This window comes from Virgibacillus carmonensis (assembly GCF_057836705.1).
The window spans coordinates 173,015-228,328 of the sequence record NZ_JBYQFJ010000004.1; the positions used below are offsets into that span (position 1 = coordinate 173,015).

General features: G+C 35.9%; 55 protein-coding genes, 2 tRNA genes and 2 other annotated features (1 of these 59 running past the window's edge). Of the genes, 51 read left to right on the plus strand and 6 right to left on the minus strand.

What is annotated here, in order from left to right; translation table 11 throughout:
• The 4 genes from AC3G7N_RS04890 to uvrC form a co-directional block, all read left to right on the plus strand.
• Positions 1-81, plus strand: the 3' portion of a protein-coding gene (locus tag AC3G7N_RS04890; RefSeq protein ID WP_489421024.1) for an electron transfer flavoprotein subunit beta/FixA family protein. It extends 693 nt beyond the left edge of the window; only the last 81 of its 774 coding nucleotides appear in the window; its start codon lies beyond the left edge, outside the window; it ends in the stop codon at positions 79-81.
• Positions 82-107: 26 nt separating this feature from the next.
• A complete protein-coding gene (locus AC3G7N_RS04895; protein ID WP_489421025.1) occupies positions 108-1,079 on the plus strand; it encodes an electron transfer flavoprotein subunit alpha/FixB family protein in 972 nt (323 codons plus the stop codon).
• Positions 1,080-1,241: 162 nt separating this feature from the next.
• A complete protein-coding gene (trxA, locus tag AC3G7N_RS04900; protein ID WP_089531912.1) occupies positions 1,242-1,556 on the plus strand; it encodes a thioredoxin in 315 nt (104 codons plus the stop codon).
• Positions 1,557-1,826: 270 nt separating this feature from the next.
• On the plus strand, positions 1,827-3,602 hold the full coding sequence (uvrC, locus tag AC3G7N_RS04905; RefSeq protein WP_489421026.1) for an excinuclease ABC subunit UvrC: 1,776 nt from the start codon (positions 1,827-1,829) through the stop codon (positions 3,600-3,602).
• A 34-nt stretch (positions 3,603-3,636) separates the two neighbouring features.
• Here uvrC and AC3G7N_RS04910 read toward each other — a convergent pair whose 3' ends face one another.
• Entirely contained in the window at positions 3,637-4,074 is a 438-nt protein-coding gene (locus AC3G7N_RS04910; protein WP_489421027.1) for a YslB family protein, read from the minus strand.
• 813 nt (positions 4,075-4,887) lie between these two features.
• Between AC3G7N_RS04910 and AC3G7N_RS04915 the strand changes: the two genes are divergently transcribed.
• From AC3G7N_RS04915 to AC3G7N_RS04930, 4 genes are all read left to right on the plus strand, one after another.
• Positions 4,888-5,508: a succinate dehydrogenase cytochrome b558 subunit gene (locus AC3G7N_RS04915; RefSeq protein WP_489421028.1), complete on the plus strand. Its 621-nt coding sequence runs from the start codon at positions 4,888-4,890 to the stop codon at positions 5,506-5,508.
• A 31-nt stretch (positions 5,509-5,539) separates the two neighbouring features.
• The gene (gene sdhA, locus AC3G7N_RS04920) at positions 5,540-7,291 is read left to right on the plus strand and encodes a succinate dehydrogenase flavoprotein subunit (RefSeq protein WP_489421029.1); all 1,752 of its coding nucleotides are present in this window, start codon (positions 5,540-5,542) and stop codon (positions 7,289-7,291) included.
• 16 nt (positions 7,292-7,307) lie between these two features.
• A complete protein-coding gene (gene sdhB, locus AC3G7N_RS04925) occupies positions 7,308-8,072 on the plus strand; it encodes a succinate dehydrogenase iron-sulfur subunit (RefSeq protein WP_489421030.1) in 765 nt (254 codons plus the stop codon).
• 79 nt (positions 8,073-8,151) lie between these two features.
• Entirely contained in the window at positions 8,152-8,592 is a 441-nt protein-coding gene (locus tag AC3G7N_RS04930; RefSeq protein WP_489421031.1) for an acyl-CoA thioesterase, read from the plus strand.
• A gap of 248 nt (positions 8,593-8,840) precedes the next feature.
• On the opposite strand, the gene AC3G7N_RS04935 is transcribed toward AC3G7N_RS04930, so the two are convergent.
• On the minus strand, positions 8,841-9,065 hold the full coding sequence (locus AC3G7N_RS04935) for a helix-turn-helix domain-containing protein (protein ID WP_089531918.1): 225 nt from the start codon (positions 9,063-9,065) through the stop codon (positions 8,841-8,843).
• A gap of 212 nt (positions 9,066-9,277) precedes the next feature.
• On the opposite strand from AC3G7N_RS04935, the gene AC3G7N_RS04940 reads away from it, so the two are divergent.
• From AC3G7N_RS04940 to AC3G7N_RS05020, 17 genes are all read left to right on the plus strand, one after another.
• On the plus strand, positions 9,278-10,783 hold the full coding sequence (locus AC3G7N_RS04940) for a potassium/proton antiporter (RefSeq protein WP_489421032.1): 1,506 nt from the start codon (positions 9,278-9,280) through the stop codon (positions 10,781-10,783).
• Between the two features lie 75 nt (positions 10,784-10,858).
• Positions 10,859-11,311 (plus strand): MarR family winged helix-turn-helix transcriptional regulator, encoded by a 453-nt coding sequence (locus AC3G7N_RS04945; RefSeq protein ID WP_489421033.1) that lies wholly within the window; start codon positions 10,859-10,861, stop codon positions 11,309-11,311.
• A 23-nt stretch (positions 11,312-11,334) separates the two neighbouring features.
• The gene (gene racE, locus AC3G7N_RS04950) at positions 11,335-12,150 is read left to right on the plus strand and encodes a glutamate racemase (protein ID WP_489421034.1); all 816 of its coding nucleotides are present in this window, start codon (positions 11,335-11,337) and stop codon (positions 12,148-12,150) included.
• A 124-nt stretch (positions 12,151-12,274) separates the two neighbouring features.
• Complete coding sequence (locus tag AC3G7N_RS04955; protein WP_489421035.1) at positions 12,275-13,351, plus strand: GerMN domain-containing protein; 1,077 nt, start codon at positions 12,275-12,277, stop codon at positions 13,349-13,351.
• Positions 13,352-13,467: 116 nt separating this feature from the next.
• A complete protein-coding gene (gene rph / locus AC3G7N_RS04960) occupies positions 13,468-14,238 on the plus strand; it encodes a ribonuclease PH (protein WP_489421036.1) in 771 nt (256 codons plus the stop codon).
• Positions 14,238-14,831: an XTP/dITP diphosphatase gene (locus AC3G7N_RS04965; RefSeq protein ID WP_489421037.1), complete on the plus strand. Its 594-nt coding sequence runs from the start codon at positions 14,238-14,240 to the stop codon at positions 14,829-14,831. The genes rph and AC3G7N_RS04965 overlap by 1 nt, the downstream gene beginning before the upstream one ends.
• A gap of 25 nt (positions 14,832-14,856) precedes the next feature.
• Positions 14,857-15,369 (plus strand): YfcE family phosphodiesterase, encoded by a 513-nt coding sequence (locus AC3G7N_RS04970; RefSeq protein ID WP_489421038.1) that lies wholly within the window; start codon positions 14,857-14,859, stop codon positions 15,367-15,369.
• A gap of 132 nt (positions 15,370-15,501) precedes the next feature.
• Positions 15,502-15,575, plus strand: a tRNA-Gly gene (locus AC3G7N_RS04975).
• 17 nt (positions 15,576-15,592) lie between these two features.
• Positions 15,593-15,666: transfer RNA gene (locus AC3G7N_RS04980), tRNA-Arg, on the plus strand.
• A gap of 149 nt (positions 15,667-15,815) precedes the next feature.
• Positions 15,816-16,793, plus strand: a complete 978-nt coding sequence (locus AC3G7N_RS04985) for a tetratricopeptide repeat protein (protein ID WP_489421039.1) — start codon at positions 15,816-15,818, stop codon at positions 16,791-16,793.
• 145 nt (positions 16,794-16,938) lie between these two features.
• On the plus strand, positions 16,939-18,225 hold the full coding sequence (gene tig, locus AC3G7N_RS04990) for a trigger factor (RefSeq protein WP_489421040.1): 1,287 nt from the start codon (positions 16,939-16,941) through the stop codon (positions 18,223-18,225).
• 366 nt (positions 18,226-18,591) lie between these two features.
• On the plus strand, positions 18,592-19,869 hold the full coding sequence (clpX, locus tag AC3G7N_RS04995; protein WP_489421041.1) for an ATP-dependent protease ATP-binding subunit ClpX: 1,278 nt from the start codon (positions 18,592-18,594) through the stop codon (positions 19,867-19,869).
• Between the two features lie 344 nt (positions 19,870-20,213).
• On the plus strand, positions 20,214-22,544 hold the full coding sequence (gene lon / locus AC3G7N_RS05000) for an endopeptidase La (RefSeq protein ID WP_489421042.1): 2,331 nt from the start codon (positions 20,214-20,216) through the stop codon (positions 22,542-22,544).
• Positions 22,531-23,112, plus strand: a complete 582-nt coding sequence (gene yihA / locus AC3G7N_RS05005; RefSeq protein ID WP_489421043.1) for a ribosome biogenesis GTP-binding protein YihA/YsxC — start codon at positions 22,531-22,533, stop codon at positions 23,110-23,112. Before lon ends, yihA begins: the two co-directional genes overlap by 14 nt.
• 368 nt (positions 23,113-23,480) lie before the next feature.
• Positions 23,481-24,302 (plus strand): transporter substrate-binding domain-containing protein, encoded by an 822-nt coding sequence (locus tag AC3G7N_RS05010; RefSeq protein ID WP_489421044.1) that lies wholly within the window; start codon positions 23,481-23,483, stop codon positions 24,300-24,302.
• Between the two features lie 67 nt (positions 24,303-24,369).
• Positions 24,370-25,032 (plus strand): amino acid ABC transporter permease, encoded by a 663-nt coding sequence (locus AC3G7N_RS05015; protein WP_489421045.1) that lies wholly within the window; start codon positions 24,370-24,372, stop codon positions 25,030-25,032.
• Between the two features lie 15 nt (positions 25,033-25,047).
• Positions 25,048-25,788, plus strand: a complete 741-nt coding sequence (locus AC3G7N_RS05020; RefSeq protein WP_489421046.1) for an amino acid ABC transporter ATP-binding protein — start codon at positions 25,048-25,050, stop codon at positions 25,786-25,788.
• Positions 25,789-25,830: 42 nt separating this feature from the next.
• On the opposite strand, the gene AC3G7N_RS05025 is transcribed toward AC3G7N_RS05020, so the two are convergent.
• On the minus strand, positions 25,831-26,313 hold the full coding sequence (locus AC3G7N_RS05025) for a LiaI-LiaF-like domain-containing protein (protein ID WP_489421047.1): 483 nt from the start codon (positions 26,311-26,313) through the stop codon (positions 25,831-25,833).
• Positions 26,314-26,526: 213 nt separating this feature from the next.
• Here AC3G7N_RS05025 and hemA point away from each other — a divergent pair, with 213 nt between their 5' ends.
• The 8 genes from hemA to AC3G7N_RS05065 all read left to right on the plus strand — a co-directional run bounded on the left by hemA (position 26,527) and on the right by AC3G7N_RS05065 (position 34,734).
• Positions 26,527-27,900: a glutamyl-tRNA reductase gene (gene hemA / locus AC3G7N_RS05030; protein WP_489421048.1), complete on the plus strand. Its 1,374-nt coding sequence runs from the start codon at positions 26,527-26,529 to the stop codon at positions 27,898-27,900.
• 18 nt (positions 27,901-27,918) lie between these two features.
• Positions 27,919-28,737 carry a cytochrome c biogenesis protein CcsA gene (ccsA, locus tag AC3G7N_RS05035; protein WP_489421049.1) on the plus strand — a complete coding sequence of 273 codons (819 nt, stop codon included), beginning with the start codon at positions 27,919-27,921 and terminating at the stop codon, positions 28,735-28,737.
• Between the two features lie 15 nt (positions 28,738-28,752).
• Positions 28,753-29,682 (plus strand): hydroxymethylbilane synthase, encoded by a 930-nt coding sequence (gene hemC, locus AC3G7N_RS05040; protein WP_489421050.1) that lies wholly within the window; start codon positions 28,753-28,755, stop codon positions 29,680-29,682.
• On the plus strand, positions 29,682-30,464 hold the full coding sequence (locus tag AC3G7N_RS05045; RefSeq protein WP_489421051.1) for a uroporphyrinogen-III synthase: 783 nt from the start codon (positions 29,682-29,684) through the stop codon (positions 30,462-30,464). The genes hemC and AC3G7N_RS05045 overlap by 1 nt, the downstream gene beginning before the upstream one ends.
• 6 nt (positions 30,465-30,470) lie before the next feature.
• A complete protein-coding gene (hemB, locus tag AC3G7N_RS05050) occupies positions 30,471-31,451 on the plus strand; it encodes a porphobilinogen synthase (RefSeq protein WP_489421052.1) in 981 nt (326 codons plus the stop codon).
• A gap of 34 nt (positions 31,452-31,485) precedes the next feature.
• The gene (gene hemL / locus AC3G7N_RS05055) at positions 31,486-32,775 is read left to right on the plus strand and encodes a glutamate-1-semialdehyde 2,1-aminomutase (protein ID WP_489421053.1); all 1,290 of its coding nucleotides are present in this window, start codon (positions 31,486-31,488) and stop codon (positions 32,773-32,775) included.
• Between the two features lie 170 nt (positions 32,776-32,945).
• Positions 32,946-33,911, plus strand: a complete 966-nt coding sequence (locus tag AC3G7N_RS05060) for a LysM peptidoglycan-binding domain-containing protein (protein WP_489421054.1) — start codon at positions 32,946-32,948, stop codon at positions 33,909-33,911.
• 85 nt (positions 33,912-33,996) lie between these two features.
• Positions 33,997-34,734, plus strand: a complete 738-nt coding sequence (locus tag AC3G7N_RS05065) for a hypothetical protein (protein ID WP_489421055.1) — start codon at positions 33,997-33,999, stop codon at positions 34,732-34,734.
• Here AC3G7N_RS05065 and AC3G7N_RS05070 read toward each other — a convergent pair.
• A complete protein-coding gene (locus AC3G7N_RS05070; protein WP_489421056.1) occupies positions 34,731-34,919 on the minus strand; it encodes a YszA family small membrane protein in 189 nt (62 codons plus the stop codon). The genes AC3G7N_RS05065 and AC3G7N_RS05070 overlap by 4 nt on opposite strands.
• Before the next feature lie 204 nt (positions 34,920-35,123).
• Positions 35,124-35,345: a binding site (T-box leader), on the plus strand.
• A gap of 53 nt (positions 35,346-35,398) precedes the next feature.
• Between AC3G7N_RS05070 and AC3G7N_RS05075 the strand changes: the two genes are divergently transcribed.
• Entirely contained in the window at positions 35,399-38,044 is a 2,646-nt protein-coding gene (locus AC3G7N_RS05075) for a valine--tRNA ligase (RefSeq protein WP_489421057.1), read from the plus strand.
• 367 nt (positions 38,045-38,411) lie between these two features.
• Here AC3G7N_RS05075 and AC3G7N_RS05080 read toward each other — a convergent pair whose 3' ends face one another.
• Positions 38,412-39,269, minus strand: a complete 858-nt coding sequence (locus tag AC3G7N_RS05080) for an ATP-grasp domain-containing protein (RefSeq protein WP_489421058.1) — start codon at positions 39,267-39,269, stop codon at positions 38,412-38,414.
• 5 nt (positions 39,270-39,274) lie between these two features.
• Positions 39,275-40,204: an ATP-grasp domain-containing protein gene (locus tag AC3G7N_RS05085; RefSeq protein ID WP_489421059.1), complete on the minus strand. Its 930-nt coding sequence runs from the start codon at positions 40,202-40,204 to the stop codon at positions 39,275-39,277.
• Positions 40,205-40,251: 47 nt separating this feature from the next.
• Here AC3G7N_RS05085 and AC3G7N_RS05090 point away from each other — a divergent pair, with 47 nt between their 5' ends.
• From AC3G7N_RS05090 to AC3G7N_RS05170, 17 genes are all read left to right on the plus strand, one after another.
• Complete coding sequence (locus tag AC3G7N_RS05090; protein WP_489421060.1) at positions 40,252-41,523, plus strand: bifunctional folylpolyglutamate synthase/dihydrofolate synthase; 1,272 nt, start codon at positions 40,252-40,254, stop codon at positions 41,521-41,523.
• Positions 41,524-41,618: 95 nt separating this feature from the next.
• A complete protein-coding gene (locus AC3G7N_RS05095; protein WP_489421061.1) occupies positions 41,619-43,337 on the plus strand; it encodes a sensor domain-containing diguanylate cyclase in 1,719 nt (572 codons plus the stop codon).
• Positions 43,338-43,482: 145 nt separating this feature from the next.
• Complete coding sequence (locus AC3G7N_RS05100; protein ID WP_489421062.1) at positions 43,483-44,418, plus strand: hypothetical protein; 936 nt, start codon at positions 43,483-43,485, stop codon at positions 44,416-44,418.
• Positions 44,419-44,615: 197 nt separating this feature from the next.
• Complete coding sequence (gene radC, locus AC3G7N_RS05105; protein ID WP_489421063.1) at positions 44,616-45,305, plus strand: RadC family protein; 690 nt, start codon at positions 44,616-44,618, stop codon at positions 45,303-45,305.
• 288 nt (positions 45,306-45,593) lie between these two features.
• A complete protein-coding gene (locus AC3G7N_RS05110) occupies positions 45,594-46,634 on the plus strand; it encodes a rod shape-determining protein (protein ID WP_489421064.1) in 1,041 nt (346 codons plus the stop codon).
• A 16-nt stretch (positions 46,635-46,650) separates the two neighbouring features.
• A complete protein-coding gene (gene mreC / locus AC3G7N_RS05115; protein ID WP_489421065.1) occupies positions 46,651-47,532 on the plus strand; it encodes a rod shape-determining protein MreC in 882 nt (293 codons plus the stop codon).
• A complete protein-coding gene (mreD, locus tag AC3G7N_RS05120) occupies positions 47,529-48,062 on the plus strand; it encodes a rod shape-determining protein MreD (protein WP_489421066.1) in 534 nt (177 codons plus the stop codon). Before mreC ends, mreD begins: the two co-directional genes overlap by 4 nt.
• Positions 48,063-48,115: 53 nt before the next feature.
• Entirely contained in the window at positions 48,116-48,802 is a 687-nt protein-coding gene (minC, locus tag AC3G7N_RS05125; protein ID WP_489421067.1) for a septum site-determining protein MinC, read from the plus strand.
• The gene (gene minD, locus AC3G7N_RS05130; protein WP_489421068.1) at positions 48,795-49,592 is read left to right on the plus strand and encodes a septum site-determining protein MinD; all 798 of its coding nucleotides are present in this window, start codon (positions 48,795-48,797) and stop codon (positions 49,590-49,592) included. The genes minC and minD overlap by 8 nt, the downstream gene beginning before the upstream one ends.
• A 195-nt stretch (positions 49,593-49,787) precedes the next feature.
• A complete protein-coding gene (locus AC3G7N_RS05135) occupies positions 49,788-50,567 on the plus strand; it encodes a peptidoglycan DD-metalloendopeptidase family protein (RefSeq protein WP_489421069.1) in 780 nt (259 codons plus the stop codon).
• The gene (locus AC3G7N_RS05140) at positions 50,554-51,414 is read left to right on the plus strand and encodes a M50 family metallopeptidase (protein WP_489421070.1); all 861 of its coding nucleotides are present in this window, start codon (positions 50,554-50,556) and stop codon (positions 51,412-51,414) included. The genes AC3G7N_RS05135 and AC3G7N_RS05140 overlap by 14 nt, the downstream gene beginning before the upstream one ends.
• A 68-nt stretch (positions 51,415-51,482) precedes the next feature.
• Positions 51,483-51,557 (plus strand) — a sequence feature (ribosomal protein L21 leader region).
• A gap of 14 nt (positions 51,558-51,571) precedes the next feature.
• Positions 51,572-51,880, plus strand: a complete 309-nt coding sequence (gene rplU / locus AC3G7N_RS05145; RefSeq protein ID WP_489421071.1) for a 50S ribosomal protein L21 — start codon at positions 51,572-51,574, stop codon at positions 51,878-51,880.
• 12 nt (positions 51,881-51,892) lie between these two features.
• The gene (locus tag AC3G7N_RS05150; protein ID WP_489421072.1) at positions 51,893-52,222 is read left to right on the plus strand and encodes a ribosomal-processing cysteine protease Prp; all 330 of its coding nucleotides are present in this window, start codon (positions 51,893-51,895) and stop codon (positions 52,220-52,222) included.
• Between the two features lie 14 nt (positions 52,223-52,236).
• Positions 52,237-52,527, plus strand: coding sequence for a 50S ribosomal protein L27 (rpmA, locus tag AC3G7N_RS05155; protein ID WP_489421073.1), 291 nt, complete (start codon positions 52,237-52,239; stop codon positions 52,525-52,527).
• Positions 52,528-52,694: 167 nt separating this feature from the next.
• Positions 52,695-53,234, plus strand: coding sequence for a Spo0B domain-containing protein (locus AC3G7N_RS05160; protein ID WP_489421074.1), 540 nt, complete (start codon positions 52,695-52,697; stop codon positions 53,232-53,234).
• On the plus strand, positions 53,234-54,514 hold the full coding sequence (obgE, locus tag AC3G7N_RS05165) for a GTPase ObgE (protein ID WP_489421075.1): 1,281 nt from the start codon (positions 53,234-53,236) through the stop codon (positions 54,512-54,514). Before AC3G7N_RS05160 ends, obgE begins: the two co-directional genes overlap by 1 nt.
• Before the next feature lie 249 nt (positions 54,515-54,763).
• The coding region (locus tag AC3G7N_RS05170; protein ID WP_489421076.1) for a LysM peptidoglycan-binding domain-containing protein at positions 54,764-55,314 on the plus strand (551 nt) is incomplete at its 3' end.

Consider the following 55,314-nt stretch of genomic DNA (forward strand, 5'->3'; position numbering starts at 1 on the left):
GGTAGAGTTCTTGAGGGTGAAATAGAAGATCAAGTAAACGAATTAGTGTCACTATTAAAAACAGAATCAAAAGTATTATAAACTCACGAACTGGAAGGAGAAACGACATGAGCGAAAAACTACTAGTTATAGGTGAATCAAGAGATGGTTCGTTACGTAATGTTACATTTGAAGCTATTGCAACAGCTAAAAAAATAAATGCTGATGGGGAAATCATCGGTTTAATTTGTGGTAATGAAGATCTAAAAAAGCAAGCACAGGAAATGGTTTATTATGGAGCAGATCGTGTAATTACTGTTAAACATGATAATTTGAAAACGTATACATCTGACGGTTACGGTCAAGCGGTTATGGCGGTTATTTTAGAGGAGTCTCCAGCAGTTGTTGTTATGGGACATACAGCCGTTGGTAAAGATTTAACTCCAAAGATTGCAAGTAAATTGGAAACAGGCTTAATCTCTGATGCTACTGATATTGAAGTGAAAGATGGAAAAGCACTATTTACTAGACCGATATATTCTGGTAAAGCATTCGAGAAAAAAATGGTTACGAGTGGTATTACATTTGCTACTATTCGTCCGAATAATATTGCGCCGCTAGATCGTGATGAGTCACGTACTGGTGATATCACATCTAAAGACATGGATATTTCGGATATACGAACCGTTATTAAAGAAGTTATCCGTAAAGCATCTGAAGGTGTTGATTTATCAGAAGCAAAAATAATCGTTGCTGGTGGACGTGGTGTTAAAAGTGAAGATGGCTTTAAACCATTACAAGAGCTTGCAGACGTACTGGGTGGGGCAGTAGGTGCATCACGTGGTGCGTGTGACGCAGAGTACTGTGACTACTCTCTACAAATCGGTCAAACAGGTAAAGTTGTTACCCCTGATCTATATATTGCAGTTGGTATTTCAGGGGCAATTCAACATTTAGCTGGTATGTCTAACTCTAAAGTAATTGTTGCAATCAACAAGGACGCAGAAGCTAACATTTTTAATGTAGCAGACTATGGTATTGTAGGAGATCTATTTGAAGTAGTTCCATTGTTAATTGAAGAAGTTAAAAAGATAAAATAAGTTAATTGAAGCGCTTGGTCAGAAATATTTCTGATCAAGCGCTTTGGTGGTTGAATAGTAACCCAAACGAGTAATAGTTTAGTATAAGCAAGATATTAGCGTGGTAATACTAACGATGATATACTCATTTTAGATTTGATGTTTCATTGAGGAGGAATATTAATGGCAATTGTAAATGTATCAGATCAGAACTTTGCAAAAGAAACAGGAGAAGGTCTAGTATTAGCAGACTTCTGGGCACCTTGGTGTGGACCTTGTAAAATGATTGCACCAGTGTTAGAGGAAATAGATGGTGAAATGGAAGAACAGGTTCAAATCGTAAAATTGGATGTTGACGAAAATCAAGAAACTGCTGGTAAATACGGAGTTATGAGTATTCCAACATTGTTACTTTTTAAAGATGGCGAAGTGGTTGACCAAGTAATTGGTTTTCAACCGAAAGAAGCTCTAGTTGAATTAATTAATAAACATGCATAAATAATTTTTTAACTATCATACGCATTGCTATAATGTAGAATTTTAATCCCTTGTTGCGTTTTGTAACAGGGGATTACTTGTAATAAGATGTTGCGTGGGCACAGGTCATATAGTGGCTTGCAGGAACCAGGTTAGGCCGACGTTTGGACAGGCCAAGGAAAGTTCCAGAAATGCATTGCACGAAAAAAAGCGAGTTTCTTTTTCGAGGGCATGCCGGTCTTAGTTGGGTCTTCCTTTAAATTACGCTTTTCTAAAAGGGATGAAGGTATAATGAATCAAACAATAAAAGAAAAACTAACTGTTCTTCCCGTACAACCTGGATGTTATTTAATGAAAGATAAGCACAACACGATTATATATGTTGGCAAATCAAAAGCACTAAAAAACAGAGTGAAATCTTACTTTGCTGGTGCAAATGATAAAAAAACGCAGCGTTTAGTATCAGAAATTCAAGATTTTGAGTACATCGTAACTACTTCAGAAATCGAAGCGCTCATATTAGAAATGAATTTAATAAAAAAGTATGATCCAAAATATAATGTCCTACTAAAAGATGATAAGTCATATCCATATTTGAAAATAACTTCTGAACGATATCCAAGATTATTGGTTGTACGTAAAGTGAAAAAAGATAAGGGGAAGTATTTTGGGCCTTATCCGAACGTTATTGCTGCTCGGGAAACAAAAAAATTATTAGATCGATTATACCCATTACGTAAATGCAATAAAATGCCTGATAGAGTATGTTTGTACTACCACATGAAACAATGTCTAGCTCCGTGTGTCTATCCGGTCTCAGAAGAAACAAATCGCTCTATCGTACAAAGCATAGCGTCATTTTTAAATGGGGGACATAAAGAAATTAAAAAAGATATTAAAGATAAAATGTATCAAGCAAGTGAAGATCTAGACTTTGAACGTGCGAAAGAGATGAGGGACCAAATTCAGCATATAGAAGCGGTTATGGAACAACAGAAGATGACGTTAAAAGATCAGATCAATCGGGACATCTTTGGATATAGCTATGATAAAGGATGGATGTGTATCCAAGTATTTTTCGTTAGACAGGGAAAATTAATTGAGCGTGACGTAGCCATTTTCCCATTTTTTGATGATCCTGAAGAAACATTTATCAGTTATATAGGTCGCTTTTATCTCCATCAACATCACCCTAAGCCAAAGCAAATATTGTTACCACTAGGAGCTGATGCAGAACTTTTATCAGAATTGCTTGAAATTGATATCAACATCCCTTATAGAGGCCGCAAAAAAGACCTGGTTAAGCTTGCAATGAAAAATGCAAAGATTGCTCTGGAAGAGAAATTTTCTATTATTGAAATAGATGAGGAACGAACCATTAAAGCAGTAGAAAACATAGGTGAAAAACTAAATATTGAAACCCCCCATCGTATTGAGGCTTTTGATAATTCGAACATTCAAGGAACAAATCCAGTATCAGCAATGGTCGTTTTTATAGATGGTAGACCAAATAAGAAGGAATACCGTAAATATAAAGTACGAGATGTTACTGGTCCAGATGATTATGAAACAATGCGAGAGGTAATCAGGCGCAGATATTCACGCGTATTAAAGGAAAAATTGCCGCTTCCGGACCTCATTATGGTTGATGGTGCAAAGGGGCAAATGAGTGCAGCGTTAGATGTTCTAGAGAACGAATTGGGGTTGGATATACCTTTATGTGGTTTGGCTAAGGATGATAAGCATAAAACAAGTGAATTACTATACGGGAACCCACCAGCAATCATTGATTTATCAAGGAAATCACAGGAGTTCTATTTGGTTCAACGAATACAGGATGAAGTCCACCGCTTTGCCATAACATTTCATCGACAATTACGTGGGAAAGACTTATTCCAATCAGAACTAGATAAAATTCCTGGAGTAGGAGAAAAAAGACGTCGATTGCTTTTAACATACTTTAAGTCAATCGATGAGATTAAAAATAAATCAATCGCGGATATAACGAAGCTTGGTATTCCAAAAAATACTGCTGAATTAATTCTAGATCACTTAACAAAAGATTAAAAAAGCTCACATTTAATATGTGAGCTTACCTATGTTAAGAGGTGACAAGAACGGAAAAATTAACTTGCATTATTTTTTTATTTATTTCCTCTGTGCATTCCGCCTCTGTTTCCTTAAGTTGTTGAATTGCTTCTGCTAAAAATCCAGCTTCCAAACGAAACTCTGCTTCAAATGAAGCTTTAAGTCGATTAACCACCGAATCAGACATTAGGCTGAAAGTTATTTCTTTTCGTTTACTTTTAGTAAGCTCCAAGTTCCCCCAACCCAGTTTTTCAAATATATAATAAATGTCTTCAATTGTATCAAATGTTATTTTTCTCGCTAGATTTCTTCCCATGAAATATAATAGTGTATCAGATTCTCTTCCTAATAGCTCCGGTAAGCTTATATATCGTAATACATCATACCCTGCACCTGATGTATGTAGTTCCTCAAGTAGCGATGCCGAATATACCTGTTTATCTTTTGACATGGATGTCATCCTTTCTGTGTGCTGTCAAATCAAAATAGCCAAATCAATAAAATGAGTATTATAGATTGCTAGTATTATTATCTATATAATTCGTCAGATGTGCAAGTATGCATCTGACTTTTTTTCTGGAATTAAAGGCTGTTTTCTAAAAGATTGTTGTTTTTGCCACAAAATCAATAAACTACGATAGTGCGGCAACGCTTCAGCTCCCTCTTAGGCGAAATACGTCCTGTAACCGGCGTTGGTCACAGGACGTGACCGTTTTAGCCGGTGACCCGCAGGAGTCGACTGCCCGAAGCGAAAGTCAAACGTCATGCTAGCGAAGGAAATATAAGAAGACTCAAGATGGAAAAGCGAAGACGATGAGGCGAGCGTCCTTTGCTTATGTCTAACTGCGGCTCCTAGCGCCCAGTAAATAGATAGTCAGGATGAACGTAGGGGAAAGCACCCTACTGTTCACCTGCCTATCTATTTGTACGCCGCTGAGCAGCCTCCGCTTTCGGAAGAGCGAGGAGGCTCAGCGCAAGCCTTAAGGTGCGCGTCGTGTATTTCCGAAGCGGTATGTTATGACACAATTTTTTCGCAAGGATTAAATAGCAACAAAACTTATGAAAAGAGCCAAATTAAAGAAAATCATATTAAAATTAAATAGTTCCTTTTCTTGACGCTTTTCAGAGTTAGAAGTACAATAAATATGTCACAAATTGTACATTATCGGGCAATATTAGGGAATAATACATGCTGAAAAAACGAATTAATGTTAAAGGGTTTGTGCTCAGAATAGCATATTTATATTACTAAGGGGGGTAACACATGGCAGGACGTAGCGAGTTCAATTATCGCAGATTACACTCATTACTTGGGGTAATTCCCATTGGGATCTTTTTGATTCAACATTTAATTGTGAATCATTTTGCTGCATATGGTGAGGAAAGCTTTAATAAAGCAGCACATGTATTAGAGAGTTTACCATTTAAATTGGTATTGGAAACGTTTATTATATACCTACCAATTTTATTTCACGCAATTTTAGGAGTGTATATTGTATTTGTTGCGAAAAACAACATAAAACGATACGGATTTTTTCGTAACTGGATGTTTTACGTTCAACGTATAACTGGAATTATTACACTAGTTTTTCTTGCTTGGCATATTTGGGAAACGCGTATACAGATTGGAATGGGAAATGCTGAAGCGAATTATACTTTAATGGAAGGCATTTTAACTAACTCTTTCATGTTTTGGTTCTACATCATTGGAGTCATTTCAACTACATTCCATTTTGCTAATGGTTTATGGAGTTTCTTGGTATCATGGGGTATTACTCAGTCACCTAGATCTCAAAAAATTGCTACATATGCAACACTAATCGTGTTTTTAGCTTTAAGCTATTTAGGTGTAAGATCCTTAATTGCATTTGCTTATGGCGTTTAAGTTTTAACAAAAGAGGGAGTGAGTATATATAATGAGTAATAAAAAAGTTGTTGTTGTGGGCGGTGGACTTGCCGGTCTTATGGCAACGATTAAAGCAGCTGAAGCAGGTGTGAATGTAGACCTGTTTTCTATCGTACCTGTAAAACGTTCTCACTCTGTATGTGCCCAGGGCGGTATAAACGGTGCTGTAAATACAAAAGGTGAAGGGGATTCTACTGACATTCACTTTGACGATACACTTTATGGTGGAGACTTTTTGGCAAATCAACCACCTGTAAAAGCAATGTGTGACGCCGCACCAAGTATCATACATATGTTGGATCGTATGGGAGTTATGTTTAACCGTACACCTGAAGGGTTACTTGATTTCCGTCGCTTTGGCGGTACGCAGCACCATCGTACAGCATATGCCGGGGCAACCACGGGACAACAATTATTATATGCTTTAGACGAACAGGTTCGCCGTTATGAAGTAGAAGGATTAGTAACGAAATATGAAAGCTGGGAATTCCTTGGAGCAATTCTTGATGATGAAGGCGTTGGAAAAGGAATTGTAGGACAAGACATTAAAACACATGAAATAAAATCTTTCCCATCAGATGCAACAATAATGGCTACTGGTGGACCGGGAATTATTTTCGGTAAATCAACAAACTCAATGATCAATACTGGTTCAGCAGCAAGTATTCTGTATCAGCAAGGTGCAAAATATGCCAACGGAGAATTTATTCAAATTCATCCAACAGCAATTCCTGGTGATGATAAATTGCGATTAATGAGTGAATCAGCACGTGGTGAAGGTGGACGTGTGTGGACATATAAGGATGGGGAGCCTTGGTACTTCTTGGAGGAGAAATATCCTGCTTATGGAAACCTAGTTACCCGTGATATTGCTACCCGTGAAATATTTGACGTTTGCGTTAATCAAAAATTAGGTATCAATGGTGAGAACATGGTATACCTTGATTTATCACATAAGGATCCGAAAGAATTAGATGTTAAACTTGGTGGTATCATTGAAATCTATGAAAAATTTGTTGGAGAAGACCCTCGTAAAGTTCCAATGAAAATATTCCCAGCAGTTCATTATTCAATGGGTGGACTTTGGGTTGATTTTGACCAGATGACTAGTATTCCTGGGATCTTTGCGGCAGGGGAATGTGATTATTCACAGCATGGTGGAAACCGTTTAGGCGCTAACTCATTATTATCAGCCATATATGGTGGTTCTGTTGCTGGACCAAATGCGATAAATTACATTGATGGACTTGAAACACATGTTGAAGATATGTCACCTGAACTGTTTGACAATAGACAAAAAGACGAACAGGATAAATTCGAAGCCCTTATGAAGATGGATGGCGAGGAAAACGCTTATCAGATTCATAAAGAGCTTGGAGAATGGATGACAGATAATGTTACTGTAGTTCGACACAATGAAAAGCTACTGAAGACAGATGAAAAACTTAAAGAACTGTTGGAGCGATGGGAAAATATTAATATTAATGATACCTCTCGCTGGAGTAACCAGGGTGTTATGTTCACCCGTCAATTGAAGAATATGCTTCAATTAGCACGTGTTATTACAATTGGAGCTTATAATCGTAATGAAAGCCGTGGTGCTCATTATAAACCGGAATTCCCTGAACGAAATGATGAGGAATTCTTAAAGACTACAATTGCACGATTTGATAAAGAGAAAAACACTCCAGTATTGACATATGAGGAAGTAGACACTTCTTTAATTGAACCTAGATTACGTGATTATAGTAAAAAACATTGAGGGGAGAAAGATAAAAATGGCTGAAGGAAAAACAGTTACATTTATTATAACTCGGCAAGACAGCCCAGATTCTGCTCCTTATAAGGAAACGTTTAATCTTCCTTATAAACAAAATATGAATGTTATTACTGGGTTAATGGAAATAAGACAAAATCCAATTAATGCGGATGGGGAAAAAACAACTCCCGTTTATTGGGATATGAACTGTTTGGAAGAAGTTTGTGGTGCCTGTTCAATGGTTATTAACGGGACAGCACGTCAATCATGTACGGCACTGGTTGATCAATTGGAGCAACCAATTCATCTTGAGCCTATGTCCACTTTTCCGATTGTACGCGATTTGATTGTTGATCGTGAACAAATGTTTGACGCGTTAAAACAAATTAAAGGGTGGGTACCAATTGATGGTACACATGATTTAGGCCCTGGACCTCGTATGCCAGAAAAGAAACGTCAATGGGCATATGAACTATCGAAATGTATGACTTGTGGGGTTTGTTTAGAAGCATGCCCAAATGTGAATGATAAGTCAGACTTCATCGGACCAGCTGCACTATCTCAAGCTCGATTGTTTAATGCACATCCAACAGGAGATATGAATGCAAGCGATCGATTGGAAGGCCTTATGCAAGATGGAGGAATCTCTGGATGTGGTAATGCACAAAACTGTGTGGAAGTATGTCCTAAAGGAATTCCATTAACAACATCAATTGCTGCAATGAATAGAGCAACAAATGTTCAAGCATTTAAAAATTTCTTTGGCAGTGACAATGCATATTAATTACTCCAAATAATTTAAGGTGGCCCTACCCAATTGTTGTGGTAGGGTCATTTTTTTATCCCCAAAGGAGGTATAACGGATGAAATCCATAGCCTATATTGAAGATATAAAGTCCTGGAAGGAAACATTTTATTTCTCTGTACCAATTAGGATCCGCTTTTCCGAAACAGATATGTTCGGTCATGTAAATAATGTTTCGCCATTTATATATTTTGAGGAAGCACGAATTGAATTTTTAAAATCCAAAGCTTTATTCCGTAATCCTGAGGAGGATTGCATCCCGGTAGCTGGTGATTTACAATGTGATTTTCTTCATCAACTTTTTTTTGATGATAAGTTAGAGGTCTATGTTAAAGTAAATCTTATTGGACAAACTTCTATCGATGTTCATTACATGGGAATTAATCAGGATGATAAGCTTTGTTTAACCGGTAGAGGAAGATTAGTCTACGTTAATCCAAAAACTGGTAGACCTGTCCCGCTGAGTGAGCAGATGAAAGATAACTTAATACATAGGTAGTAAGAAAAGCGTAAGTGCCCGTTTAGCAATATTGGACTGCGCAAACGCAACGTGGATAGTTCGATGGAGCCACGTAAAGTGGCGATTTTAATCGAACATTTATTGCCCAGAAGAATAGATGAACTTGAGTTTTCGCACGGGGATGAAGGAAGTCCACTACAACTTTAGCGCTGGAGCTAGACAATAATTTTATATTTTCTTATGTAATAACAAAAAACCGACTACCATATATAGATAGTCGGTTTTTTTTAGAGCTTTAATTCACCCATACGAATAAGCTCAAGTACAGCCTGCGATCGCCCTTTGACTCCTAGTTTTTGCATTGCATTTGATATGTGGTTTCGGACAGTTTTTTCAGAAATAAACAATTCCTGGGCAATTTCCTTAGTCGTTTTATCTTGTACGAGTAGTTCAAAGACTTCTTTTTCCCTTTTTGTTAGTAATTGCTTTGGTTTGTAGTCGTTGTCCTTCAAATGTTAACCCCTCCTTGCTGACATAAAGCTGTATAGCGAAGGGAAATTATTTAGTCAATATAGCTTATGAATCCCTTTATAATCAGTGCACACAATTTATAATTAAAAAATTTTTTCATTTAGCAACAGGCTAATCAGTATAATATGACCCTGCGTTTTGCTATAATTATGTAAAGGTATAGTATAGTAAATCTCTTATTTGGAGGATCCGCATGATTCATGAAATATTGGAATCAAATCAATTTATTTTTTTAGTAGCGTTATTGTTAATAGTTAGTGTTCTCGTAACCAAATTTTCTACCCGACTTGGTGTCCCTTCTCTTGTCTTATTTATAGGGGTAGGTATGTTGGTTGGGAGTGATGGGTTAAATTTTATATACTTTGACAATGCGAAAATCGCGCAATTGATTGGTGTTTTTGCACTGATAATTATCCTCTTTGAAGGTGGTTTGCAAACGAAATGGTTAACCATCAAACCAGTATTACCTTCAGCCACAATTCTCGCAACTGTAGGTGTATTGGTAACCTCTCTTGTAGTTGGAGTTGCTGCCAAGTATATCCTCGACTTATCCTGGTTAGAAGGTATTTTAGTTGGATCTATAGTTGGTTCAACAGATGCTGCAGCGGTCTTCTCCGTATTGAAAGGAAAAAACATCAAAGGGAATGTTAAGGCTACGCTCGAAGCAGAATCAGGATCAAATGACCCGATGGCAATGTTTTTAACCCTATCCTTCATACAGCTTATTACACAGGAACAATCTGGTATATGGATGCTTATAGGGACGTTTTTCTGGCAAATGGGTCTTGGACTCGTTTTAGGTTTAATAATTGGTAAGCTAGGTAGTATATCGATTAACCGAATTAACTTAGACTCAAGCGGACTATATCCTTTATTTGGGATCGCATTTGCATTCTTAACATACAGTATTACATCATTAGTTGATGCCAGCGGTTTGCTTGCAGTATATATAGCTGCGTTAGTTATTGGTAATTCAGATTTAACTTATCGACACTCCATTCTCCGTTTTAATGAAGGGTTTGCATGGATGGCACAAATTTTAATGTTTGTGATTCTAGGCTTATTTGTATTTCCCACAGAATTATTTACATTTACTAATATTGTTAATGGTCTATTAATTTCTGTTATCTTAATTTTTGCTGCAAGGCCTATTGCGGTCTTCTTAAATTTAATTAAATCACCATATCATTTTAACGAAAAGTTATTTTTGTCTTGGGCTGGTTTACGTGGAGCGGTACCAATTGTTTTAGCTATTTTCCCTATGTTAGCAGGAATAGAAAATAGTCAAATCATGTTTAATGCTGTATTTTTCGTTGTTTTAACCTCGACGCTTGTGCAAGGATCAACAATAACGTATATGACAAAAAAGTTGGGCTTAGAAGGTGAGGTCAAAACGGAGCCAATTCACTCCTTAGAACTCATCTCAATAGGTAAATCAAACGTAGAAATGGTTGAATATTACGTTACAAAGAAAAATATAATTATTGGTCAAACTTTGGAAGAGTTAGTACTACCAGACAATTCACTAATAAATGCTATAATAAGAGATGGTAACATTATTACACCAAATGGGCAGACAACAATAAAAGAAAAAGACACTTTATATATATTAGCTTCGCGCAAAAGTAAATCAAAACTAAAAGCCTTATTAGAAAAAAATATACATGAGGTATCGACTGCTAATGGAGTCAGCGATTGATATATTTTAGAGATACTAGTTACATGTATGTTAAAGTATAGTTAGATTGACGAATTATCATGGGAGGTAACCCACTTGGAGAATAGTGTAACAACTGCAGCAATTGCTGATGCTGAAAAAAGACTTCGGTATATAGCTGGAGCTATTAAACAAAATGGACGAAAAATATTAAATAATTATCCAATTACTTCACCCCAGTTTATCGCTTTACAATGGCTGTTAGAAGAAGGTGATTTGACGATTGGTGAGTTATCCAATAAGAATGGGCTAGCTTTTAGCACCACAACAGATTTAGTAGATCGCATGGAGAAAAATGAATTAGTTGAACGTATCCGTGATCTAAACGACCGACGAGTGGTACGTATTCATGTATTAGAAAAAGGAAATACAATTATTCATGAAGTTATTGAGAAACGTCAGGAATACTTAGGTGAAGTGTTAACAAACTTTTCGATCGAAGAAACAGAAACTTTAAATAGATTATTAACTTTTTTGCATGAACAAATGAAATGTGTAAATGAAAAATAACAACTTAGAAGAGGCGATTATAGTTGAATCAAGCTATCGGAGTCATTGATTCAGGTGTTGGAGGTTTAACCGTTGCACATGAATTAATGCGACAATTACCTAAAGAAAAACTACTGTATGTTGGTGATACATTACGATGTCCCTATGGACCAAGATCAGAACAGGAAGTTAAAAAGTTCACATGGGAAATGGTGAACTTTTTACTAGAAAAGAAAATTAAAATGTTAGTTGTTGCATGTAATACAGCTACTGCATTCACGTTAACTGAATTACAAGATCATTTAGATATTCCTGTAATAGGCGTCATTAATCCGGGTGCGCGTGCAGCAATCAATGCAACTAAAAACATGCACATTGGTGTCATTGGAACTGACGGAACAATTAGCAGTAAGGCTTATCCAAAGGCTTTATTAAGTATACATTCTGAGATTCATATAAACGCATTGGCTTGTCCGTTATTCGTACCGCTGGTGGAAAAAGGAATTTTACAGGGCGAAACCACTTTACAAATTGTTTCGGAAACATTAGAACCAATGAAAAATAATAACCATATCGATACATTAATTCTTGGATGTACACATTATCCACTAATAAAAGATACCATCCAACAGGTTATCGGCGAACATGTATCTATTATATCATCAAGTGAAGAAACTGCCCGTGAATCAAGTGCAATTTTAGAATATCATGAAATATTGTATAAAGGTGATCATATTCCTTATCACCAATTCTATACTACTGGGGAACTTGACACATTTAAAAAAATTACACAACGCATATTTCAGAGTTCAGTAAATAAAACTCAAACAGTTGTTATCGAACACGCCACCATTATTTAATAGATTCTGTTATACAGGATCTATTTTTTTATTTAACAATTTTTTAAAAAGTTGTATTGGTTTGGTCTAATTTTGCGATGGGCTCGTATATATAGTAGTACAAACCATCGTAGGAGGGAATAACATGCGGATGCGCGGTATTTTTATAATGACAGGTATAGTGAGTTTTTCCGTGATATTAACTGGGTGTTTTCAAGGAGAACAGTCTTTAGAGGAAATTGATCCACCCCAGGATGCAACAGAAGTAAATAGTTCAGAAAATGCAAACTCCGAAGCAACAAAAGAGGGCGCTAAAGAAGAGGGTCAAGAAGGAGCGGTTTCAACGGAAACAGTAGAAACACAGTTATTTCTACTTGATTCAAATGGAATGGTAGTACCTCAAACACTAGAATTACCAGCAACAAAAGAAGTCGCTACACAGGCATTAGAATATTTAGTGGAAGATGGTCCTGTTACACAGCTTTTACCAAATGGCTTCCAGGGAGTTTTACCAGCAGGTACGGAAATCCTAGGGTTAGATTTACAGGAAGATGGAACAATGATAGTAGATGTTTCCAATAACTTTAAAAATTATAATGGTGAAAAGGAACTGGAAATTTTACAAGCTATGACGTATACCTTAACTCAATTTGAGAGTGTGGAAAAGGTTAAGCTCTGGATAAACGGTTACCCTGTAAATGAAATGCCGGTAAACGGGACACCAGTGTCTGATGGTTATACGAGAGCAAATGGTATAAACATGATTCAAACGGATACAACAGATTACTTAGATAGTGAAGCAGTTACACTTTATTATCCAACAGCACACAACGATATAAACTATTTCGTTCCAGTTACTCAGTACATTAAGATGGATGAATCTAATGATTATGAGTCAGTTGTAAGTGCGTTAATAGAAGGACCGCAGTACAATACAAATGTTACACAAGTGTTTAATTCATCGGTATCATTGATGGAAGAACCACAGTTAAATGACGGGGTGCTTAAGTTAGTATTTAGTAATGAGATACTACTTGAAGAAGGACCGGCAACAATTTCGGATAACGTTGTAGAAACGTTAGTTAGAACGTTAACAGAGAATGAAGAGGTAAAAGCAGTTGATATTAATGTCAACCAGGTAGATCAGATATTTAATGAAAATGGTAAGGCATATACCGAGCCAGTTACAAAGAAAATGATTATGCCTGCTGAAAAATTATAGGTAAAAAGGCTGTTTTGGCAGCCTTTTTTTGCTTTAACCGGACATTTATGCTTTTGAATATGTTCATGGTAAAATATATGTTACGATTAATTTTGGAATTAAGGAGGCGTTTAAGATTGAGAAATGACAATAGAGAATTAGATAGTTTGCGGGATATAAATATGACAGTGGATTTCATTAAACATCCTGAAGGATCAGTTTTAATTCATGTTGGGGATACAAAAGTGATTTGTAATGCAAGTATAGAGGATAAGGTACCACCATTTATGCGAGGACAAGGAAAAGGGTGGATCACTGCAGAATATGCTATGCTTCCAAGAGCAACAGATAAGCGAAATATTCGAGAATCGTCAAAAGGTAAAGTAAGTGGACGTACAATGGAAATTCAGCGATTAATTGGACGAGCATTGCGGTCTGTAGTTGATCTAGATAAAATAGGTGAACGGACAGTTTGGGTTGATTGTGATGTTATTCAAGCTGATGGTGGGACTCGTACGGCATCCATTACAGGGGCTTTTGTTGCAGTGGTACTTGCTTTTGGTAAAATGATAGAAGCAAAAACAATGAATAAAATGCCTGTTACAGATTTTCTCGCAGCTACCTCAGTGGGGGTTCTGGAAAATGGCGATGAAATTTTAGATTTAAATTATCAAGAGGATTCACAAGCACAAGTAGACATGAACATTGTAATGACAGGTTCAATGGAGTTTGTTGAGATTCAAGGAACTGGTGAAGAAGCTACTTTTTCGTATGATCAGTTACAAAATATGTTAAAGCTCGCGACAAAAGGACTACAAGAAATTATAGAGAAACAGAAACATGTACTAGGTGAATTCGCAAACAGAGTTGGGGAGACGAAAAAAGAACAATCTTCAGGTGGAAAGTAATGAAAAAAGTAATTATAGCCACTAAAAACAAAGGTAAAGCAAAGGAATTTACCGAATTCTTTTCCATGTATGGAATTCAAGCGTTATCTTTGTTAGATCTCTCTAAAGACATACCTGATATTGAGGAGACCGGAACGACCTTTGAAGAAAATGCTGCATTGAAAGCGGAACAAATTTCAGCGTTGTTTGGTATGCCAGTGCTTGCAGATGATTCTGGTCTAGTAGTTGATGCATTACATGGTGATCCCGGGGTCTATTCTGCGAGATACGCAGATATGGAAAAAAATGATAAAGCAAACATGGACAAAGTGCTGACAAAAATGATTGATATTCCAGCAGAAAAACGTACAGCACGGTTTGTTTGTGTTTTAGCAGTTGCAGCTCCGAATGTAAAAACAAGTTTATATAAAGGTACTTGTGAAGGGATAATTGCAACAGAGCCAAAAGGTGAAAATGGATTTGGATATGATCCTGTTTTTATTCCTCATAACTATTTAAAAACAATGGCAGAACTGACACCTGCCGAAAAAAGTAAAATAAGTCATCGGAAAAATGCAATGGTCCAAATGGATGTTTGGATTCGAAAATTATAAACGCTGAATCAGGAGGTTGATAATCGTGACAAGCGTATTATTTGTAAGTGATAGTCACGGTTTAACAAGCGAACTTACACATATTAAAGATCAAGTAAACGTTGACTTGATGATACATTGTGGAGACTCTGAATTGGAACTTGATGCTCAACAATTAGATGGGTTTGTGAAAGTAAGTGGAAATTGTGATTATGACAGTCGTTTTCCAAATGAACAAACAATTGAGATAGGGGATCTTAATTTTTATGTGACACATGGGCATTTACATCAAGTGAAAGCAGGATTGAAGACCTTATCTTATCGCGCAGAGGAACTAAAGGCCAGTGTAATTGGATTTGGTCATACGCATGTTGCTGGTGCTGAAAAAGTTGGGAATCAGCTTTTTATTAACCCTGGTAGTATTCGATTGCCAAGAAAAGTAAATGTAAAAACATATGCCATTATGGAATGGGAAGAGATTGAAGAAATATGTATTTCATTTTACACGTTAGAGGGTAATATTGTCGAAGAATTAACGTATCATACCTCGTTGTCATGATTTGAGTAAGCTTGTTAATTAAGAACTGGATTAACAAGCTTACCCTATGACATTTTAAGAGTAAAGTATTGACAAAAATAATACTAGTGCCTATAATAATTCTTGTCCGCTAAAATTAACGACATGATTAATGCGGGTGTAGTTTAGTGGTAAAACCTCAGCCTTCCAAGCTGATGATGAGGGTTCGATTCCCTTCACCCGCTCCATACATACTAATAATCTTGTCCCAGTAGCTCAGTTGGATAGAGCAATAGCCTTCTAAGCTATGGGTCGCAGGTTCGAATCCTGCCTGGGACATCATCTTAGAAAGGGGAACCTATGCAACATAAAATAGGTTCCCCTTTCTTTACATACTCAGGGGGAGGGCGTTTACTTTCTGGGTATTCGGGAATGTATAATTAATATCTGTTTTGTAATAGAATAAGCGCAAGGGAGGTGAATCGTAAGTGGGAAATGAAAATGTCATTCTGTTTCCAAAATGGAAAGAGGCATTGGAAGAAGATAGTTTACTTGCTTTGAAAGAAAAAAGGTATGAAGAAGCTTTACATAAATTAGATCAGTTACTTGATTATCAAGTAAACAATCATGAAATCGTGATAGGTAAACTTATCTGCCTGATGGAGTTAGATAGGTATGAGGACGCGCAAGTATTAAGTGAAGAATTATTAAAGCGTGGCAATGAAAATTATTACCATTACGTACATATTTATTTAACGATTTTATTTCAAACGAATCAGTATAAAAAGTTAATGGAGCAAGTTGAATATGAATTGGACAAAGTTTCCGTTCCCCAACAAATGAAAGAACAATTTCAACAATTATATGATATGAGTGAAAAAATGAATGTTGAGATTAAAGATGAAAAGCACTCTGAATACATAAGCGAATTGTTGGAAGCTGTTAAAGAAATGAATCATGTGAAACAATGGAGGTCAGTTGAGAGTCTTCGAAAAATAAATGCTATACCGTCCATAAAAACAACAGAAACACTTTTAACAGAAAGCTTGGTGCATCCGGTAATTAAAACTGCCATTTTTAAATGGCTTCAGGATAGCGAGTATAATGAGAACATTCGTATACATAAGTTAGATATGCAAGTTGAGGTGAAACCCAATCAAGTTTCCGATATCCATTCACATGCGACATTTAAACAAATTTTGTTATTAATTAATAAAATTGAATTAAAAAATCCAACTTTGTATCGATTAATGGAAACACTTTTATATCGCTTTATATATGTAAGATATCCAATAATGCCTTCAAGCGAGCATATTCAACAAATAGCAACCGCGCTTACAAACATTGGAGAATCATACTTAAGCATGGATCATTTATCTAATGAGGAACCTGATCCGGATGTTTTACGATACCAAGAGGAAATTAAATTGTGTGAAACCCTATATCTCAGCATCATAGAAGAGTAATAGGCAGTAGCTGCAAATGCTTGAAAGACATAGTAATTATGTTATAATGATATGGTTGTAAATTTGGTATTCTATTTTAGAAATCAAATACTAGAGACCTGTGAATAATTAATGGAAATCAATAGATTTTTTTGGAGGGAATTATATGACAGCAAAATGGGAAAAACAAGAAGGTAATGAAGGAGTTCTTACAATCGAAGTTAGCCCTGATGAGTTTGACAAAGCATTGGATCAGGCATTCAAAAAAGTAGTGAAAGGGGTACAAATCCCTGGATTTCGTAAAGGAAAAGTACCACGCAAAATTTTTGAAAACCGTTTTGGTATAGAATCACTTTACCAAGATGCAGTTGACATCGTATTACCAACAGCATATACAAATGCTGTCGAGGAAACAGGAATTGAACCAGTCGAACAACCAGAAGTAGATATTGAAGAAATTGAACAAGGAAAAGAACTTATTTTCACTGCAAAAGTAACGGTTAAACCTGAAGTGAAACTAGGAGAATACAAAGGTCTAGAGGTTGAAGAGCAAACTGTTGAAGTAACTGACGAAGATGTTCAAGAAGCAATCGAAAGCCAACGTGAACAACATGCAGAATTGGTTGTTAAAGAAGAAGGTACTATTGAACAAGGCGATACAGTTGTAATCGATTTTGAAGGATTTTTAGATGGTGAAGCTTTCGACGGCGGAAAAGGTGAAAACCATTCATTAGAAATCGGATCTGGACAATTCATTCCTGGTTTTGAAGAAAAATTAGTCGGAAAAGAAGCGGGAGAAGAGTCGGAAATTGACATAACCTTCCCTGAAGAGTATCACGCTGAAGACTTGGCTGGTAAGGAAGCTGTATTCAAAGTAAAGATTCATGAAATCAAAACGAAAGAATTACCTGAGCTTGATGATGAATTCGCAAAAGATTTAGATCAAGAAGTTGAAACGCTTGATGAGTTGAAAACAAAGAAAAAAGCCGAATTAGAAGAACAAAAGAAACAAGATGCAGAAAATCAAAAGCGTGAAACATTAATAGAAAAAGCTTCAGACAATGCTGAAGTTGATGTACCAGAAGCAATGGTAACTACTGAGCTTGACCGCATGATAAAAGAATTTGAACAACGCTTACAGACTCAAGGCATGACAATGGAAATGTATTTCCAATTCTCAGGTCAAGATGAAAATGCATTAAAAGAACAAATGAAAGATGATGCAGAAAAGCGTGTCAAAACGAATTTAACATTAGAAGCAATCTACACTGAAGAAAACTTAGAAGTAACTGATGAAACTGTCGACAAAGAGTTAGAAAACATGGCATCTATGTATCAAACTGATGTTGATCAGTTAAAGCAAATGCTTGGTGGCAATACGGATGCAATTAAAGAAGACTTGAAATTTAAACGCGCGATGGATTTCTTAGTAGAGGAAAGTAAAACTGTTTAATTTAACTTTTTTATGTTTATTTAAAACAGAATGAGGCAAATACTAACAAGGCACGATAATCTCGTGTCTTGTTTTAAACTTTAATACTGAAGTATTATTTTTGTAAGAAAGGTAATCTTTCTAGTCATGACATACATATGATAAGCAGTACTAACTTTTATTTGGACATAGAAAAATGAACAAAACAAATAAAAATCATAACAGTTATGATTTGACTTTTTTATTTATTTCTCCATAATTAAAAAATAAATATAGTAAAGTATATTGTTTTGTATTCTAATTTTGTTCTGATATGATGGGCTATGAAAGTTGGATCCTATATAAGAATAATTAGGGGTAGATTTAAACTTTTAGGGGTGAAATGGAATGTTTAAATTTAATGAAGAAAAAGGTCAATTGAAATGTTCTTTTTGTGGAAAGAGTCAAGATCAGGTTCGTAAACTTGTTGCCGGACCAGGCGTTTATATATGTGATGAATGTATTGATCTTTGTACAGAAATCGTAGAAGAAGAGCTTGGTACAGAAGAAGAAACTGAATTTAAAGAAGTACCGAAACCTAAAGAGATCTGCGAAATATTGGGTGACTATGTTATTGGTCAGGATAAAGCAAAGAAAAACTTATCGGTTGCCGTATATAACCATTATAAACGAATCAATTCTCCAAAAAGCAACGATGATGTTGAGCTTTCTAAGAGTAATATTGCAATGCTTGGACCAACAGGAAGTGGTAAAACATTACTTGCCCAAACATTAGCAAGAATTTTGAATGTGCCATTTGCGATTGCAGATGCTACTTCATTAACAGAAGCAGGATATGTTGGTGAGGATGTAGAAAACATTCTTTTAAAGCTAATCCAATCAGCAGATTATGATGTGGAAAAAGCTGAAAAAGGAATCATTTACATTGATGAAATTGATAAAGTTGCAAGGAAATCAGAGAATCCATCTATTACAAGAGATGTATCTGGTGAGGGTGTACAACAAGCATTATTAAAAATCCTTGAAGGTACAGTAGCAAGTGTACCACCTCAAGGAGGACGTAAGCACCCACATCAAGAGTTCATTCAAATCGATACGACCAATATCTTATTCATTTGTGGTGGGGCCTTTGATGGTATCGACCAAATCATAAAACGTCGTCTTGGTAAAAAGGTTATTGGATTTGGAGCTGATGAGCAGCAACAAGATCTTGAGGTAGGACAATTGCTTGCAAAAGTACTGCCAGAAGACTTATTGCGATACGGTTTAATTCCAGAGTTTATTGGAAGATTACCTGTAATCGGAGCATTGGAACCTTTAGACGAAGATGCACTAGTTGAGATTTTAACAAAACCAAAAAATGCATTAGTAAAGCAATATGAAAAGTTATTCCTAATGGATGATGTGGAGTTAGAATTTGAAGAAGAGGCATTGATAGAAATTTCTAAAAATGCAATTGAGAGAAAGACTGGAGCTCGAGGTTTACGCTCAATAATAGAAGGCTTAATGCTTGAGGTAATGTTTGAGCTTCCTTCCCGAGATGATATTGAGAAATGTATTATCACAAAAGAAACAGTCATATTAGAGGATGGTAGTCCTAAACTGATTTTTAAAGATGGTACGGTGAAAGATGATAACAAACCATTACCTAAAGAAAGTGCATGATAATAGGTAAATAATACATGTTTAAAGACTGACTAGAGAGAATGATTAGCTCTTCCTATTGCTTTCGTAATGATGATTGGAAGTTCTAACTTACTCTTTGGGTCAGTCTTTTTCTCTTTCGGTCATACATAGACATTAATGGGTAACACTAAGAAATGCATTTATGTTGCCACTACCTTTAAAAGGCCTTATATATTTACAAATGGAAAACATTTCTTTACACTTTATATTTAAGGAAAGTAAAAACTTCGCCATTCACTTAGTAAGGAAAGGGTGGTTAGCGGGGTTTTCAAATAATGAACGATACTAAAAAACTGAATTTTATCTTTACGGAGGTACATAAAATGACAAATAAGACTATTCAGCTTTCCCTCCTCCCATTACGCGGCTTGCTTGTTTTTCCATCTATGGTCATTCATTTAGATGTTGGTCGGGAAAAATCGATACAAGCGTTAGAAAAAGCAATGATGGAAGACCAAACTATATTTTTAGCTGCGCAAAAAAAAGTAAGTGTGGATGACCCTGATCCTGAAAATATATATGGAATTGGAACTGTTGCAAAAGTAAAACAAATGCTCAAATTACCAAATGGAACAATTCGTGTGTTGGTTGAGGGATTATACCGTGGCGAAATTGTCCAATTTATTGAAGAAGAAGAACAATTTATCGTTGAAATTGATGAGATGATTGAGGAACGCGGAGATAAAAATGAAGAAGAAGCATTGATGCGATCATTATTAAATCAATTCGAACAATACGTTAAGGTATCTAAAAAAATTAACCATGAAACATTAGCTACTGTTTCTGATATTGAAGAAGCTAGTCAACTCGCTGACATTGTAATATCACATTTGTCTCTTAAATTAAAAGATAAACAGGAACTTTTGGAAACAGCTAATGTTAAAAAACGTATTCAACGATTAATTAAGTTAATTTCAAATGAGAAGAAAGTTCTCGATTTGGAAACGAAAATTGGACAACGTGTTAAAAATTCAATGGAAAAAACACAAAAAGAATATTATCTTCGGGAACAATTAAAAGCAATTCAAAAAGAACTTGGTGAAAAAGACGGAAAAACTGGTGAAGTTGATCAGATTAGAGAGAAAATCGAACAATCGAAAATGCCAAACCGTATTCTGGAAGTTGCACTAAAAGAATTAGATCGGTATGAGAAAATACCACAAAGTTCGGCAGAGAGTTCTGTTATTAGAAACTATTTAGATTGGCTTGTTGCTATACCGTGGACTGAAGAAACACAAGATACGATTAATATAGATCATGCCCATAAGATTTTAGATGAAGATCATTATGGTCTTGATAAAGTAAAGGAACGCGTACTTGAATATTTAGCAGTACAAAAGTTAACAAATGCAATAAAAGGCCCTATTTTATGTATCGTAGGACCACCTGGGGTTGGTAAAACATCGTTAGCGAAGTCAATTGCCAGAGCGATTAACCGTAACTTTGTTCGAGCATCATTAGGTGGTATTCGCGATGAAGCAGAAATTAGAGGGCATCGGCGGACATATATCGGCGCAATGCCTGGCAGAATCATTCAGGGTATGAAGAAAGCAAAAACAACTAACCCGGTATTTCTCCTAGATGAAATTGATAAAATGTCCAATGATTTCCGAGGTGACCCATCGTCAGCAATGTTAGAGGTGCTGGACCCTGAACAGAATAGTAATTTCAGTGATCACTATATAGAAGAAACATATGATTTATCAAATGTCCTATTTGTTGCAACTGCAAACTATGTGAATAATATTCCGGGTCCGTTACTTGACAGGATGGAGCTTATTTCAATTGCTGGGTATACAGAAATAGAAAAACTCCATATAGCTAAAGAGCATCTTGTGGGAAAACAATTGAAAGAAAATGGATTGAAAAAAGGTAATTTACAATTGCGTGACGATGCATTATTAAAGCTGATCCGCACATATACCAGAGAGGCTGGGGTACGTGGTTTAGAGCGTCAGATAGCAAGGTTATGTAGGAAAGCAGCAAAAATAATTGTTTCAGAGGACAAGAAAAAAGTCATTGTTACAACAAAAAATATGGAGGAGTTATTAGGGAAGCCAGTTTTCCGTTATGGTCAAGTGGAAAAAGAAGACCAAATAGGTACGGCAACCGGATTAGCATATACGGCAGCCGGTGGTGATATACTTTCCATTGAGGTTTCCCATTACCCTGGTAAAGGGAAATTGACCCTTACAGGGAAACTTGGTGACGTGATGAAAGAATCTGCACAAGCTGCTTTTAGTTATATCAGGTCAAGAGCAAAGGAATTAAATATTGATCCAAATTTCCATGAAACCTATGATATTCATATACATGTGCCTGAAGGAGCTACTCCAAAAGATGGTCCGTCTGCGGGTATTACGATGGCGACGGCCTTAGTTTCTGCACTTTCTGGGCGAGCTGTTAAGAAGGAAGTCGGAATGACAGGGGAAATTACGTTGCGAGGGCGTGTCTTGCCAATTGGTGGTTTGAAGGAAAAATCATTAAGTGCTCATCGTGCTGGGATTACAACAATTATTATTCCTGAGGAAAATGCAAAAGATATTGACGATATTCCCATTAGTGTTCGAGAAGATTTAACATTTATTAAAGTTAACCACCTAGATCAGGTATTGGAACATGCGTTGGTGAGGAATTCTTATGAAAGTAAATAATGCTGAAATCGTAATTAGTGCAGTAAGCCAAAAGCAATATCCAAATGATCGCTTGCCAGAGATTGCTTTGGCTGGTAGGTCTAATGTTGGTAAGTCGTCCTTTATAAATCGATTAATTCACCGTAAAAATTTAGCCCGTACATCATCCAAACCTGGAAAAACACAAACGCTAAATTTTTATAAAATTAATCAATCCTTTTATTTTGTTGATGTTCCAGGGTATGGTTATGCAAAAGTGTCCAAAAAAGAACGCGAAAAATGGGGCGTTATGATGGAAGAGTATTTCGAAACAAGAGATACTTTAAAAGCAATTATGCTTATAACAGATATAAGACATGAACCATCAGCCGACGATGTTAATATGTACCAATTTTTAAAACATTTTGATCTACGTGTGATTGTCATCGCAACCAAACTAGACAAAATTGCTAAAGGTAAAATTGCTAAACATGTGAAACGGACTAGAGATACACTCCAAATGGAGACAGAGGATATAGTAATTCCGTTTTCTGCTGAATCTGGTGAAGGCAAAGATGAAGCTTGGGGTGTAATTAGGCAATATCTATAGAAATACTTATAAGTGAATCGTTAAGCGTTTGGGAATTTTTAAGCATGGGTTTTACTCGTCTCAAACCCGGATATCAACGTGCTTCAAAGAGGTTGTTTAAGAACTCTTCGAAGCATTTTTATTTAGAACTATTCAGAATTTATATTCGATTAATAAAGCAAATTGGTGGATTTTTGGGCATTTGTAAGGAATGGATAGGTATATGCATGAGAATATTAAATTTGTACAAATAGTCAGAAATATGGTATTGTAAGCAATTCGTATATTGTCTGTTAACTTGCTATAATAAAGTTTATTAGTTCTTAAAGAGAGAAAAGTACATACACAGAAGCATTTGGACTAATAAACAGAGAAAGGGTGGTTGGGTTATGAAAAAACTGAATATTTTGTTTATTATTGCACTGTTGGCTTTTGTACTAGCTGCATGTGGATCAGATGAAGATGCTGACTCGGGTGGAGATAGTGATGGAAATGCATCAGGAGATAGCCAAGAGTTTGACTTGGTAGAGGATGGAAAACTAACTTTTGCAGCGTCTGGTGAATTCAAACCGTTTAGCTTTATGGAAGATGGAAAGATGGTCGGTTATGACATTGCAGTTGCAGAAGCGATTGCAGATAAGCTAGGACTTGAGGCTGTGCAGCAAAAGGCTAAGTTTGCAGCTATCGTAACTGGGGTAAAACAAGGTCGGTATGATATAGCTGTAGCGAGTCACACAATCACTGAAGATCGGTTAAAGGAAGTTGATTTCTCTGAGCCATATTATTATTCTGGTCCTGTAATTTACACAAGACCTGATAGTGATATTGAATCAGCTGAAGATCTAAATGGTAAAGAGATTTCTGTATCAAGGGGATCTACTTATGTAGCACTTGCACAGGAATATACAGAAAATATTCCACAAGTAGACAGTGATGTTGTAGCACTTCAATCACTTTCAAAAGGTCATCATGATGCGGTGATCACAGATAAAATTACTGGTCAAACTGCAATTGATAACGGCTTAGAAATTGAAAGTCGTGGACAATTAGGTGTCAGTGAGCAGGCTGTGGCGGTTCCAAAAGATAAAGATAAATTACAAGAAGCAATTAATCAAGCATTAAAGGAATTAAAAGAAAGTGGTAAGTTAAAGGAATTAGCAATGGAATGGGTTGGTGTAGATATCACCGTGAAGCCTGAAGAAGCTAAGTAATTAAATAGAAATGATGCAAATGTGCGCAGAGATTGCGCACATTTGTCTTTAAAAGGAGTTGAATCGTATGGAAGCTATTACGCATTTTTTCGAGGTGTTTATAGGTAGTTTTGATCTGTTTGTTGAGGGTCTTAAGCTAACCTTTTTATTATCAGCAGCTTCGTTAGTGATTGCCTTTATCATTGGGTTAATTTTTGCTATCTTTAAAATTTCTAATATAAAAATCTTGGAATGGATTGCTGACGCGTACATTTGGATTGTGCGAGGTACACCACTGATTGTTCAAATATTCGTCCTCTATTATGGTTTGGCGGAAATCATACTTCTTTCTCCATTTTGGGCTGGAACAGCAGGGCTTGCCTTTCATAGCGGGGCTTATATAGCCGAAATAATACGTGGTTCAATCCAGTCAATAGATAAGGGACAAAGAGAAGCTGGGCGTACGCTTGGGATGACTCAAGGACTGACTATGCGAAGAATTATTTTACCTCAGGCATTTCGTCGTGCAGTCCCATCTCTTGGTAACCAGTTCATTATTGGAATCAAGGACTCCTCACTCGTATCATTTATAGGTATGCAGGAATTGTTTGGTGTCGCCAGTACGCAAGGATCCAACAATTTTGATTATCTACCATACTATATAACCGTAGCAGTTTATTACTTATTTATCGTACTAATACTTACTTTAATTGTTAATAAACTTGAGAAAAAATTGGCTAAAAGTGATTAACGGAGGGGGTTTAGCATGAGCGAGAAACAGGAAATGATAAAAGTTGAGAAGTTAAACAAATCATTTGGAGATTTACACGTATTAAAAGATATTGACATGACAGTGAAAGAAAGCGATGTTGTAGTGCTGATTGGAGCAAGTGGATCAGGGAAGAGTACTTTATTGCGTTGCTTAAATTTCCTTGAGATGAAAAATAGCGGAAAAGTTATCATTGAGGGCGAACAAATTGAAAAAGAAACACATGATCTAAATAAAATTCGTGAACGTGTAGGAATGGTATTTCAACATTTCAACCTTTTCCCACATAAAACGGTATTAGGAAACGTGATCGAAGCACCAACACAAGTGAAAGGCATAAAAAAGGAACAAGCAATAAAAGATGGTAAGGAACTATTGGACAAGGTAGGACTAGGTGACAAATACGATGTGTATCCATCAACATTGTCAGGCGGACAAAAACAACGCGTTGCTATTGCACGTGCTTTGGCTATGAAACCGGAAGTGATGCTTTTTGATGAACCAACATCAGCACTTGATCCTGAATTAGTCGGTGAGGTACTATCAACCATGAAAGAGCTTGCTGAAGAAGGAATGACGATGGTAGTTGTAACACACGAAATGGGATTTGCACGTGAAGTTGGCGATCGGGTTGTTTATATGCATGATGGTAAAATCGTGGAACGTGGAGTTCCGAACGAATTATTTGATAATCCAAAAGAAGAACGCACACAAGCATTTTTAAGTTCCATTTTATAAAGCAAAGAACGCTGCTACATTTTTATGAAGCAGCGTTCTTTTTTATTTTTTACGTTTTAGAAAAAATATTCCTATACCAATTAAAGCTACTGGCCAAAATTGCTCGATTAGTTCTAAAAATTGATAAACCCAGTTTAGATATGGTGGTAAATTTACGGAAAAGATTACAATTAGTGATAAACTAATAAGAAGAAGTCCAGGGAATAATCTTTCTTTTGTTTTAAGAAATCGCACGATAAAGGCAATGCCTACAATAAGCAAATAAACTCCCCAGTGGTCGATCCAAAAAGAATAGTGATTCACACCGTGATAGTGGACTCCGAGTCCCAAAATTATAGTGCCACTAAATAAATTTTGATAGTCTTTTGTTTTGTAGCTATGTATAAGGAAAGCAAGTCCGATAATAATAAAAAGAGTAGGCCAGGAATAAAAGTCTGTGAATATTGGAAGCCTAAGTTTACTAAGGAGAAAGTATAATCCAAATCCAATCAACAAATATCCTGCGAAAGCGTGTTGTTTTTTCATAAGTATTCCTTTCTGTATATGTTACAAGTTGATTTCTTGCTTATAGCATACTGTTATGATAAAGTACTTACGAGTTCATTATCAACTATTTTATAGTAATAATTTTATCATAACGGATTCGAAATCTGTTCACATTTCATCAAAAATACTACTTATTTTTTATGTTATAATAAAAGAAGAATTTTGTTTAAGATTTGTTGGGGGTAGATCGTGTTGCACATACTAAAAGTAGGATTTAACTATAAATCAGCCCCAGTAGAAATCAGAGAAAAACTAACATTTTCTGAGCAAGACATTGATAATGCGATGTTGCTTTTGAAAACACAAAAGAGCATTTTAGAGAATGTAATTGTTTCTACATGTAACCGCACTGAAATATATGCGGTGGTTGATCAAATTCATACTGGACGCTATTATATAAAACAATTTTTGGCAGAATGGTTTCAGCTTGATAAAGAGGAGTTTTCTTCTTATTTGCGAATTGCAGAAAGCGATGGTGCAGTAGAACATTTGTTTAGAGTGTCCGCTGGCCTTGATTCTATGGTATTAGGTGAAACGCAAATACTTGGACAGGTAAAACAAGCATTTTTAACTGCTCAAAAAATGAAAACGACAGGAACCATTTTTAATGAGCTATTTAAGCAAGCAATAACATTTGCTAAGAAAGCACACAAAGATACAGCTATAAGTGAACATGCTGTGTCTATTAGTTATGCAGCAGTAGAGTTAGCAAAAAAAATATTTGGTGATTTACAAAATAAACACATTGTCATTTTTGGTGCTGGGAAAATGGGCGAATTAGCAGTTAAGAACCTTCATGGGTCTGGTGCAACGAAAATAACGATGATTAATCGTACATTTGAAAAGGCGGTTGAACTAGCAGAAAAGTTTGATGCTAATGCGGAACATTCAGAAAACCTTGTTGAAGTAATGCAAGATGCGGATATTTTAATTAGCTCAACTGGTTCAGATTCTGTTGTGATTACGAAAGAAATGCTTGAACCGCTACAGAAAAAACGTAAAGGCAGTCCGCTTTTCTTAGTTGACATAGCAGTACCGAGAGACATTGATCCTGCAATCAGCAAGTTAGATAGTATTTTTCTATACGACATCGATGATTTACAACATATAGTAGATCAAAATCTCCATTCGAGAAAACAAGCTGCTGAAAAAATCGAAATCATGCTAGAAGCTGAAATTGTTACATTTAAAGCTTGGTTACAGACCCTTGGTGTGGTACCAGTTATTTCTGCCCTAAGGCAAAAAGCAATGTCCATTCAAGCGGAAACGATGGAAAGCATCGAGCGAAAAATGCCTGAGTTAACTGTTAGAGAAAAGAAAGTTTTAAGTAAACACACAAAAAGCATTATTAATCAATTGTTAAAAGAACCAGTTACACAAGCTAAAGAGCTTGCGGCTGGAAAAGACTCTGATGAAAAACTAGCATTGTTCATGGATATATTTGGCATTAAAGAAGAAGTACAAGAAGAAATGGACAAGCAATCTAAAAAAAACAGTGTAAGCATCGATGCAAAATCAGATCAGAAAGTATCCTTTCCTTTAGTAGAAAAATTATCAACTAATTAAGATGAAAGGATAATAAATATGTTTGAATCAAGATGGCTCTATGAAATTATTCTAATCATTTATGGCTTAAGTTTGATCGGATACTTCATTGATTTTATTCAAAGTAACCAGAAGGCTAATCGGATTGCCTTCTGGTTACTTAGTATGGTTTGGATTATTCAAAGCTTTTTTTTATTTAAACAAGCATTCTTAGAGAACAGTTTTCCAGTTTTATCTTTATATGATGGTCTCTTTTTTTATTCCTGGGTACTGGTCACATTTTCATTACTGATTAATCGGATATTTTCTATACACTTTATCGTCTTTTTTACAAATTTATTCGGTTTCTTTATTTTACTAATGTATATATTAACAGAAGCTCAGCAGGAAGGATTAGAACACGGCGTGCAACTTGTGAATGAAATACTCATTACGCATATTACACTGTCCATTGTTTCCTATGGCTTTTTCACACTCTCCTTCTTGCTTTCGATTATGTACTTGGTTCAATATCGATTATTAAAAAATAAACAGGGCATGAAATGGATGTGGAGGTTAGGTGATTTAAAACAGCTTGATCGTTATTCATTTATTGCTATAACGCTTGGTGTACCATTATTATTACTAGGTATTATCCTTGGAGTTGTCTGGGCATATGTTGCTAATGCCGAGTTTTATTGGTTCGATTTAAAGACATTCGGTTCTATATTTGTACTGGGAGTATATGCCCTTTATTTACTGCTACGAATGGTAAAAGGGTATCAAGGGAAATCAATTGCGATTTATAACACTGCAGCTTTTTTAATCTTACTTATTAACTTTTTGCTATTTAGTTTATTATCTAATTTTCACTTTTAAGGAGGAGACAAGACCATGCGTAAAATCATTGTTGGAACTAGGAAAAGTAATCTTGCTTTAACACAAACCAATTGGGTTATTAACGAATTGAAAAAAGCTGGTGTTCCGTATGAATTTGAAACAAAGAAGATTGTGACAAAAGGTGATAAAATCCTTGATGTAACGTTATCAAAGGTTGGGGGTAAAGGGCTGTTTGTAAAAGAGATTGAACAAGCCATGTATGATAAAGAGATTGATTTTGCCGTGCATAGTATGAAAGACATGCCTTCTGACATGCCTGAAGGACTATCCATTGCGTGTATTCCAGAACGAGCTGATCACCGTGATGCCTATATTGCAAAAGGCCACGTAAGATTAACTGATTTACCTAAAGGTGCTATAGTTGGAACCAGTAGTTTAAGACGTGCTGCTCAAGTGTTAGCACAGCGTCCGGATGTAACTATCAAATCAGTACGGGGAAACATAGAAACGCGTTTACGCAAACTTCAGGAGGAAGCTTACGATGCTATTATTTTAGCAGTTGCTGGAATGCAACGTGTCGGTTGGAATGAAGATATCATTACTGACTTCTTGGATCCGGAGGTATGTTTACCTGCTGTCGGGCAAGGTGCACTTGCTATAGAATGCCGTACGGATGACGATGAAGTAAAAGAAATGCTCGCAAAAATAAATAATGAGTATACGACTAGAACAGTTACTGCAGAACGCACGTTTCTTAAACTTCTAGAGGGTAGCTGTCAAGTACCAATTGCCGGATATGCGTATTTAGAAAAAGATGAGGTTGTTTTAACCGCACTCGTTTCAAGTGCAGATGGAACAATTATATTAAAAGACACAATTAGAGGGAACGACCCTGTTGCAGTTGGAAAAGAAGCTGCTGCAAACTTAATTGCTCGTGGTGCAAAAGATATAGTGGATGAAGTAAAAGAAGAGCTTAATGAATAATGTTAAAGCCACTACAAGGAAAAGAGATTTTGATTACGAGGGAAAAAAGTCAATCACAATCTTTTGCTGATTTAGTTGAAGAATTAGGTGGTGTTCCTATCGAAATACCACTTATAAAAGTTACATGTAAGAATTACATTGGGGAAACCTATTTACTTGATCGTTTAGCAAGTTATCAATGGATTTTGTTCACCAGTGCAAATGGTGTTCACTGTTTTTTTAAATGGATAAAAGAGTACCAAATTCCTTTAAATAAACTTAATTCTGCTCAATTTGCAGTAGTTGGTCATAAGACAGAGAAGGTTTTACTTGAATATGGGATGACCGTAACTTTTCTTCCATCCGTATACAATGCAGAAGTAATGGCAACTGAATTCTTACAACAGGCTACAATTAATGGTCCCTTGTTAATAGTTAAAGGAAATAAATCCCGTGCGGTACTGCAAGAAGCCTTTACGAGAAGTGACGTTGCCTTTGATGAAATTGTAACCTATGAAACAAGCACTAATAGTGGTAACAAATCTGTATTAAAGAAGTATTTAAATAAAAAATATCCAGATTTTATTACGTTTACAAGCCCGTCATCTGTGGAAGCGTTTATCGAGGTGGTTGACAAAGATAAACACTTACCACGTATACAAAAAACACCTTGTGTGTGCATCGGATCAACAACTGAAAGATGCGCCAGTAAATTTAAGTTTGCTCAAACATTGACACCCGAACAGTTTACAACCCGAGGAATGGTAGACAGAATTGTCCGTTACATAAAAGAGAGAGGATAGATAGCAATGACTCGTAATTTAGACTTTAAACGTCATCGTCGACTGCGGACTTCATCCACTATGCGGTCAATCGTTCGAGAGAATCATCTACGAAAAGAGGATTTAATATACCCTTTCTTTGTCATTGAGGGGGAAGGTGTTCGTAACGAAGTATCTTCTATGCCCGGTGTTTTTCAACTTTCACTGGACAACATTGTTGACGAAATGAAGGAAGTCTATAACTTAGGAATCCCTTCTGTTATAGTATTTGGTGTACCAAACGATAAAGATGAGGTGGGTACTGGGGCATATGTTAATGATGGCATTGTGCAACAGGCGATCCGTCTTATTAAGAAAGAAGTACCGGGATTACTCGTTATAGCTGATACATGCCTATGTGAATTTACATCACATGGTCACTGTGGTGTCATTCATGATGGTGATGTTGACAATGATGAATCACTTGAATTATTGGCTAAAACAGCTGTATCACAAGTGGAAGCAGGTGCTGACATTATTGCACCATCTAATATGATGGATGGTTTTGTCATCGCAATTCGAACTGCTTTAGATGAAGCTGGCTTTACGTCGATACCTATTATGTCGTATGCAGTTAAGTATTCTTCAGCATTTTATGGTCCATTTCGAGAAGCAGCTGACAGTACACCACAATTCGGTGATCGGAAATCCTATCAAATGGATCCTGCAAATCGTCTGGAAGCAATCCGTGAGGCAGAATCAGATATAGAAGAGGGTGCAGACTTTCTTATTGTAAAACCAGCATTGTCTTACCTGGACATCGTTCGAGATATCAAGGATAGCTTTAATGCTCCAGTCGTTGCTTACAATGTAAGTGGTGAGTATGCGATGGTAAAAGCAGCGGCAATGAATGGATGGATTGATGAAAAATTGTTAGTTATGGAAAAGCTTACATCAATGAAACGTGCAGGAGCAGATTTAATCATAACGTATTTTGCAAAAGATGTTGCTAGATGGTTAAGTGAATAATTAGTTTCAAATTATATTAACGAGGTGAATACGCATGAAACAATTTGACAAATCAAGTGATGCCTATAAAGAGGCAGTAGATTTAATGCCAGGTGGTGTTAATTCACCAGTTCGTGCTTTCAAGTCTGTTGGAATGTCACCTATTTTTATGGAATCAGGTAAAGGTTCCAAAATTAATGATATAGATGGTAATGAATATATTGACTACGTATTGAGCTGGGGACCTTTAATTCACGGTCATGCAGATGATCGTGTTATTGAAAAACTTAAGGAAACAGCAGAAAAAGGTACGAGCTTTGGTGCACCAACATTAATTGAGAATAAACTAGCCCAGCTTGTCATTGATCGTGTGCCATCGATCGAAATGGTACGTATGGTTAACTCCGGTACGGAAGCAACCATGAGTGCGTTGCGTGTTGCTAGAGGATATACAGGTCGTGACAAAATTTTAAAATTTGAAGGAAACTATCATGGACACGGAGATTCATTGTTAATCAAGGCAGGCTCAGGGGTGGCAACGTTAGGTTTACCGGATAGTCCAGGAGTACCTGCATCGATTGCTGAAAATACCATTACAGTCCCATACAATGACATAGAAAGTCTGCGTCTTGCATTTGCTAACTTTGGTAGTGAAATTGCAGCTGTTATTGTTGAACCTGTGTCTGGGAATATGGGAGTTGTTCCTCCGAAAAATGACTTTTTACAAGAACTGCGTACGATCACAAATGATCATGGAACCGTCCTTATTTTTGATGAAGTAATGACAGGCTTTCGTGTTGATTATGACTGTGCACAAGGCTTTTTTGGTGTTACGCCTGATTTAACATGTTTAGGTAAGGTAATAGGTGGTGGACTTCCTGTAGGTGCTTATGGTGGAAAACGTGAAATCATGGAGAAAGTGGCTCCTGCTGGCCCGATCTATCAAGCTGGAACATTGTCTGGTAACCCACTTGCGATGGTCGCTGGGTATGAAACATTGAAAGCATTAACAAGAGAATCCTATACAGAATTGAATGAAAAAGTTGATGCGTTAGTAGAAGGATTCAAACAAGCTGCTATTGATTATGATATTCCGTTGTATATAAACCGTGCTGGTTCAATGGTGGGTGTATTTTTCACCAATGAACCTGTAGATAATTTCGAATGTGCAAAACAATCAAATCTGGATTATTTCGCACAGTATTACCGGGCCATGATTGAGGAGGGTGTCTTTCTTCCACCATCCCAATTTGAAGGACTATTCCTTTCAACAGCCCATACAGATGAAGATATAGAAAATACAATTAAGGCAATAAGAAATGCGTTTTCTGCGATAAATAAATAGAAATACCAAACATGCTATCGATACAATCGGTAGCATGTTTTTCTTATACCGACGTTTCCTTAAAACTTTTATACTTTCCTTACGTGTAAAAAATCATATAATCTCTATTTGTTTCATATAGTGATATAAAACATATGATTATTTTTAAGTGTTAGGAAGGAGGAAGTAATTTGTCACAAGAAAATGCGGTGTTTAGTTTTGAGTTGAATGAATCCTTATATTTTGAACGAGGACAGGGGGTTGCAGAAATTCTTGGTATATCCCTTGAACCCGAAATATCCATTCAACCATTTAATGATTATATTTCCATTAGGGGTGTTATTGAATTAAATGGGGAATATCAGAGAGTAGGTGAAGGTGAAGCAAGAGAAGACAATTTCTATGACTTGGATGATTATTCTACTCGACGTTATGTAGAACAGGTAGTTGAAGCTGAGCGCGGAGAAGCATCTTTTTCTCATCGTTTTCCTGTAGAGATTTCAGTTCCTACTTACCGTGTAAATGATATGAATGATGTTACAGTATCTATTGATTTCTTTGATTATGAAATACCTGATCAAAATCAGCTTAGATTGACATCGATAATTGCTATAAATGGTATAAATGATATAGTCGAATCAACGGAGGAAGTGCAAGTTGAAGATAGGGTGGAGGAGGAAGTTCTTCCTTCAGAAGAGATTGTCTCTCCAGAGGAAGTTATTTCTTCAGAAAAAGAAGATACGTTTCGTTTTGATATAAAGCAGCAGGTTGAAGAAGGTAACGAAGAAAAAGTGGAACCGCAGCCGCAGCAAACATACACTCGTGAACCGTATTTGGCAGCAGATGATTTTGATGATGAAGAATTGGTCGAGGATGAGTCGGATCGATCCCCTACTCCATCTGTTAAATCATCCGAAGATACTGAAGAAGAACAAACTAGTGGGGAGAAGATAGACTATCTATCAAATATGTTTAGACAAGACGAGGAAAATTACTCGAAAATGAAATTATGTATTGTTCAGGATAATGATACGATTGACACAATTGCACAAAGGTATAAAATCAATCCACTTAACATTTACAAACAAAATAATTTAGAAGATGAAACCATAAGTGAAGGACAGTTACTCTATATTCCCATAAATCAAAGCAAGTAAGTAAAGCAAGTTAGTCAAACAATAATCACCTATCCCCTTGTTTTTGTGGCAAGGGGACTGAGTGGTTTCGAATGTGGGGAGTTCTATGGATAATGATAAGCATATAAATACATATGGAGAACAGTTGACATTACCTGATATATTTCAAAAAGTCGGGTATGTTCATAACAGTACATTACAAACTATTTCAATTGATAAAGAAAAAGTACAAAAAGACTTTAAGCAATATCATGAAAAATGTATCCAATTACGTGAGCGTTTTGATCAATACATCGATGAATTTGAACAAAAAAGGTATATGTCACCTGTTGAACTATTGGTGTGTACCCAATATCGTAATATTGATTATCTATATAATGAGCTGGTAAACCGTATTGAACAATTTAATGATGAACTTTCACAAATTAACGAGTGGAAGTACTCTCGGTGTTATGGATATAAAAATATGAAACATTTGTTAGTGAAAAGACATTTATATCAAAACAGTCATGAACAATTTTTTCATGGTAATGCTGTAATGGATGTGATGTCAATGATTAAATGCCAAGCAACTTATTTTGAATGGGAGGATACAAGACTAACAGAGTATTTCTCTCTCTATTTGAAAGCGAATCAGTTAGAGCAAATTGAAATGTATTTGCTTGGATTATATTTGTTAGACCCTACCGACTATTTTCAAGCGGTAGAGGATTATGCAACTAAAACTACTAAAAAATCTATGATAGAACACGTGATCTTAATTAAGCAAACGCACCGCTTTCTACTTCAAATGTTGAGTTGGTCCAGAAAAAATCTAATTATAGAAAAAGATGATACGGATTAAATCCATTCTAGGTAAAAAGCAATAAAAATACCGATTATTATACCTAACAGGAACACATCAAATGTCGTTGGAAAAAACAATGTCCGCATGAGTTGAAAGATGAGAATTGGCAACGTGACTTTTTCCATAACAAAAATACAGTGTCTTGCCCAAGGTGGAATCTTGTACCGATAATATCGTGCCATATTTATCACGCCCTTCATATATAGAGGATGTTCAAGAAGTCACCAAATGATAAACGGTGAACTAATACGGCGACTTTTTGAACACGCACATATATAATTATTTTTATTATAATATGTTTAAGGATAGTGTTTTTGTGCAAGATATGTTAATAATACTTGATTTTATAGGAATAAATAGGTAATATAGATAAACAAACATTATATAAAAATGCTATGAATGGGAAGAGTACAGGATAATACCTTAAGAGAGGGAAACAGAAGCTGAGAATTTCCTAGGTCTATTAACTTGGAATGTCGCCCATGATGCTACTTCTTTGAAAACAGTAGAAGAAGTCGGATGAAATTCGTTAAAAGTGATGAGTGTGCAGGCTTTTTTATGCTTGCAAACAAAGGTGGTACCACGGAAGCAATCTTTTCGTCCTTTATAGGATGAGGGGATTTTTTTATTGCAAAAAATCAGTTCAAGGGAGGAACTAAGCATGTCAGAAAAACCAAAAAGTACGCTGCCTTCTAAATATGATCCGCAGTCCGTTGAGAAGAACCGTTATCAATTTTGGCTTGATGGGAAATATTTTGAAGCGACTGGTGATACAAAAAAGGAGCCTTTTACAATTGTAATACCTCCTCCAAATGTAACAGGAAAGTTACACTTGGGTCATGCATGGGATACCGCCATGCAAGATACCATATCCAGAATGAAACGCATGCAAGGATACGATGTGCTATGGTTACCAGGAATGGACCATGCAGGAATTGCAACCCAAGCTAAAGTGGAGGCAAAACTGAAAGAACAAGGCCAATCTCGTTATGATTTAGGGAGAGAAAAATTTCTTGATAAGGTATGGGAATGGAAAGAAGAGTATGCAAGCCATATTCGGAAACAATGGGAAAAATTGGGGCTAGGACTTGATTATTCCCGTGAGCGTTTTACCATGGATGATGGATTATCAGAAGCTGTACGTGAAGTTTTTGTTACACTATATAACAAAGGTTTAATTTATCGTGGAGAATATATTATTAATTGGGATCCAAAGACTAAAACGGCACTTTCAGATATAGAAGTTATTCACAAGGAAATTCAAGGTCACTTTTATCACCTGAGATATCCAATTAAAGATAGTGATGAGTCTATTGAAATAGCTACAACGCGTCCTGAAACAATGCTTGGTGACACTGCGGTAGCAGTACACCCAAAAGATGATCGTTACAAACATTTAATAGGTAAAAAAGTTATCTTACCTATCGTTGGGAGAGAATTAGAAATTATTTCCGATGATTATGTTGACATGGAATTTGGTTCAGGGGCAGTTAAAATCACACCTGCACATGATCCAAACGATTTTGAAATTGGAAATCGCCACAAGCTCGAACGCGTTCTAGTTATGAATGAAGACGGTACGATGAACGAGACTGCAGGTAAATACAAAGGACTGGATCGTTTTGAATGCCGCAAACAAATCGTTAATGATTTAAAAGAACTTGGTGTGCTTTTCAAGATAGAAGATCATACCCATACAGTTGGTCATTCTGAACGTAGTAACGCTGTTGTTGAACCATATTTATCTACACAATGGTTTGTTAACATGCAACCACTCGCAGACGCGTCTGTAGAAATGCAAAAAAAAGATGAAAAAGTTAATTTCGTGCCTGATCGATTTGAAAATACCTATCTACATTGGATGGATAATATTCGAGATTGGTGTATTTCAAGGCAGCTCTGGTGGGGACATCGAATCCCTGCATGGTACCATAAAGATACAAATGAAGTTTACGTTGGAAAAGAAGCACCAGCTGATATAGAAAACTGGGAACAGGATAATGATGTATTAGATACATGGTTTTCATCCGCATTATGGCCTTTTTCTACAATGGGATGGCCTGATGAAGATGCTGAGGATTTTAAACGTCATTTTCCTAACGATGTGCTTGTTACAGGATATGACATTATCTTCTTCTGGGTAGCTCGAATGATCTTTCAATCACTTGAATTTACTGAAGAACGTCCATTTAAGGATGTGGTGATGCATGGGTTAATTCGCGATGCGGAAGGTAGGAAAATGAGTAAGTCACTTGGTAATGGTGTTGATCCAATGGACGTAATCGACAAATATGGAGCAGATTCACTGCGCTACTTTTTATTGACAGGTTCATCACCTGGACAGGACCTCCGCTTTTATTGGGAAAAGGTTGAGTCTACCTGGAACTTCGCCAACAAAATATGGAATGCATCTCGTTTTTGTTTGATGAACATGGAGAATTTTTCTTATGAAGACATTGATTTATCAGGTGAAAAATCTATTGCAGACAAGTGGATTTTGACGCGATTAAATGAAACCATTGAACAGGTTTCAAAAAACACAGCAAAATATGAGTTTGGTGAAGCAGGTCGTCATTTATATAATTTCATTTGGGATGACTTTTGTGATTGGTATATCGAAATGGCTAAACTTCCATTGTACAGTGAGGACGCGCTCAGGAAAAAAACAACGCAATCTGTACTCGCTTATGTATTAGATAATACAATGCGTATGTTACACCCATTCATGCCATTTATTACAGAAGAAATTTGGCAAGAGTTACCACACTATGGTGAATCCATTACTGTTGCTAAGTGGCCTGAAGTTCGGAAGGATTTGCATGATGAACAAGCGATGAAAGAAATGGAACGACTTGTTTCTATCATAAAATCAGTACGCAACATACGTGCTGAAGTAAATACACCAATGTCTAAACAAGTAAAGCTCCTTGTTCAGGCTGAAGATGCAACAACAGTTACGGAATTAGAATTCAATCGAACCTATATTGAACGCTTTTGTAATACGAGTGATTTAGAAATTGCATCGGTTGTTGATGTTCCAGAAAAAGTCATGTCAGCAGTTGTAACTGGCATAGAATTATTTTTGCCACTTGAAGGTCTGATTGATATCGAAAAAGAACGTACGAGATTAGAAAGTGAATTAGAAAAATGGAATAAGGAAGTCGAAAGGGTACAGAAGAAGTTAGCAAATGAGGGGTTTGTTAAGAAAGCTCCAGAGGCAGTTGTAGCAGAAGAGAAGAAAAAAGAACAGGACTATCTAGAAAAACATGCCAAAGTAAAAGCTCGCTTAATGGAGTTAAATAATTAATAAAAACGGAATTTCATTTTAATGATGAAATTCCGTTTTTTTCTTAGGCTCTTTACGTAAGTTTTGTTCCTATTTAATCCTTGCGAAAAATTGTTTCATAACATACCGCTTCAGAAATATACGATGCTTTCCGTGGGCTGCTGAGCCTCCTCGCTCATCCGAAAAGCGGAGGCGCCGCAGCTAGACATAGCTGAAGATCCCGCAGGACAAGGAAAGTGTCCTTGAAGAGGAATCACACGCAGAAAAAGTGTTTTTCTTTTTCAATGAAGCGGTTTTTGTTTCCGAGGAAGTTGAAGCGTTGCCGCACTATCGTAGTTTATTGATTTTGTCGCAAAACAACAATCTTTTAGAAAACAGCCTTATTTTCTTACGATAACTGTGATCTAATGTAAGCACTATATTTTTGCAAAAGGTTAATATCACTTACGGCGCTAAGCGTCCTTGAGCCAACTACATCTTCTATTTCGTTAAATAGTAACTTTTGGTCCTTACCAAATAAAAAGTCGATACCAACCATATCAAATTGGAAGTGTTGAACGATAGTTTGTACTAATCTAATTTCCTCATTATCTAAAGGATATGCAGTAGCTGAACCACCAAGTTTGAAATTTGCTCGAAAATCCTTTGAGTTTTCGCGTAAAACAGCCCCTACAATTTCATTTCCTACCACAAAAACGCGTAGATCTTTTCCATACTTAACGTTACAGGTTTGCATGATGCTAGTCCGAGAAGATAGGATTGACATGGAATCTTGCCAATCCTTCTCATTTTCTATAAGAAAAACTTGTTTTCCACCCCGACCGCTGGAATCTTTTACAACAAAAGGATATTCTAGTGTTTGTGAGTTAGGTAATTGGTATGGGTTGATGAAAATAGTATCTACCATTGGTATACCTAGGTCATGTATATAATGATGAGTCAACTCTTTGTTATTACAGATTTGAGAGATAGATGATGAATTAAACACACGAATTCCCATACCCTCGAGATGTAAACTTAGGAAAGTATCAACCGTTCTTATTACAGCAAAATCTGGTGGAGTAATTGGCTTGTTATTGGATAAGATAATGCGCTGATCATTGATAATACCGATTGTAAGGTTTTCCCTAATAGCTAGCGTGAGATCTAGACCTTGTAATTTAGCTTCTTCTAAAAACCAGATTATATAAGAGGAATTGTCCTCGGCATCCAGTTGGTTATAGATTAACCAGCCTTGATTCTTCATTGGAGTCATCCTTTTTGCATACCAATTATATAGTCAATGATATAATCAGCAACATTTATATTTGTACAATCGTACATATTTCGTATATGTGCATTGGAATTTATCTCACATATAATTGGATTGCCATCTGTTCCAAATAGCAAATCTATTCCAGCAAAGTCAGCACCAATTGCTTTCGTCGCTGCAACAGCAATAGAGATTTCCTTGTCTGCAGGCTCGTAGGCCTTCATAGTTCCACCAGCTGTCACATTTGCCCGAAAGTCATCTGAAGACGTCCGTACCATGGCAGCAACTACCTTATCTCCCACAACATGTAAGCGCATATCTCTACCATAGCTTGAAACAATAAATTCCTGGAAAATAAAAGATTTCCCTTGTAGTGATTTTGCTTTCTCTTTCAGTTCCATTTCCGTACGGACTAAATATACTTGTTCACCAAATGAACCAAATGCTTCCTTCAGTATCATAGGTAAGCCCAAGGTGTGAATGGCATGTTGGCAAACAGCATCATCTCCATCAATATCATTTGTAAAAACCTTTGGAGCAATTATCGTTTTTGGTATTGGCAGATTCTGTGCTGATAAAGCTTGATACGTTAATATTTTATCATCGCTAATGCGGATAGCATCGGCACTATTATAAACTCGAATACCCATCTGTTCTAATTGGTTTGCTAAGTAAATATCTTTGTCGGTGAAAATAACAAAGTCTGGTAATTGGTGACTTTTTTCATAAAGTAGTGTTGGCTTTTGATTAGCTAAATAAGCTAAAAGTTCGTTGTTTTTCCATATTGTGGTAATAATTTCTTTTCGTTTTGCTGCTCCTTGCAACCACTCGGCAAAATCGAGGAATTTGCTACCACGTAAGTAACCATTATAGATAATCCAACCATTCATTTTCAAAATACTAATCCCCTTCAATATCAATTGATTCAATGCTATACTAATTTAATGAAAATAATTCGAAAGTCAGTGGTGAAGATATGTTTAACAATTTTTTGGAGGTTGAAACGTACTTTAATAATCGAAAATCATTTGGTATTAAACCTGGGTTAGATCGAATTAATACCCTGCTCCAATTGCTTGATCATCCCGAGAAAAAAACCCAGAGCATTCATGTTGCCGGTACAAATGGAAAGGGTTCCACTATACACTACATAAAAAATGCTCTTATTCAAAATAATTATAAGGTAGGTGTATTTGTTTCTCCGAGTTCAAACGGCTTAACGAATCATATGTTTATCGATGACAACCCAATTGATGAACAAACGTTTATAGAACTGCTCAATGTTATGTATCCAGTAATAGCCATATTAGATGAGAAGAATAATCATCCTACAGAATTTGAAATAATAACTGTGCTGGCATTTCTATACTTTGCAAAGTCTGTTGATCTTGCATTAATTGAAACTGGTATGGGCGGTAGAGAAGACACAACAAATTGTTTTCTACCATTGCTATCTATTATAACAAATGTTAGCCGTGATCATATGGTGTTTTTAGGAGATACCGTTCGGAAAATTGCTTTTCACAAGGCGGGTATAATAAAGTACAAGACACCTGCTATTATTGGACCAATGCCAAATGAAGCCATGGATGTGATTGAACGTGAGGCGCGTGCTGTCTACGCAAATTTATCACGATATGGACAAGAATTTCAAATTTCCGAGGCCTATTATACACATTTCAGCTGGAAAAACCGACTATATAATAAGCTGAATGTCAGTCTTCAAATGGCAGGAAGACATCAACAAATTAATGCAGCACTTGCTATTATGTCCATTGTTAAATTAATAGAAATGGGACATTTTATTGATCTTGATCTAGCTATAAGCGGTATTGAGAAAACACAAGTTCCTGGACGTTTTGAACTAATTCATCAGACACCTCAAATTATTGTTGACGGTGCCCATAATGAGGCTGGTATCGAAGCGTTTATTGATACTGTAAAAACAGTAAATCATGCCCATATCAAACATGTTATTTTTGCTGCATTTAAAGATAAGGATATACCTGAAATGGTAAAACTGCTTCAAGCACAATTTGAAACCATCACGTTAACAACCTTCGACCATCCAAGAGCAGCACCTATCTCAGAACTCTCTAGATACGTAAATAATAGAAATATTGTTGTAGTAGAAAGTTGGCAAGAGATTATTAAAACAACACTAAATTCTTCAAAGTCAGCTACAGGCTACTATGTTACGGGATCGTTAGACTTTATAGCGAAAGTTAGAAGTTTTATGGTGGAATAATAAAAATTATGGTAAGATTACATTATCAGAAAGTTTTTACAAAATAGGCAAAAAGTTGTAGTTGGTTGTTTTTAGGTAGGGGGGACTTACGACACATGGTATCAGAGAAAAGAATAAATAGTTTGTTGATAATTTGGGCAATCTTTTGGCCTCTTAGTTTGTTTGCTACTTTTAATTATAACTATCTAAATATTCAAGGTAATTTAATTGATATTGTATTATTTGGTATTTTCATGTGTGTAGTCGCCTCTCTTCCACTAATAATAAATAATGCGCCTATTTTCTTTGTCAACGGTATAAGTATAGCGGTATTCTTATCCTTTGGTCTCTTTGCTGAAATGATCTTAACGCAATTAGCAATATTTATAGTTTTAATTAGAGTTGGTGTTGGAAAAAAAGAATATTACCGATATCCTTTGAATCTGCTTATGTTTACGGTTGTTTCATTAGTCGGGGCACTTGTTTATTATATGCTAGGTGGAAATCATGAATCGATTGATTTCACTAATTTTCAAGACATTTTTGCGATTTTTGGATATGCCATTACTGTTTTTCTAGTGAATCAAATAACAATTTATATTAATCATCGAGTGTTTTATCAAAAAAAAATAAATTTTTTTAGTAAAAGTTTTTTTTGGGAGTTACAATCCACCTTAATTGTGCTGCCGGTTGGCTTTGTATTATTTGTTTTATACTATGAAATTGGAAGAATTGCTATATTTTATATGGGGATTCCTTTTGTAATGATATCGGTCATTCTAAGACTTTTATATTCCTATCAGGAGATCAACCGCTACTTGGAGGAAGCTGGTGAGATTGGTCACCAATTAACGAAACGAATGGAAGTAAAACAGGTTTATGACGTTTTCATAAATAAACTAGGGCACTTCATTCCAATGGATTGTGCATATATTTATATGGTTGTGGAGGACCACCTTGAACTAGTGAGATTTTATGACGGGAATAACAAAGTATTAGCAATGCATGAACAATTAACTAAAGATGAGGGATTTAGTGGCAAAGTATGGGCAAATAAAAAACCTATTATCTATAATAAGTCAAAGGAATGGATAAAGATTAAGGATACAAAGCTTCCCGCTAATACGGAAAGTGTTATTTCACTTCCGATAGAATATAACAGCGGAATTATTGGTGTCGTAACTATAATTACGAAAGAAAAGAAGGCATATGGAAAAGTTCATCAACGAATTCTAACTATTTTGACGAACTATTTTGGTGTTGCAATTGAAAATGCCGAAAATTATGAGATTACAAAAGCAAATAGTGAGAAAGATGGACTTACAAAGTTATATAATTATCGGTATTTCAACAATGCTGTAGAAGAGCACGGATCTACTATTATCGATAATAGTGTGTACTCATTAATTTTGTTAGATTTAGATCACTTTAAACTAGTAAATGATACGTATGGACATGAAGCAGGTAATGAAATCTTATGTCTGTTTGCGGATCGTTTGAAGGCATTTATTGGTGATAAAGGTTTGGTCGCAAGATATGGTGGGGAAGAATTTGTGGTTTCACTTCCGCATATTGGTTTAAAACATGCACGTCAAATGGCAGAGTCTATTCGAGTTATGATAGCAGACACCCCATTCCCTGTAGAGAAGCACATTTTATCCCATAAGAATATAGAGGATGTTTCTATCACCGCAAGTATTGGTGTTGCGGCATACCCTGAACATTGTGAATCACCAATTGAGCTAGTTCGACATGCTGACAGGGCAATGTATCTCGGTGCAAAGCAACGTGGAAGAAATAAAGTAGCGATTTATCAAGAATTACAATCAATCTAATTATTCTTACACAAGAGCGACCCATCTTGTGTATTTTTTACGCGCTTTTTGTTGAATAGTTTTTAATAGTTACTGACAAAACTCGTCTTACTTTTCAAGTCTCTTATGATAGAGTATAGAAAACTTGGGAAAGTGAGGGGAAAAAATGGATAAACGAAAAACTATTATTGTATGGATGGACGGTAAAAAAACAAAGGTCTCACAAAACAAAAATATTAACCAAAACTCTCAGCATGCGTATACAACAAATAAAGAACATGCAGCTTCCAATGAAGATAATAAAGAACTTGATCCAATCCCCACTTATATTAGACAAAATACGTTTGAAGAAGAAGTACCATTTGCAAAAGGAAAAAGTCCAAAAAACAAAACATATAAACACATATTTATTGCAGCCATCTCAGCTATTTTACTAGGTGTAGGATTAGGGGTTTTTATGTTAAATATGTTCACGAATATAGATACAAATACAGTAGGTGGAGAAGTAATTCCTCAAGCTGAAACATCAAATGATGGTACAAGTAATTCAAGTAATGGGGCTATTGCTTCTGATTTGTCAACATACACATTAAAAGGCATCCAAGCATTTGTACTTCAAGCCGGTTTATTTAACGATAAGTCAAATGTAACAGTAGTTCAGGAAAAGTTTAACAATGCTGGATTTCCGACAATGATCTGGAAAAGAGACAATAATTATTATCTTTTTGCTAATATAGCGGAAACAAAAGATCAAGCAGATAGCAAGAAAACGAAATATAAGGATTTAAATTTAGAAACGTACGCTAAAAAATGGACGACTAGTGAGGTAGAGATAGAGCTAACTGAAACTGAATATAAATGGCTTCAGGATTTTCACAACTTGTGGAATAATGCATTAAAAAGTGTTTCAAAGAATCAGTCAATCTCTTCTGCTGATTGGAAAGAATGGGTAGAATCCTATCCTGAAAACGTGAAAAATACTGATAAATTCTTTGAAGAAGTAAAAAGCCTTCAAACCAATATTGACGAAGCCAGTGAAGTTTCGTCACCAATATTATTATTAAAGCTATGGAATCACTATGAAAATCTTGTATTGAAATAAAGATAATAGATTTCATTTTCACCGTCAATCATGCACTTTTTTATTTTCGCTTCTAAACTACCATGTAAATTTTCTTTTTTGCCAGGGTGAAAAGTGGATTATTGTGTTCAACTAGAACCAGAAAATAAAAATTTATCTATTTGTTGAAACATACTTTCCTCGTTATGATATTTTCAACCATCAAAGGAGGAAGAACGATGACAATTCCATCTGTAATGATTAAAGATGTACCAAAAGAGGATCGACCAAGGGAACGATTGTTAAAGCTTGGTTCCGGATACTTATCTAACCAAGAGCTGTTAGCTATTCTATTAGGAACCGGAACAAAAGAAGAATCTGTTATGACACTGTCCCAAAGAATTCTAATGCATTTCGAAGGGTTGAAACTGTTAAAGGATGCAACAATTGAAGAACTTATGGCAATAAAAGGAATTGGTGAAGCAAAAGGGGTATTAATACTTTCAGCAATCGAAATAGGGAAAAGGATGAATCAATATAAGCCTAATGAAAGGTACGTTATTCGATCTCCAGAAGATGGGGCTGATTATGTCATGGAGGAAATGCGGAATTTAAATCAGGAACATTTTGTCGTATTATTCCTAAATACCAAGAATCAAATTATTCATAATCAAACTATTTTTATTGGAAGCTTAAATGCATCCATTGTGCACCCGAGAGAAGTTTATCGAGAAGCGGTTAAACGATCAGCTGCTTCTATTATTTGCGCACATAACCATCCATCTGGAGACCCTACTCCCTCCCAAGAAGATATCCATGTAACTAGACGGCTAGTTGAATCAGGAAAAATGATAGGGATTGAACTTCTTGATCATTTAATTATTGGTGATAGGAAATTTGTGTCCCTTAAAGAAAAAGGGTACTTATAAAACACTATCTATTTTTATGTTTTTTTCGTATAATTATAGTAAGAAATAAAACAGCGCCATTTTTCAATTGCTATTGAAAGTGGCGCTTATTATGATTATGAATCAACATGTGTAAATTTACTTTTATCACAGTTTGACGGGAAGTAAAACCTCACACTGAATGAAGTTTTACTTTATGGAAAGAGATACATAGTTTTATATGGGTTTCACGTTGCATAAACTACTTTAAATCGATATAGTAAACCTACATATGACAAACGATAAGTGAGTTGGAAAGGAAGATCTTTTTTGGGATTATTTAATTTTTCACAAGACTTAGGAATAGATTTAGGAACTGCTAATAGTCTTGTTTTTGTAAAAGGTAAAGGTGTCGTAGTACGTGAACCATCGGTAGTTTCTAAGGATATTGAAACAGGTCAGATAGAAGCTGTTGGGAGTTCTGCCCGAAATATGATTGGGAGGACACCTGGTAATATATCCGTTATTCGTCCAATGAAAGACGGCGTAATTGCAGATTATGAGACAACGGCTATAATGATGAAATACTATATTAAGAAAGCTATGAGAAATCGATCTTTCTTTGCTAGAAAACCTAATGTTATGATATGTGTGCCATCTGGTATAACAATGGTAGAAGAGCGAGCAGTAATTGATGCAACTAAACAGGCGGGAGCGAAGGACGCCTTTCCGATTGCAGAACCGTTCGCAGCAGCAATTGGCGCAGGCCTTCCAGTGTGGGAACCAACAGGTAGTATGATTGTTGACATTGGTGGCGGAACAACCGAGGTTGCAGTTATATCACTTGGTGGGATTGTTACTAGCCAATCCATTCGTATAGCAGGTGACAAGATGGACGAAGCAATTATATCATTTGTAAAAAAGAATTATAATTTAATGATTGGTGAAAGGTCTGCTGAGTCTATAAAAATGGATCTGGGTACTGCTGGTGAAGTTGTCGAAAATGTGGAAATGGATATCCGTGGTCGTGATTTATTAACAGGATTACCAAAAACAATTACAATTACAACTAAGGAAATTGCCAGTTCCTTAAAAGATATAGTGGATGCTATCGTTGAGTCTGTAAAGGTTACGCTAGAAAAAACACCACCGGAGCTAGCTGCTGACATTATGGATCGTGGTATTGTACTGTCTGGTGGTGGTTCTCTCTTGAAAAATTTAGATAAAGTTATAAGTGATGAGACAAAAATGCCTGTTTTTGTAACAGATGATCCATTAGATAGCGTTGCAATTGGTACAGGTAAATCTTTAGAATACATTCAACACTTTCGTTCCCATCCGAATGTATCTTCTCGTCCAACTGTTAATTAAAAAGTAGGTGTAATAAATGCCGTTTTTCCGTAAAAAACGTTTGTTTATAATTTTAATTGGAATCATAATTTTGGTAGTTTTGATTGGATTCTCTTTAAAAGGTAGAGATCAATTATCCACTCCCGAACAGTTTATCAAAGACACAGTTGGATGGGCACAAAGTGTTGTACACACACCAGTTAAATTTATAGCAAATATAATTACTAATATAGATGATTTAAAGGATACTTATAAGGAAAATCAAATACTTAAAGAAAAACTTTCACAATATAAAAGTTTGATTTATGAGGTACAGGAAATAAAAAAAGCGAATGAAGAATTAAGAAAGACCCTTGATAAAACAGAGTCCATTCGTGATTTTAATCCGATACAAGCCACAGTTATGTCACGAACACCTGAACGTTGGGTAGAACAGGTGACAATTAATCAAGGAGAACAAGATGGTGTACGCCCCAATATGGCTGTAATTACAGCTGACGGTATGGTTGGTAAAATACAATCAGTTTCACAATTTTCTTCAACTGTTCAATTATTAACTGGATTTGATCAATTTAATCGAATTTCAGCTACTATTACCCGTGAAGAAGGGAACGATATATTCGGCTTAATTGAAGAGTATGATGAAGAAACTGATTCCTTACATTTCAAAATTATAGAGGAGTCAGAGACGGATTTGGAAAAAGGTGAAAAAGTTTTCTCTTCTGGAATGGGAGGAGTATTCCCTGCAGGTTTGTTTATTGGAACTGTTAAAGAGGTAGTGCCGGACCAGTATGGACTTACGCGAACTGCTTTAGTGAAGCCGGCAGCAGATATGTTTGAAATAAATAATGTGATAGTAGTTGATCGGACACTAAAAGAAAATGATAAGGCAGAATCAGTTCAGGAGGATAAGGAATGAAACGTTTATACCTCCCACTCATTCTTTTTTTCTTTGTTATACTAGAGGGTGTCGCAATTGAATTGTTACCACCAAACTTTGTTATGAATGACTTATTAATCATTCCACATTGGGTATTTATTTTTCTATTATATATTGCAATATTCTATGATAATGATCGAACATACTTTTCCGTGCTATATGGTGCCATATTTGGTATGTTAATTGATATTGTGTATACGGGCGTTTTAGGTGTTTATATGTTTGCTTATGCATTTACTATTTATGTTATGCATGGTATCAGGAAACTATTACATGGAAATATATATGTGACAGTTATACTTGGAATCATTGGGATTCTGTTTGCTGATTTTACAATTTATCTTGTCTATTCAGTAGTGGGGCTTACGGATATGATACTTTCAGACTATCTGCTTTTTCGGCTTTTACCAACTATTATAGCCAATTTATTATTTTTGTTAGTCTTATATCCTGTTACTAAAAACCGTTTGTCGAAATGGAAAGATAACCAAATTTCCAAAAACAGTTAACTATATCAAGCTTTATCAAAAATGGAAAGAGAATAGATTGAGGTGAACTTACCATGCTCGAAAAGAAACAGTTAATTACAATAAAGGGTACTAGAGATGGGCTCACTCTGTTTATAGATGACTCTTGCTCATATGATGAAGCATACAAAGACTTGAGTGAAAAGTTATCGAATAATAGACCTAAAAAGGATGAACCTGTAGTTTCCGTTAGTGTTAAACTAGGGAATCGCTACTTAAATCAAACTCAAAAAGAAGAACTTAAGGCATTAATTGGCCTTGGAAACCATTTCACAGTTGTATCCATTCACTCTGAAGTTGTTGCGCGTCATGATGCACTTCAGTGGATGGAAGAAAGTGAAGTGAAAACGATAAATCGAATTGTAAGGTCTGGACAAGTCATCGAGGTGAAAGGTGATTTGTTGTTAATAGGTGATGTAAATCCTGGGGGCACAGTTGAATCAACCGGAAATATTTATGTCATGGGTAGCTTACATGGAATTGCTCATGCAGGAATAAATGGTAATCGTGATGCAATAATTGTAGCTTCCTTTATGAAACCTAATCAGCTTCGAATTGCAGATTATATTAGTCGTGCACCAGATTATGAATCTGACGGTGTATATATGGAGTGCGGACGAGTCGATGAAAAGCAAGATAAAATTGTTATTGACAGACTACAAGTTCTTTCACATAAACAGATTGATTTGAGCGGGTTCGAGAGGAGAATGAATAATGGGTGAAGCAATCGTAATCACATCTGGTAAGGGTGGAGTTGGTAAGACAACTACAACTGCGAATGTAGGTACTGCGTTAGCATTAATGGGGAAGAAGGTTTGTTTAATTGATACTGACATAGGTTTAAGAAACCTTGATGTGATAATGGGCTTAGAAAATCGAATAATCTATGATATTGTTGATGTCATAGAAGAAAGGTGTAAATTAAAGCAGGCCCTAATCAAGGATAAACGATTTGATGATTTAGCGTTATTACCAGCAGCGCAAACTAGTGATAAATCCGCTGTAACAACTGATGGCATGAAAAAGATTGTTGCTGAGCTTAAACAAGACTATGATTATATCATTATAGATTGCCCAGCTGGAATAGAGCAAGGTTTTCAAAATGCGGTAGCTGGTGCTGACAGAGCGATTGTTGTGACTACTCCAGAGAAAGCTAGTGTACGGGATGCTGATCGAATTATTGGTTTACTAGAAAAAGAGGAAATGGAGCCACCTAGTCTTGTGATTAATCGTATTCGCAGTCATATGATGAAAAATGGAGATATGCTTGACGTCGATGATGTTATTCAAATCCTTTCTGTTGACCTGATTGGTATTGTCATTGATGATGATGAGGTTATTAAAGCTTCAAATCTAGGAGAGCCAATAGCACTTCATCCAAACACTAGTGCTTCCATTTCATATCGTAATATAGCTAGAAGAATTCTTGGTGAAACAATACCATTACAATCACTTGAAGAAGATAAAGGTATGCTTAAAAAAATCAAACATTTTTTTGGAATGAATTCCTAAATACTAAAAGGTGCAAGAAACAATTTGTTTCTTGCACCTTTTTAATTTCTGATGTAAAGGTTTCTGAAAAACAAGGAGTTCTCCATAATACGTGTCATTTTCAGTTTTTCTGTTGTTTGCTAGGATTAACATATCTTGTCCATTTGTTTCATACAAATTAAAAGAAGTATGACATGACAAAGGACGGTGAATAAAATGAATCCAAGAGTAAATAAAATTCGTAAGTCAATATCCGATCGCAAAAAGTCTCGTGGTGTAGCAGGAACTGATTCTAGTAACGACGCGAGTAAAAATCAATTTTCCCATCTTCAAGTACAGGACGAAGAAAAGCATGGTTATCTTCCAATTTTTTCGGACACGGCATTATCAAAGAAGAGGAAGAGTAAAATGGTCTCTGGCTTTATTTTGAAAGGTATATTATCAAGCATCTTATTTCTTGGAACTGCACTATTATTACAAACGAATAATGATATGTTAGACGATCCTAAAGTAGTGGCAAGTAGTCTATTAACAAATGAGTTTCCATTCGCAAAGGTAAATCAGTGGTACCAGCAAACGTTTGGTACACCTTTAGCGTTGACACCTGAGGAGAATGTTGAGACACCGGGTAATTCCACATTAGCTCTTCCTGTTTCAGGAAATATTTCTGAGTCATTTCAAGCAAATGGGGAGGGAGTAATGATTTCACCTGACGAAGCATCAACCGTTTCTGTTTTACAGGACGGAGTAATAATTTTTGCTGGAAATGATCCAGAAACAAATAAAACAGTTGTTGTGCAGCACGCAGATGGTAGTAAATCCACGTATGGTTTCCTAAGCTCAACGAATGTTCATTTGTATCAATTTGTTGATAATAACCAAGTAATCGGTAAGTTTGTGCCTTCAGAGAATAGTAAAAACGTTTACTTCTCTATAGAAAAAAACGAAGCATTCATGGATCCTGTACAAGTGATTGAAGTCGATGACCGTTCTTAAACTATTACCAACAATTCACATTCATCCTATATTAATTATCTTTTTATTTATTGGAGTCATTACAGGTACATTCATGGAAATTGTTATTCTGCTGGCTATTGTTTTGTTTCATGAAATGGGACACTATATAATGGCAATTTCTTTCAAATGGAGAATAAAGAGTATCACCTTATGGGTCTTTGGTGGCGTGATGGACACTGATGAACATGGTAATAGACCTACATATGAGGAAGCATTAGTAAGTATTGCTGGTCCATTTCAACATGTTTTTATTTATCTATTTATTATGATACTTGCTCCAATGGATGTGATTCCGATTTCAATTATGGAACTTATTGTGTATTACAATAATGTTATCTTGTTGTTTAACTTGTTACCGGTATGGCCGTTAGATGGCGGGAAATGTTTATTCACTTTATTATCGACATGTGTTCCATATAAAAAAGCTCACACAATCATGATTTTAACATCAGTTTTGGTCAGTGTTTGTATTTTGTTTGCACAATTGTTCATTTTACCATTTACATTAAGCTCTGTCTTTATTCTTTTATTTATACTTTTAGAAAATAGAACGGAATGGAAACAACGATATTATGTTTTTCTTCGATTTTTATCCAAGCGTTTTTATGGTGCGAATCATGCAAAAAAGACTTCTTTAATAAAAGTATCTAATAGCAATACTTTATTTGATGTGTTTTCGTTGTTCATTCGTGAAAGAAAACATATCATTTATATTTCCTATAAAGATGGTCGAGAAACAAGCATTGATGAACAGGATTGCCTCAGAAGTTACTTCCAAGATAAACACTATAATATAACGATTGATGAGGTAAAACGAATGGGATAAATTGTAGACGTGTACTTGACATAATCTACGAAAACATGATAATATCAATACGTTATTCAATGTAGCACCAAATGCTACAACCGCACAGAACAGGTTTTAAACTTTTTTTAAAAAGTACCTGTATGGCGAGTCTGAGTCAGTTAGGGAGGTGCAGTATATGTACGCAATTATCGAAACAGGTGGTAAACAAATCAAAGTAACAGAAGGCGAAGAAATTTATGTGGAAAAAGTTGTTGGAGAAACAAAGGATTCTATAACTTTCGAAAAAGTCCTTTTTGTTAGTGGAGATGAAGTTAAAGTTGGCGCTCCATATGTAAGTGGCGCAACTGTAACTGCTAAAGTTGAAAAGCATGGTCGTCAAAAGAAGATTACTGTTTTCAAATTTAAAGCAAAGAAAAATTATCATCGCACGCAAGGTCATCGTCAACCATATACAAAATTAGTTATTGATAAAATTAATTTATAAAGGTAAGTGTATATGATCCAAGTCACTGTTTATCGTAAGGCAAATCAAATTGATGCATTTAAAATTTCAGGGCATGCTGATAGCGGGCCATACGGCTACGATTTGGTATGTGCTGGTGTATCTGCTGTATCATTTGGGGCAATAAATGGCGTGATGAAGCTATGTGATACAGACTTGGAAATTGAACAAGCAGGTGAAGGTGGGTATCTTCATGTATCTCTCCCAAGTCATTTACATAAAAATGAAATGGAAAAGATGCAACTCTTGTTCGAAAGTATGATTATTTCATTAGAAACAATTCAGCTTGAATATAGTAAATTTATTAAGATACAAAGTAAATGAGGAGGTGCAGCAATATGTTACGTCTAGATTTACAATTTTTCTCACAGAAAAAAGGTGCAGGTAGCACAAAAAACGGTCGTGATTCCCAGTCTAAGCGTTTAGGTTCTAAACGTGCAGACGGCCAGTTTGTAACTGGAGGATGTATTTTATATCGCCAACGCGGAACTAAAATTTACCCTGGTGAAAACGTAGGTCGTGGTGGAGATGATACACTTTTTGCTAAGGCTGACGGTATCGTTAAATTCGAACGTTATGGTCGTGATCGTAAAAAGGTTAGTGTTTATCCAACTGTTAAAGAAGCGTAAATCACATGAAAAACTCCAATCATTCGTTGATTGGAGTTTTTATATTATCGATAATTAAATCAACCACGTTTTGCTCATACTGTTGCTTGAGGTCAGCCTTTCTATAACAGGCGCTTACGCTTTTGCTATTTATCTGCTATACTTTTCTTATTAATGGAGGGATATTAGTGGAGGAAAAAGAGGTTATGGATTTACTACGCTATTACCGACACGATATTATGAATGATTTACAAATTGTTCATGCTTATACAAGTATGGGTAAGCTGGAAAAGGTTGAAGAGAAGTTAGCCACATATATGGCACATTTTGATGAAGAACGAAAGCTCATGAATTTGAACGCGCCAAATTTAGCTCTATGGCTAATTCCATTTAATTCTATACATCCAAATTTCCGGTTTACATACGTTATACGTGATGAAAAAATTGATCTGTCTGATATAGATGAAAAACTAACAACAGATTGTCAATATTGCATAATGTGTTTACAGGAACAGACTAATGATAACGAACTTTATGAAGGGGAAGTAGTGCTTGAATATCTCTCGCAAACGAAACAAATTCAAGTAGAACTTACTTTAAATGGTGCCTTTTCAAATTTAGTAAGCAAGAAAGTGCCGTTAGAAAATAAACACATTAAACAGCAAAACAGTGAGTATCATATTACTTACACAATAACTATCCAATGGAATAGAAAAGGTGAAGAATAATGTTTGTAGATCAGGTTAGCGTTTTTGTGAAAGCTGGTGACGGCGGCAATGGTCTTGTTGCCTATCGCAGAGAAAAATACGTACCAAAAGGTGGCCCTGCTGGTGGTGATGGCGGTGATGGAGGCGATGTAATTTTTGAAGTTGATGAAGGCCTTAACACATTAATGGATTTTCGTTACAATCGCCATTTCAAAGCAAAACGTGGAGAAAATGGAATGAGTAAAAATCAGCATGGAAAAAATACGGCTCCACTTATTGTACCGGTACCTCCTGGTACAACTGTTATTGATGAAGAAACAAACGAAATTATTGCTGATTTAACACACCACGAACAGCAAGCAATCATTGCACAAGGTGGTAGGGGGGGACGAGGTAATTCTCGTTTTGCTACACCGCGTAATCCCGCGCCAGATATGGCCGAAAATGGCGAGCCAGGAAAAGAGCGGAATATCAAAGTTGAATTGAAGCTAATAGCTGACGTGGGATTAGTTGGATTTCCAAGTGTAGGTAAATCTACATTATTATCAGTTGTGAGTGCTGCAAAGCCGAAAATAGCTGATTATCATTTTACAACGCTTGCGCCAAACTTAGGAGTTGTTGAAACAATGGATCAACGTGGCTTTGTTATGGCAGATTTACCCGGATTGATTGAAGGAGCAAGTGAGGGTGTAGGGTTAGGTCATCAATTTTTAAGACATGTGGAGCGGACAAGGCTACTTGTACATGTAATCGATATGGCAGGTACAGAGGGACGAGATCCATATGATGATTTTGTAAAAATCAATCAAGAGTTAAAAGAATATGATGTTAAGCTTACAGATCGTCCACAAATCATAGCTGCTAATAAAATGGATATGCCGAATGCTGAAGAGAATTTGAGGATTTTTAGAGAAAAAATCAATAATACGTATCCCATTTATTCCATTTCGGCGATTACGAAAGCTGGTCTTAGAGATATTTTATTTGCTATTGCAGATAAATTAGACGAGATTCCAAAAATAAGTACAACAATTGAGGATAAAGAAGAAAAAGTGGTTTATCGATACCAAAAAGAGGAAGAGCCTTTTTCAATTTCACGCGACCCCGATGGTGCTTATGTATTAGAAGGAATGAAAATTGAAAAACTTTTCAAAATGACTGACTTTAACAAAGATGAAGCCATTCAACGTTTCGCGCGTCAAATGCGCGGTATGGGCGTAGACGAAGCATTACGTAAACGTGGAGCCAAAGACGGTGATACCATCCGATTAACAGATTATGAATTTGAGTTTATCGAGTAAATCAAGAAAAGCGCAAGCGCCTTGAAAGACACGAACTGCTTATGTCTCGAGTGTCTAGGCGCTGGAGCTAGACAAACTTTCGTTTATACTTTCGTTACTATCAAGAAAATAGTAAAAAAAGTGCTACCTTTTTTCATTGAATTAGGTAGTATTTTTTTATTCTAGTTCAACTTTTTCTAGGTTCCTGCATATGTTGTTAATGAATGGTTAGCCCAGTTTTAACAAGATAGGAAGGGAGATTGAATCAGTTTGAAAATACACATTGTAAAAAAAGGGGATACATTGTGGGAAATCGCCAAAAAATATGATGTCGATTTTGAGCAATTGAAAGAACTCAACTCACAATTATCAAGTCCTGATATGATTATGCCTGGTATGAAAATCAAAGTACCTAGTAATGCGAAGCCTGTTAAAAAAGAGAACATGAAGGTAAAAGAGAAGGAAATGGTAAAAACACCATACAAAGATATTTCACCGAAACCTTTACCAGTTATAAAGGAGGATGAAAAAGAAAAACCAAAGATGACGCAAAAACAACCGATGATGCAAAAGCCACCGATGTATCATATGCCAATCATGGACCAAGACATGCATCAATATACAACCATTAATTTCCCACAAATGCCAGCACCAAAAGAAGAAGTAAAACCAGTTAAACACCATGAGAATATGCATCCAATGCCACACCACATGCAAATGGTTCCGATGTGCTGTTATCCTATGCATCCTATGCATCAAGGAAATGTATCTCCAATGCATCAAGGAAATAATATATCTCCAATGCATCAAGGAAATAATAT

Bases quoted from the DNA above. Each gene is read 5' to 3' on its own strand.
- AC3G7N_RS04895 (WP_489421025.1), top strand. From the start codon at position 108: ATGAGCGAAAAACTACTAGTTATAGGTGAATCAAGAGATGGTTCGTTA.
- trxA (WP_089531912.1), top strand. From the start codon at position 1,242: ATGGCAATTGTAAATGTATCAGATCAGAACTTTGCAAAAGAAACAGGA.
- uvrC (WP_489421026.1), top strand. From the start codon at position 1,827: ATGAATCAAACAATAAAAGAAAAACTAACTGTTCTTCCCGTACAACCT.
- AC3G7N_RS04910 (WP_489421027.1), bottom strand. From the start codon at position 4,074: ATGTCAAAAGATAAACAGGTATATTCGGCATCGCTACTTGAGGAACTA.
- AC3G7N_RS04915 (WP_489421028.1), top strand. From the start codon at position 4,888: ATGGCAGGACGTAGCGAGTTCAATTATCGCAGATTACACTCATTACTT.
- sdhA (WP_489421029.1), top strand. From the start codon at position 5,540: ATGAGTAATAAAAAAGTTGTTGTTGTGGGCGGTGGACTTGCCGGTCTT.
- sdhB (WP_489421030.1), top strand. From the start codon at position 7,308: ATGGCTGAAGGAAAAACAGTTACATTTATTATAACTCGGCAAGACAGC.
- AC3G7N_RS04930 (WP_489421031.1), top strand. From the start codon at position 8,152: ATGAAATCCATAGCCTATATTGAAGATATAAAGTCCTGGAAGGAAACA.
- AC3G7N_RS04940 (WP_489421032.1), top strand. From the start codon at position 9,278: ATGATTCATGAAATATTGGAATCAAATCAATTTATTTTTTTAGTAGCG.
- AC3G7N_RS04955 (WP_489421035.1), top strand. From the start codon at position 12,275: ATGCGGATGCGCGGTATTTTTATAATGACAGGTATAGTGAGTTTTTCC.
- AC3G7N_RS04965 (WP_489421037.1), top strand. From the start codon at position 14,238: ATGAAAAAAGTAATTATAGCCACTAAAAACAAAGGTAAAGCAAAGGAA.
- tig (WP_489421040.1), top strand. From the start codon at position 16,939: ATGACAGCAAAATGGGAAAAACAAGAAGGTAATGAAGGAGTTCTTACA.
- clpX (WP_489421041.1), top strand. From the start codon at position 18,592: ATGTTTAAATTTAATGAAGAAAAAGGTCAATTGAAATGTTCTTTTTGT.
- lon (WP_489421042.1), top strand. From the start codon at position 20,214: ATGACAAATAAGACTATTCAGCTTTCCCTCCTCCCATTACGCGGCTTG.
- yihA (WP_489421043.1), top strand. From the start codon at position 22,531: ATGAAAGTAAATAATGCTGAAATCGTAATTAGTGCAGTAAGCCAAAAG.
- AC3G7N_RS05010 (WP_489421044.1), top strand. From the start codon at position 23,481: ATGAAAAAACTGAATATTTTGTTTATTATTGCACTGTTGGCTTTTGTA.
- AC3G7N_RS05015 (WP_489421045.1), top strand. From the start codon at position 24,370: ATGGAAGCTATTACGCATTTTTTCGAGGTGTTTATAGGTAGTTTTGAT.
- AC3G7N_RS05020 (WP_489421046.1), top strand. From the start codon at position 25,048: ATGAGCGAGAAACAGGAAATGATAAAAGTTGAGAAGTTAAACAAATCA.
- AC3G7N_RS05025 (WP_489421047.1), bottom strand. From the start codon at position 26,313: ATGAAAAAACAACACGCTTTCGCAGGATATTTGTTGATTGGATTTGGA.
- ccsA (WP_489421049.1), top strand. From the start codon at position 27,919: ATGTTTGAATCAAGATGGCTCTATGAAATTATTCTAATCATTTATGGC.
- hemC (WP_489421050.1), top strand. From the start codon at position 28,753: ATGCGTAAAATCATTGTTGGAACTAGGAAAAGTAATCTTGCTTTAACA.
- AC3G7N_RS05045 (WP_489421051.1), top strand. From the start codon at position 29,682: ATGTTAAAGCCACTACAAGGAAAAGAGATTTTGATTACGAGGGAAAAA.
- hemB (WP_489421052.1), top strand. From the start codon at position 30,471: ATGACTCGTAATTTAGACTTTAAACGTCATCGTCGACTGCGGACTTCA.
- hemL (WP_489421053.1), top strand. From the start codon at position 31,486: ATGAAACAATTTGACAAATCAAGTGATGCCTATAAAGAGGCAGTAGAT.
- AC3G7N_RS05065 (WP_489421055.1), top strand. From the start codon at position 33,997: ATGGATAATGATAAGCATATAAATACATATGGAGAACAGTTGACATTA.
- AC3G7N_RS05070 (WP_489421056.1), bottom strand. From the start codon at position 34,919: ATGGCACGATATTATCGGTACAAGATTCCACCTTGGGCAAGACACTGT.
- AC3G7N_RS05075 (WP_489421057.1), top strand. From the start codon at position 35,399: ATGTCAGAAAAACCAAAAAGTACGCTGCCTTCTAAATATGATCCGCAG.
- AC3G7N_RS05080 (WP_489421058.1), bottom strand. From the start codon at position 39,269: ATGAAGAATCAAGGCTGGTTAATCTATAACCAACTGGATGCCGAGGAC.
- AC3G7N_RS05090 (WP_489421060.1), top strand. From the start codon at position 40,252: ATGTTTAACAATTTTTTGGAGGTTGAAACGTACTTTAATAATCGAAAA.
- AC3G7N_RS05095 (WP_489421061.1), top strand. From the start codon at position 41,619: ATGGTATCAGAGAAAAGAATAAATAGTTTGTTGATAATTTGGGCAATC.
- AC3G7N_RS05100 (WP_489421062.1), top strand. From the start codon at position 43,483: ATGGATAAACGAAAAACTATTATTGTATGGATGGACGGTAAAAAAACA.
- radC (WP_489421063.1), top strand. From the start codon at position 44,616: ATGACAATTCCATCTGTAATGATTAAAGATGTACCAAAAGAGGATCGA.
- mreC (WP_489421065.1), top strand. From the start codon at position 46,651: ATGCCGTTTTTCCGTAAAAAACGTTTGTTTATAATTTTAATTGGAATC.
- mreD (WP_489421066.1), top strand. From the start codon at position 47,529: ATGAAACGTTTATACCTCCCACTCATTCTTTTTTTCTTTGTTATACTA.
- minC (WP_489421067.1), top strand. From the start codon at position 48,116: ATGCTCGAAAAGAAACAGTTAATTACAATAAAGGGTACTAGAGATGGG.
- minD (WP_489421068.1), top strand. From the start codon at position 48,795: ATGGGTGAAGCAATCGTAATCACATCTGGTAAGGGTGGAGTTGGTAAG.
- AC3G7N_RS05135 (WP_489421069.1), top strand. From the start codon at position 49,788: ATGAATCCAAGAGTAAATAAAATTCGTAAGTCAATATCCGATCGCAAA.
- AC3G7N_RS05140 (WP_489421070.1), top strand. From the start codon at position 50,554: ATGACCGTTCTTAAACTATTACCAACAATTCACATTCATCCTATATTA.
- rplU (WP_489421071.1), top strand. From the start codon at position 51,572: ATGTACGCAATTATCGAAACAGGTGGTAAACAAATCAAAGTAACAGAA.
- AC3G7N_RS05150 (WP_489421072.1), top strand. From the start codon at position 51,893: ATGATCCAAGTCACTGTTTATCGTAAGGCAAATCAAATTGATGCATTT.
- rpmA (WP_489421073.1), top strand. From the start codon at position 52,237: ATGTTACGTCTAGATTTACAATTTTTCTCACAGAAAAAAGGTGCAGGT.
- obgE (WP_489421075.1), top strand. From the start codon at position 53,234: ATGTTTGTAGATCAGGTTAGCGTTTTTGTGAAAGCTGGTGACGGCGGC.